Origin of the sequence: Chitinophaga skermanii (assembly GCF_003259335.1) — a bacterium.
Lineage (GTDB): Bacteria > Bacteroidota > Bacteroidia > Chitinophagales > Chitinophagaceae > Chitinophaga > Chitinophaga skermanii.
In genome coordinates this window covers 57672-115342 of sequence record NZ_QLLL01000003.1, presented here as the reverse complement: position 1 = coordinate 115342, position 57671 = coordinate 57672, and the positions used below count along the sequence as shown (strand labels likewise).

The 57671-nt window shown below is 42.6% G+C and carries 34 protein-coding genes (2 of these 34 cut by a window edge); 8 read left to right on the top strand and 26 right to left on the bottom strand.

Features of this window, described 5'->3' with window-relative positions:
• Together LX64_RS08165 and LX64_RS08160 are read left to right on the top strand one after the other, a co-directional pair.
• Nucleotides 1–396, top strand: the 3' portion of a protein-coding gene (locus LX64_RS08165) for a WG repeat-containing protein (RefSeq protein WP_111597155.1). The gene continues 1428 nt to the left of window position 1, outside the view; the window shows 396 of its 1824 coding nt (coding positions 1429–1824); the start codon falls outside the window, past its left edge; the stop codon is at nucleotides 394–396.
• A gap of 84 nt (nucleotides 397–480) precedes the next feature.
• Complete coding sequence (locus tag LX64_RS08160) at nucleotides 481–1314, top strand: SDR family oxidoreductase (RefSeq protein WP_111597154.1); 834 nt, start codon at nucleotides 481–483, stop codon at nucleotides 1312–1314.
• 131 nt (nucleotides 1315–1445) lie between these two features.
• Here LX64_RS08160 and LX64_RS26130 read toward each other — a convergent pair whose 3' ends face one another.
• The 7 genes from LX64_RS26130 to LX64_RS08130 form a co-directional block, all read right to left on the bottom strand.
• Nucleotides 1446–1622, bottom strand: coding sequence for a hypothetical protein (locus LX64_RS26130; protein ID WP_170132812.1), 177 nt, complete (start codon nucleotides 1620–1622; stop codon nucleotides 1446–1448).
• 60 nt (nucleotides 1623–1682) lie between these two features.
• The gene (locus LX64_RS08155; RefSeq protein WP_111597153.1) at nucleotides 1683–2219 is read right to left on the bottom strand and encodes a 2'-5' RNA ligase family protein; all 537 of its coding nucleotides are present in this window, start codon (nucleotides 2217–2219) and stop codon (nucleotides 1683–1685) included.
• Nucleotides 2220–2288: 69 nt separating this feature from the next.
• Entirely contained in the window at nucleotides 2289–2681 is a 393-nt protein-coding gene (locus LX64_RS08150; protein ID WP_111597152.1) for a nuclear transport factor 2 family protein, read from the bottom strand.
• Nucleotides 2682–3263: 582 nt separating this feature from the next.
• Nucleotides 3264–4364: a hypothetical protein gene (locus LX64_RS08145; protein ID WP_111597151.1), complete on the bottom strand. Its 1101-nt coding sequence runs from the start codon at nucleotides 4362–4364 to the stop codon at nucleotides 3264–3266.
• Nucleotides 4365–4370: 6 nt separating this feature from the next.
• Nucleotides 4371–6848, bottom strand: coding sequence for a TonB-dependent receptor (locus tag LX64_RS08140; protein WP_148707243.1), 2478 nt, complete (start codon nucleotides 6846–6848; stop codon nucleotides 4371–4373).
• An 847-nt stretch (nucleotides 6849–7695) separates the two neighbouring features.
• Nucleotides 7696–8319: a response regulator transcription factor gene (locus LX64_RS08135; RefSeq protein ID WP_111597149.1), complete on the bottom strand. Its 624-nt coding sequence runs from the start codon at nucleotides 8317–8319 to the stop codon at nucleotides 7696–7698.
• 59 nt (nucleotides 8320–8378) lie between these two features.
• The gene (locus LX64_RS08130) at nucleotides 8379–11363 is read right to left on the bottom strand and encodes a two-component regulator propeller domain-containing protein (RefSeq protein WP_111597148.1); all 2985 of its coding nucleotides are present in this window, start codon (nucleotides 11361–11363) and stop codon (nucleotides 8379–8381) included.
• Nucleotides 11364–11504: 141 nt separating this feature from the next.
• Here LX64_RS08130 and LX64_RS08125 point away from each other — a divergent pair, with 141 nt between their 5' ends.
• The 4 genes from LX64_RS08125 to LX64_RS08110 all read left to right on the top strand — a co-directional run bounded on the left by LX64_RS08125 (nucleotide 11505) and on the right by LX64_RS08110 (nucleotide 15119).
• Entirely contained in the window at nucleotides 11505–13124 is a 1620-nt protein-coding gene (locus tag LX64_RS08125) for a Na+/H+ antiporter (protein WP_111597147.1), read from the top strand.
• A 123-nt stretch (nucleotides 13125–13247) separates the two neighbouring features.
• Nucleotides 13248–13991 (top strand): SDR family oxidoreductase, encoded by a 744-nt coding sequence (locus tag LX64_RS08120; protein ID WP_111597146.1) that lies wholly within the window; start codon nucleotides 13248–13250, stop codon nucleotides 13989–13991.
• A gap of 36 nt (nucleotides 13992–14027) precedes the next feature.
• Complete coding sequence (locus tag LX64_RS08115) at nucleotides 14028–14345, top strand: hypothetical protein (RefSeq protein WP_111597145.1); 318 nt, start codon at nucleotides 14028–14030, stop codon at nucleotides 14343–14345.
• 39 nt (nucleotides 14346–14384) lie between these two features.
• Nucleotides 14385–15119: a M17 family peptidase N-terminal domain-containing protein gene (locus tag LX64_RS08110; protein WP_158538577.1), complete on the top strand. Its 735-nt coding sequence runs from the start codon at nucleotides 14385–14387 to the stop codon at nucleotides 15117–15119.
• Here the strand turns inward: LX64_RS08110 and LX64_RS08105 are convergent.
• Complete coding sequence (locus tag LX64_RS08105) at nucleotides 15094–15477, bottom strand: DUF3574 domain-containing protein (protein WP_245952589.1); 384 nt, start codon at nucleotides 15475–15477, stop codon at nucleotides 15094–15096. The two genes, LX64_RS08110 and LX64_RS08105, sit on opposite strands and share 26 nt — an antisense overlap.
• Before the next feature lie 281 nt (nucleotides 15478–15758).
• Here LX64_RS08105 and LX64_RS08100 point away from each other — a divergent pair, with 281 nt between their 5' ends.
• Nucleotides 15759–18236 carry an InlB B-repeat-containing protein gene (locus LX64_RS08100; protein ID WP_111597142.1) on the top strand — a complete coding sequence of 826 codons (2478 nt, stop codon included), beginning with the start codon at nucleotides 15759–15761 and terminating at the stop codon, nucleotides 18234–18236.
• Between the two features lie 210 nt (nucleotides 18237–18446).
• Here the strand turns inward: LX64_RS08100 and LX64_RS26260 are convergent, their stop codons facing one another.
• Complete coding sequence (locus tag LX64_RS26260; protein WP_111597141.1) at nucleotides 18447–21794, bottom strand: Ig-like domain-containing protein; 3348 nt, start codon at nucleotides 21792–21794, stop codon at nucleotides 18447–18449.
• 279 nt (nucleotides 21795–22073) lie between these two features.
• Nucleotides 22074–22850 carry a ThuA domain-containing protein gene (locus LX64_RS08090; protein ID WP_111597140.1) on the bottom strand — a complete coding sequence of 259 codons (777 nt, stop codon included), beginning with the start codon at nucleotides 22848–22850 and terminating at the stop codon, nucleotides 22074–22076.
• Between the two features lie 146 nt (nucleotides 22851–22996).
• On the opposite strand from LX64_RS08090, the gene LX64_RS08085 reads away from it, so the two are divergent.
• On the top strand, nucleotides 22997–23797 hold the full coding sequence (locus tag LX64_RS08085; protein WP_111597139.1) for an acetolactate decarboxylase: 801 nt from the start codon (nucleotides 22997–22999) through the stop codon (nucleotides 23795–23797).
• 2 nt (nucleotides 23798–23799) lie between these two features.
• Here the strand turns inward: LX64_RS08085 and LX64_RS08080 are convergent, their stop codons facing one another.
• The 16 genes from LX64_RS08080 to LX64_RS08005 all read right to left on the bottom strand — a co-directional run.
• Nucleotides 23800–26571 (bottom strand): TonB-dependent receptor, encoded by a 2772-nt coding sequence (locus LX64_RS08080; protein ID WP_111597138.1) that lies wholly within the window; start codon nucleotides 26569–26571, stop codon nucleotides 23800–23802.
• Between the two features lie 37 nt (nucleotides 26572–26608).
• A complete protein-coding gene (locus tag LX64_RS08075) occupies nucleotides 26609–27346 on the bottom strand; it encodes a hypothetical protein (RefSeq protein WP_111597137.1) in 738 nt (245 codons plus the stop codon).
• Nucleotides 27347–27503: 157 nt separating this feature from the next.
• Nucleotides 27504–28604 (bottom strand): Gfo/Idh/MocA family protein, encoded by a 1101-nt coding sequence (locus LX64_RS08070; protein ID WP_111597598.1) that lies wholly within the window; start codon nucleotides 28602–28604, stop codon nucleotides 27504–27506.
• A gap of 244 nt (nucleotides 28605–28848) precedes the next feature.
• The gene (locus tag LX64_RS08065; RefSeq protein ID WP_111597136.1) at nucleotides 28849–29433 is read right to left on the bottom strand and encodes a PhnA domain-containing protein; all 585 of its coding nucleotides are present in this window, start codon (nucleotides 29431–29433) and stop codon (nucleotides 28849–28851) included.
• Nucleotides 29434–29475: 42 nt separating this feature from the next.
• The gene (locus LX64_RS08060; protein ID WP_111597135.1) at nucleotides 29476–30876 is read right to left on the bottom strand and encodes an ATP-binding protein; all 1401 of its coding nucleotides are present in this window, start codon (nucleotides 30874–30876) and stop codon (nucleotides 29476–29478) included.
• A 3-nt stretch (nucleotides 30877–30879) separates the two neighbouring features.
• The gene (locus LX64_RS08055) at nucleotides 30880–32562 is read right to left on the bottom strand and encodes an eCIS core domain-containing protein (RefSeq protein WP_111597134.1); all 1683 of its coding nucleotides are present in this window, start codon (nucleotides 32560–32562) and stop codon (nucleotides 30880–30882) included.
• 48 nt (nucleotides 32563–32610) lie between these two features.
• Nucleotides 32611–36771: an eCIS core domain-containing protein gene (locus LX64_RS08050; RefSeq protein ID WP_111597133.1), complete on the bottom strand. Its 4161-nt coding sequence runs from the start codon at nucleotides 36769–36771 to the stop codon at nucleotides 32611–32613.
• A gap of 6 nt (nucleotides 36772–36777) precedes the next feature.
• Entirely contained in the window at nucleotides 36778–38517 is a 1740-nt protein-coding gene (locus LX64_RS08045; protein WP_111597132.1) for a contractile injection system tape measure protein, read from the bottom strand.
• Entirely contained in the window at nucleotides 38517–41732 is a 3216-nt protein-coding gene (locus LX64_RS08040) for a hypothetical protein (protein ID WP_148707242.1), read from the bottom strand. Before LX64_RS08040 ends, LX64_RS08045 begins: the two co-directional genes overlap by 1 nt.
• Nucleotides 41733–41754: 22 nt before the next feature.
• A complete protein-coding gene (locus LX64_RS08035; protein WP_111597130.1) occupies nucleotides 41755–48939 on the bottom strand; it encodes a hypothetical protein in 7185 nt (2394 codons plus the stop codon).
• Between the two features lie 37 nt (nucleotides 48940–48976).
• On the bottom strand, nucleotides 48977–50665 hold the full coding sequence (locus LX64_RS08030) for a tail fiber domain-containing protein (protein WP_111597129.1): 1689 nt from the start codon (nucleotides 50663–50665) through the stop codon (nucleotides 48977–48979).
• 31 nt (nucleotides 50666–50696) lie between these two features.
• Nucleotides 50697–54707, bottom strand: coding sequence for a baseplate J/gp47 family protein (locus tag LX64_RS08025; protein WP_111597128.1), 4011 nt, complete (start codon nucleotides 54705–54707; stop codon nucleotides 50697–50699).
• A complete protein-coding gene (locus LX64_RS08020; protein WP_111597127.1) occupies nucleotides 54707–55159 on the bottom strand; it encodes a GPW/gp25 family protein in 453 nt (150 codons plus the stop codon). Before LX64_RS08020 ends, LX64_RS08025 begins: the two co-directional genes overlap by 1 nt.
• Before the next feature lie 24 nt (nucleotides 55160–55183).
• A complete protein-coding gene (locus LX64_RS08015) occupies nucleotides 55184–55474 on the bottom strand; it encodes a PAAR domain-containing protein (protein ID WP_111597126.1) in 291 nt (96 codons plus the stop codon).
• Between the two features lie 15 nt (nucleotides 55475–55489).
• Nucleotides 55490–57277: a type VI secretion system tip protein VgrG gene (vgrG, locus tag LX64_RS08010; protein WP_111597125.1), complete on the bottom strand. Its 1788-nt coding sequence runs from the start codon at nucleotides 57275–57277 to the stop codon at nucleotides 55490–55492.
• Nucleotides 57278–57279: 2 nt separating this feature from the next.
• Nucleotides 57280–57671, bottom strand: the 3' portion of a protein-coding gene (locus LX64_RS08005) for a CIS tube protein (RefSeq protein WP_211324772.1). Its footprint extends 322 nt past the window's final position; the window shows 392 of its 714 coding nt (coding positions 323–714); its start codon lies off the right edge, out of view — the gene reads right to left on this strand; its stop codon occupies nucleotides 57280–57282.

Below are 57671 nucleotides of genomic sequence, written 5' to 3'. Positions count from 1 at the left end.
GGATTTGTACATGGCATAGCCGGTGTAAAACTTGGCACAAAAGCTTACTTCATTAACAAACAACAAGCAAAAGTATTTACGGCCGAATTTGACGATGTAGATGGCTTTGTAGAAGGCTTCGCCCGTGTGTTGAAGAACAACAAAATGGGTATGATTAATACAAAAGGTACATACCTGGTTGAAGCTACCTATGAAGCGATGAACAACTTTGCGTATGGTTTGGCCTTGGTGAAGAAAGATGGTAAAATAGGGTTTATTAATAAACAAGGTCAAACCGTGATTCCATGTATATACGAGGAAGCGAATGACTTTACTTTCAATGGTACAGCCGCTGTAAGAAAGGATGGCACTTACTTTTATATCAACAAAAGGGGCGAGAAAACTACCGCTGATTGATATTCGCAATTTTTAGTGTTTTTAGCGCATAAAGGGAGGCGATGAGGCGATGTAATTTTGTAGTGTCAAAAAACATACTACAAGATGAAAAACAAAACATGGTTTATTACAGGTGCTTCGCAAGGTATAGGTTTGATATTAGCACAATCCTTATTAAGTGCAGGTTACAACGTAATTGCCACCTCTCGCAACATCGGCTCTCTACAAGCTAAAATCGATCCCCAAGCCGCTTTCCTTCCCTTGGAAATGCAAATTACAAATGAAGAAAGTGTGCAAGCTGCAATTGAAAAAGGTATTGCTACTTTCGGTACGATTGATGTGTTAGTAAACAACGCGGGGTATGGTCAAGTGGGCACCTTAGAAGAATTAAGTGCCGCGGAAGTGCAACGCAACTTTGATGTGAATGTATTTGGTGCCTTACATGTTATTCGCCATCTTTTACCACATATGCGGGCGAATGGGCATGGACAGATTTACAACATTGCATCTATTGGCGCTTATACAGGCGAGTTTGCCGGTTGGGGTATTTATTGTGCTACCAAGTTTGCCATGGCGGGCTTTACAGAATCGTTAGCAATGGAAGTAAAAGAATTTGGCATTAGCGCAACAATCGTTTACCCAGGTTACTTCCGCACTAACTTCTTAGCATCTACCTCTATGTCGCTTCCTGCGAATCCTATTGCTGCGTATACTACTGTTCGCGCATCAGAAACCATGCACCAACATGATATCAATGGCAATCAACCAGGTGATCCAAGCAAAGCAGCCAACGTACTGATAGCCGTATCAAACAGCCAGCATATTCCATTGCATTTGTTTTTAGGTTCAGATGCTTATGGCATGGCAACCAATAAAGCCAACAGTGTAATGGCAGCTTTGGAGGAACATAAGGCATATACACTAGCAACAGATTTTTAGACAATTTTACCCAGTATTGTAGCCGCACAATACTTACAAGTACATAATTGTAAAGGCCTCTCTAAAACGATTTAGAGAGGCCTTTGGTTTGTGGAATACAATCCTCAAACTTCCACATGATTTTTATCCGCTTATTTCTTTTTAGCCGGTTCACTACGGTGTTCTTTCTTGTTATGTGTCATATCACCGCCCTTGATATCTTGTTCTTCGTTTTTACGACTATCCAAGTTATCACGAATTTCCGGGCGGTTATTATGCGTGGCCGTAGTTTTCGATGGCTGTTGATGCGGTGCATTATTTGGTTTCATAACAATCAGTTTTAATGATGAAATGTTATGAAGTATAGTGAAAGAATCGTGCCGCGGCTTTTACAATGAAAAGTTAAAATCGGCTTTTTGCTTCCAAGGCCCACCTTTATAATACCAAGTTTGAAAGCCAATTACTTTTACATTAAATGGTGTAAAATCGGCCAGCAAAGCATCTTTTAGTTGCGTGGCTTTGAAGTTGGTGACTTTATTTTGAATGGTGATATGCGGAATGATTGTTTGTTGATCTTGCCGGATAAGTAGGTCGCTCCAACTTGCTTGCATCGCCACATGTAGTTGCTGTAGTTCCAAAGATTGTAGATGAAAAGCAACACCTTGCCCGAAGCTATACACTTTATCGGCGAGTAGTTCGAATGGTGGTCGTTGTGCCAATTGTTGCAGGGTATTGTCGATACGTGGGTTATTGGAAGGGAGTTTATGGAATAGGGTGATATGTGCTTTCAAGTAGTTGGCATGTTTAGGAAAATGGGTCGTGCGGAGATCGTCGAAGTAGGCTTGCGCGCTGGGTTCCATTTGAAGCGTGACGATGAGAGGGAACGACTTAATTGTGGTAGGCTGCTGCACGGATTTTTTGCGCAATGTAGGTTTTTCTTATAAAGGAATAAAAAGAAAACCCCGGGGATGACCGGGGTTTTGGGTTAGAATAATTTAAGCCGGTTGCTGGGCTTCTCTCCTGCATTTATCTTCTTCTTGCATTAAAGCGGTATCCATGTAGGATGTCATGTGAATAATTTTGCCATCCTTAATTTTGTAGATATCGCAGAAATAATGCTGCTGTTCTCGATCTTTTAGTTTTGCAATGGGGCCATCGCTTTCTACAACAATGTAATCGTCGTTCATCACGATATTAGTGGGCGTAAACGTGCTTTCCGGTGGCATGTCTTTCATCATATCGAAAAACTCTTTGCGCCCGACGGTTTTATACCCAATTAATTTCCATGTAAAATCATCTGACAAGGTTTCTTTAAAAAAGTCCCAATCTTGGTCTTGGAAAGCCTTGTTGATTTGATCCGCGAGGGCTTTACTCGTTTGTGTTGCCATGATAGTTCATTTTATAGTGAAAGAATGGTTTCCGTTCACTATAAAATTAATCAATCACCATGCCTAGCACCGTGTGCAAACACGACAATTAGCGGGCGGATTGCGGCAATACCCTTGTAACCTATTGGCTGCTAATACTTTCCAACATGACTTGCCAGCACATTTTAGCCTAACTAACTATTAATCAAAATATTAACCGATGGGGGGATAGGCTTAGGATAGGCTGGAGATAGGGTTTAGATAGGCTGGAGATAGGGTTTAGATAGGCTGGAGATAGGGTTAGGATAGGCAAAAGATAGGGTAAATAGCTACTCATTACATGGAACTACATGAAAACTACATGGAAATACCTATAATTTACATGGAAATTACATGGAAGCTATTTGGAGAGCATTTGGAAGTAAGCTAGTAGTTATAGGAAGGGAATGGGTACAATATGGGTACTATACGATACCATCAAGCTGATAGGTTGGGTAGCTATTTAGAAGGTACTATTGGACCATTTAAGACGTAACAGGCACTATTTACCTTATAAGGGAGTGAAAAAAGGCCGTTCTGGGTAGAAACGGCCTTTTTAGCTAATTATTTCGACTTATAGAGGAATCTTATCTCTTTGGTCTCTTTTGTGGGTAGTTCGACCTTTAATAGGTAGAAATAGCCATCTACGAAGCTGCGTCGATCCTTTACATCAATGTTTACCAAGTTCAAGCCCGGGTTTAGGGGAACGGCCGGTAAGCGTTTCATGTTTAGGTTCGGTTTATTAAGACAGGTAATGCTGTATACCAGGTTTTCGCTACGGGGTACGCCGTCCATAATAAAGGTAACGTTTCCGTGTGCAACGAAATAGCCGCGTTGGGCTAATACTTGGATATTATTATATACCGGTTCATTCTTTTGGTCGGCAGCTAGGTCGTCGCATTGGGCATTGAGAGTCCAAATTTCAGAGGTACCTAGGATCACATCATTCTTATAAGCTGTTACCTGCCAAGCGTATGTTTTGCCGTTTTCTAAAGGGCGGGCAATAGCTGGATAGAATAAGAATGGGGATGGGATATTCGGTTGGTTTACAAGGGCCATATTATAGTGAATAGCTTCGGCTTTTTGCTGGCCGGGTTTCACTTCTACCAATACTAACCTGTATTGTAAGCCAGGGATAGATGGCATCATGGGTTGCCAAAATAATGCTGGTCGTGGTGTGCACACGGTTTCATCTTCATACGGCTCTAACAACATCAACGGGCTTAATGGCTGCAATTGGTAATCGAAGCAATATTCTTGCAAAGTACCCGGTTCACCACTTGTACCCGTTCCTTCTAAAGCAAAACAATATTCGTAATCACCTTCCGGGAAATAGTTCGACTGGCGTACAATCGAGGCAAGCTTATTTTGCGCGAAGGATACATTCGAGTTAAACACGCTGCTTTGTAAAGGCGAAGTTACACCAGGATATAATTCAAACGGCGCAGTACGCACGGTTAAAATTTGCCCTGCTTTTGCTTCACGTACGGTTACCACCAATTGCACAAATTTCTTCTCTTGCGTGTGGTTCCCAATTTTCACCATCATTAAACCATCCATAGAACGACCATGGATCTCGGGCATGAAGGTGAACGAGAACTGTGCTTGTACATGCGATGCAGCACAAACTAGGCAGAGGATTAAGAAGTATTTATATAAACGCATAGCGTATTATTTCATCAAGTAATGCAATGATAATTCTGTTCTGAAGTTGCCATACAAGTAGTTCATTTGGCTATTTTCCAAGTCATCGCGTAGATCAACGCTTGCTTGGAAGCTCCAACGTTTCAATACTTGCACGCCTACATGTTGGCGAACACCGATTTGTTTCACCACTTCCTTGTTTTCGAGGTAAGTGAATGCTGTGCCGCAGAACAATTTCTTCAACAAAGTATAATTATACCCTGCTTCTGCTGTTAGCAAGTTGCCATACACAGCTGCATCGCGCATATCGCGGTTATAGAAAACGTTGGCCGAGATGGTATTGCCTTTCTTACCTACCATGAAAATTTGGGTGGTATTGAATTGCAAGAACTCGCTTTCAATGGGGTGCAATTGCGTGATATAGTCTAAACGCTGTATGCCGATCGTAGTGAAGTTTGAGAAGCTCTTACTTGCCAACCTGCCATTCCATTGTGAAGTAAGACTTGCCTTACGGTTTACAAAGGAGGTGGAATTGCGTGTTGGTTGTTGGTCTTCTAAGGTTGTTTGGTTCAAGCGCATACCCAAAGTGTATTTGCGACTGAATTTGTATTTCGCATCCACACCCACCCCAATACTTTGCCAACGGGCTGAGTTGATCGCGGATTGGGCCATGTTACGAATATCAACACGCGCACTTACCATCCCTTTGTTGCCATCGAAGTATTTGCGAACATTACCACCGTACATGGTCATACCTTTACGAGCATACGGGTTACCAGGATTGTTATACCCCATACCGCTGTATCCTACATAGGCACTTTGCTGAATATTGGCACCGGAAATTTCACCGGTATAACGTAGGTTGAAAGAGGACGTCATCCAGAAATCGTCGAAGAAACGTCCCATCGCGGCTTTCGTTACATTACTATGATCATTCGCCGATGATGTAGGTGATGCGAAGTTGGAGTTCGACTTGGTGAACTCAGCATTCAACATCCCACCCTTCCCTAGCGACCATTGCGTTTGTGCACCGGCCATAAAGATATTCTGTGGAATGTTGGTGGTAGCAAATTCTCCCCTGTTATTTTGCTTGCTATTGGCGTTCATCACCGATAAGCTCACATAATCCTTTTTACCTGTTCCCCTACCTACACGCAAGAACTGCATACCATAAGTACCCGGTTGAATCGATTGGCGGAAGCCTAAAGTGCGGTAATCGATATCTTGCCTACGGCCTAAAGCCATATGCACGAAAGTATTACTGGTAGCATATTTACCCGAAACGCCGCTGATAAATACATCTTGCATAGTACCGGCAGAAGAAGACACGGCGATATTGCCGGCTTCTAATGTATGTACATTGAGCAAGAATGTTTGTACCCCGCTTAATGGCAACAATTCGCGGGAGAGTTTCGGTTTATTGATATCGCTTTCTACGTAGAAGCGAAGGTAGTTTTGAGTAGCATCCGATTCGGCGAGCATAGCAGCTACTTGCGCGCTGGTGCCGATAGATTTTTTAAGATCGAGTAAAGCTGTGTAATAGCGTTCTTTTGTAGCGTAAGGAATGAGGTTGCTATTGGTAACGATCACGTCGTCTTGCATTTCTTTCGAATCGGGGTTCATTTTCTTACCATCATAGTAATAGCCTTTCAGCAAACCGGGTGAGAAAATCATGTGGTGTAATTGTACACTATCGAGGAAATACAATTGTTCGTAAGTAAGCAGTGAGCGGAGCTGTTTCGCTTGCGGCGCAAATTCCGGCTGCTGTAGGATCCCTTGCAAACGTACATCAACAAACTGGCGTAAGGCTTCCCTGTAATTGATATCTGCTAAGAAATATTTTTCGAGGTTATACGTATGGTTCAGTTGTTCATTTACATTATTCAAATAAGCTTGACGATCAAAGGAAAACTTAATCAGCCCAGCATTCATTGATGCGTTGCGGTAAGGATCTTGGCCACCGAGATTGGCGTAATTGATGTTGATAGGAATACCACTGATCGTAAGTTGATCGTTGAATCGAACGCGGTGCCATAAGCCGTAATTCATGCTCAATGTATCGCCGGTAGCGAGATCGATTTGAAAGGCGTGCACATCGTTCTTAAACCTTGGCGCTAGCTCCAGGCTTTTCCGTGGCATATTGGAGTTGTTGAGGGCATAGTATCTACGGAGACTTTGATCTACATAGTTTTCTGCTTGTACAGGTACTCTCGAGTTAGCTTTCGTCACACTATTCAATAACATGAAGCGGTAGAAATCGGCTTGTGCGGAATCTTCTAGGCCTTTGATGAACGAACCATTGTAGTTCGACGTTTTTATACCGGCTAAGAATTTCTTTTCACCTGCATGTTGCTGAATAGAATCCAAAACGACCTGGCGAAGCACACCCTTGATGGTCATTTGACCAGGCGGTGTGATCGTATGTTGTGCATTTGCTTGCGTCGAGAGGAAAGTCCCGAGCAAACAGCCACACATCATGCGCACTAAGTTTTTGCAATACTGCATATCGTTTCGTTTCATAGACTAGGGGAAAATCAATTAGACTATTGCCTTCACCGTTTCAACCAGGCAAAAACAATAGCCAATGGCTGTTACCAGCCAAAAATTTATAAAGATTACTGCTTAAAAATTCTATTGAATTATTTGCGCATACGCACCGGAACCAACTGGGTACGTGTTGCGATACCGAATTGGTTAGGCCACAACTGTTGTAATGTTGACACGAAGGAATTGAGTAATTGCATCATAATCAAATAGGTTATAGGATTTTAGTTAATTTTTTACTGTCCACTTGCATGGGGTATTTATTGCTTATCCTTTTTGGTTGCATATAAATATTTTACAATACTACTAACATATTATGAAATTTGCAAATAATATTTACTGTAGCGGGTTTGCTCATCCATGATTAGCCATGCTTAATGTATTGATTAACTTTTGTTTGGGGTATGGTAGTGATTCGAATTTATTTCTTTCAAATTGTCACTTTCTTTACTCTCTAAAGCAATTAGCGATTAGAAAAGCGAAAAGCGCTTCACTACGAGTAAAATGAACCCGTTTTAACGTGTATTTGAATGACACATTTAGCAAGTATTCAAATAGAGTGGTTCATGTTGATACTACAATGAAAAAAACCTGCGTTTGCACGCAGGTTAAAGTCTTACACGAATATGGCTGTGGGTCATAATAGTTATAGTATAACGATAGGTTATAGGGTTAGTAGGATGGTATACCATCAGCACATCGCATAACAAACCTGTTAGGTTAAATGGATGGGCAATAATAAGGTTTGGGGGTAATGAGTGTAAAGTAACGGGATTAGCGCATGTTTTTCAATCCCTACTTTGGGGGGCTACTTTTTATACTTGCCCGTGATAAGGGCGTGGCGACTGTTTACTTGTAGTTTTTGGTAGATGTTTTTAATGTGGGACTTGACTGTTTCTAGGGAGATATTTAAACGAATGGCCACCTCTTTATTGGTGAGGCCTTCTTCGATCGCTTGGAGAACTTGGGCTTCGCGGGGGGTAATATTTTCGGTGATGTCGTTGGTGGTTTTTGGGTTAAAGTAGGCCACTACTTTGCGGGCGATGCTGGGCGACATGGGGGCATCCCCTTCTTGCAATGATAAGATGGCGCGTTTGATTTTGAGTAACGGGGTTTGTTTCAATAAATAGCCGGTAGCACCTGCACAGAGGGCTTGGAAAATTTTATCGGGATCGTCGTAAACAGTGAGCATCATCACTTGGCAGCGAGGGCTTCGTTGTTTTATGAGGGGAATACCTTTAATGCCTGACACCCCAGGTAGGCCTATATCCGATAGCACTACATTGAGTTCAGTATCATCTTCCCATTGCTGCAAAAATTCATCAACGGAGCCGGCATGCAACATGCATTTAAAGCCGGGTTGATCGTTGAAAAAATCGGCAAGGGCGCGGCGTACGCCTGGATCATCTTCTATTAAACCGAGTTGAATCATATTATGCAAAGATGCGTTTGAATTCTATTTTTTACGCTCACCTTTTAGGGGGATCGTGTTTAGAAAGGGGCTGATAATTTTACGATGAATACTTGACCATTGGCATCTACACGTAGGTCGCCTTTCATTTTTGCGGCACGGATTTGCATGTATTGCAAGCCTTGGCCTCCTTGGTAATTCTTCATTTTTTGATGTGTTGCATCGTAGTTGTTTTGTACGCTTAATTGGATATGATCGCAGAATTGTAGCGTTATTTTAATCGGGCACCCCGTACTATACCGCGCGGCGTTGTTAATGGCTTCTTTGAAAATGAGGAAGAAGTTCTGGCGCGTAGCTTGACTTAATTCACGGTTTTCAAAGTTACCTGCTATTTCTAGGGTGCAGTCTGTTTCTAGTTCATCTTGTAAGTTAGTGACGTAGTCGCGTAAGCGGGCTACTAGGTCGTGGGCAGTATCGAAGCGAGCGTCGATCGACCATACGAGGTCGCTCATAAGCCCGAGCGCATCTTTACTAGCGGAAGCTATTTGTTGGAACGAGGCTTTATCATTGCTACGCATACTGAACAAATCGGCTTGGAAGTAAATACGCGTGAGTGTACTGCCGACTTCGTCGTGGAGGTCGCCGGCTATTTGTGTTCGCAGCTTTTGTTCTTTCTTCATTTGCTTAACGCGGTAGCGGAAAACGAGGAAAGCAATAAGTGGGATACATAGTACACAGGCTAGTCGGAACCACCAAGTGTCGTAGAAGTTCGGGAGTATATGTAGTGGCATTGCTGCCAGGATATGAAAAATGTTTTCACCGGGAAGGCTGGTGGCTACTTGCAGGTTGTAATACCCTGGTTGAATTCCAGCAAAACTAATTTCGCGGTAGCGACCTATTTCTTGCCATGAATCTGTTTCGTGTAAACGGTAGTAAAAGGTTTGTTGTGCTAGGGCATCGTCGATACTTCCAAAACGGATAGAAAAGTACCTGGTACCAGCGGGTACTTCCAATTGTTGTAAAGGTTGGTAGGGTAAATTATCTAACTGCTGTAAACCATGGCTGTTGCCTAAGATAAAGCTAGTGAAGCTAAAGTTTGTTTGTTGTTTACTGGCGCGGTATTGCTGTAGATCATTTACATTAAACGAGGTGATACCATTAATGGTACCTAGATACACGATATTACCATATGTGAAAGTAGCACTATGATTGAATTCATTCGAGGGTAAATGGTCGATTGTATAGTAATTCTTTTCGCGTTGGTTTTGTAGGTTCAAGGCCGTTAATCCTAGGTTCGTTCCTATAAAAACATTGACCCCTACTTGGCTAAAGGAGAATGCAGCATTACCTGCTAAGCCATTACTCGTATTCTTTTCACGCATCAATTCAAGCCTTTCATTCAATACTAACAATCCCCGTCCATTCGTTCCTAACCAATACTCCTGCCCTACTTTACGGATGAAATAAATGCTGAGCATACTATATCCGCCAGGCATATGCATTAGCAATTGCTCCAGCCTTCCATTTTCTGTATCATATACAAATGCTCCTTCCATGGAAGAGAAAAACCTGAGCCTGCCTGAAGCATAAATATCGAATACACGGCTGCGATTAAGTGGTTTACCAGCTGCACTTTGCCAAGGGATCGTAGCTTTGCCTGTGTATACATTCAGCAAACAAACGCCGAAATAAGAACCTACCCAAACTGTGCTATCAGATTCGCGGCAAAGACTTACCGTGAAATCGTTCAAGGCACCAGATTGATATAGTGCTTGGGTGGTATCTATTGCCAGCTTCGTGACTTTATCCGTGCGGGTATCTAACCATTGTAAGCCATCACCTTCGGTGGCTAATAGTAAGCGGTTATCATCCCAACGCAGCATCGAGTACACGAATTTGTTCATGATGATGGTGCGTTCACTTGTTTCGAGGTTGTATTGTAAGAACCCATCACGGTAAGAGCCTAAGTAAAGTTTATTCGCATTTACTTGGTAAATACTACGGATGCTTTGCAAATTGGTTTCGTTAATACTTCGTTCCAATATATTGCGGAAAGGAGAACGAGAGGCTTCCATAACCATAATACCGTTGGAAGAAGTAAGGTATGTTTTGCCGTCGGCAGAATAGGTAGTCATTACACGGTTGCGGGCGAAATTACCGGCTATATCCTCCATGAGAGGACCGAGTTGACGGGTTTTAACGTTGTAAGTGTAAACGCCTACACGGTTAGCCAAAATACCTACCAGTGTATCGTTGATGGGGATGAAATGATCGCGATTTTTATGCACCCCGGAATCTGCCTCCGTACCAACTTTAGCGAGGTGGCCAGATGGTATATGGAAGTGATATAAACCTGATTTCTCGGCAAAAAAGAGCACATCGCCAGAATTCGAGAAATAAACGGAGCGACTTATATTCCCCTTAATAGTGGGCATTTCGTACCAATCTTCTACCTTATAGTCTAACCCTTCTCCTTTTAAGCGTAATAATCTTCCACGTAAGAGTGCCCATAGTTCGCCGGGATATGGCATGAATACGCCGTTCAGAGATGCTTGTCCTTTCGAGGGTGTTTGCACTTTACTAAGATCCATCACCAACTTCAGTTCTCCTTTTTCTATCGTATATATCATGGCATCATCGGTACAGATATAGACTCTTCCTTTGGGATCTTCACAAATATCACGTACAAAGAGGCGGCGGGCATTCCCATTTTGATCAGGTAATAGAAAATGCTGGGTAGTCCAGCTGCGGAGGTCGAACTTTGTGATGCCGTTGGTGGTGCCTACCCATAATACATCGTCTTTACCTGGGAATAGCGTGGTGATGTTGTTATTAACGATATTGGGTTTGCTTACGAGATCGAAATGTAATACATGGTTACCATCGTACCTATTGAGGCCGTCGCTGGTAGAAAACCATAAAATACCTTTACGGTCGGCCACAGTTCGCTTGATATTCCCATCGCGTAGTGCAAGTGGCATATCAACATAACGGAACGAAAAGCCATTATTGGCATAGAGTATTTGCGGGAAAAGACAAATACAGAACAAGAAAAACCGGATCATTATTAGGTTACAATTACTATCAGCTACTGGACGAATAATGGTTGAAAGTACATTAAATGTTTAACAAATCCATATGAACGCTATCCGATAATGTTTTAAATTTACGGCAACACTTATTTTCTTCTTAATCAACTTGTTTTCATGCACGCAACCCTATTGCTTTGGGCATCATTGGTCCTAGTTATTCTTTTTTTAGTGATGTTCGCACGGAAGATCCATGTTAGCTACCCTATCGTATTGGTAATTGGTGGCTTATTATTGGGATTTGTGAAAGGTTTACCGGAAATCACCATCGACCCGGAACTCATCTTCGTAATTTTTCTACCACCCCTACTCTATGAAGCAGCATGGCAAACTTCGTGGAAAGACTTTTGGAAATGGCGCCGTGTGATCATGAGTTTTGCATTTATTATTGTCATATTTACGGCGGGGGCCGTTGGATTATTAGCATATCAATTAATCCCCGGGTTTACATTGGCATTGGGTTTCCTGTTAGGCGGCATCGTTTCTCCGCCTGATGCCGTATCGGCATCTTCCATCTTAAAAACCGTGAAGGTACCTCGACGGATGATTTCAATTTTGGAAGGAGAAAGCTTATTAAATGACGCGGCGAGTTTAATCATCTTTAAGTTTGCATTAGATGCTGTAAAAACGGGGGAATTTGTATGGCAAGAAGCCATTGTAAGCTTCTTCGTGGTCATCATATTCGGGGTATTGATTGGCTTAGCCATTGCCCTCATATTTTACGCTATTCATCGTTGGATGCCTACTACGCCGCAAGTTGATATTGTGTTAACGTTTGTAGCACCTTACCTCATGTATATCGTGGCCGAGCATTTCCATACATCGGGTGTATTAGCCGTGGTGAGTGGTGGATTATTTTTAGCAACGCGGCGTCATCAATTCTTGGATTATCGCAGTCGTATTCAAGGCGTGAATGTATGGGAGACCATTGGGTTTGTATTGAATGGCGTGGTTTTTATGCTAATTGGGTTAGAAATGCCGTTTATAGTGAAGCAGTTGGGAGACACGAGTATTGGAGATGCTATTGTATATGGATTGATTATTTCTTTGGCGTTGATCGTATTTAGGATGTTAAGTACGTTGGGTGCTTCGGTATTTACGGTATTTATCAGCCGGTACATTACTACTGCCGACAGTAAACCCGGCTGGCGCGGACCGGTTTTATTTGGTTGGACGGGTATGCGGGGTGTAGTATCCCTAGCTGCCGCTCTTTCCATTCCCCTACTGTTACCCAATAACGATGCCTTTCCGCAAAGAAGTTTAATCATCTTTATCACTTTCGTGGTCATCCTTGTTACTTTGGTTGTACAAGGGCTTACCCTACCTTCATTAGTGCGTTGGTTGAAAATGGAAGAAAGGGATTATACTTTATCAACCGAGCAGCAAGAAATTATTGTACAGAAGAAAATGGCGCATGTAGCCTTGAAACGATTGAAAGAAGAGCATGCAGAAGATATTGCAAAGAATGAATTGTTACAGAACCTAGAAAAGCAATTATCCATGGATACGCGGCTGTTAGGGGAATTACAGGAAGTGTGCGAAGAAGGAAATACAGCGCATACATTGTATTGCAACTTCCAGGAGGTGTATTTAGGATTGATTAATGAACAACGGCAGTTATTATTGCATTTAAACCGTAAAGCAGAATTTGAAGAACATATTATCCGGAAATTCCAAACACTCTTGGATATAGAGGAAGAAAAGCTGGATCTAACGTTCAGTGACAACGAGGAATAGTCAACCATTCCGTTATCCAACGGTTATACTAGGTATTGATATTAGAAAATTGCAAGCAGTTCTTTGAAACTTGCAATTTTTCCATTTGGGCAAGTACGAGATTTGTGGTACAAAACAACGAATATGGAACAACGACTTACTGGTAAAGTAATTATAGTAACGGGTGCTTCCCGGGGTATTGGTGCAAAAATAGCAGAGGAATTAGCGAGTGCAGGTGCGAAGATTGTTGTGAACTTTGCCGGCAACCAAGTGGAAGCCGACAAAACCGTGGCACACATTCAAGCCCAAGGAGGCGAAGCCATTGCATTAAAAGCAGATGTAAGTTCTACAGAACAAGTTAAAAACCTCTTTGATACAGCCATTGCTCATTATGGCAAAGTAGATGTATTGGTTAATAATGCCGGTATTATGATCAACAAATTGATTAAAGATACCACTGATGAAGACTTCGATCGCATCTTCAATATTAACGTGCGTGGTACTTTTAATACCATGCGAGAAGCCGCTACGCGTTTAGCAGATAATGGAACTGTCATTAATTTTTCAACCTCTGTAAACAGGATTATGTTGCCTACTTACGGCACATACGTGGCTACCAAAGCAGCAGTAGAACAGCTTACCCGGGTTTTCTCGAAGGAAGTAGGTGCAAGGGGAATTAATGTAAATTCTGTATCACCGGGCCCTACTAATACGGAGTTATTTACGAATGGTAAATCTGAAGAAACAATTCAACGATTAGCATCGTTATCGGCCTTCAACCGGATTGGCGAACCGAATGACATTGCCAAAGTTGTACGTTTTTTAGCAAGCGATGATGCCAAATGGATCAATGCACAGAACATAGGAGTTAACGGGGGTATGGCATAGTTTAAACTAAGTATGGGAAACAATTGTTAAATACCCATGCAGTACGACTTACTCAAAAATCCCGTTGTAGCGCAAGCCATTAAAGCCTTGCAGGCCGGTGATAAAACCCAATGGTTCGCACTTTTCAGTGAAGATGCTATATTATTCGATGATGGCAGGGAAGTGAACTTCCACACCTTTTTCGACAAAGCCATTGGCCATGAAAAGTTTACTCGGATTGATGATGTAAGTGATGATGGGCTGGAAGTTTATGGTCATTTTCATAGCGATACTTGGGGTAACTTCAATACATATTTCAAGTTCACCCTACACCCCACCGGTAAAATTATACGTTTAGATATTGGGCAAGCATGATAAATGCTTGCCTTTTTTGTTTACCCAAACAAAAACACCATGAAAACCTTTTGTTGTAGTCTACTCCTCGTATGTTACCTATCTGTACTTACCGCGCAAAAAGTAGCCAAACCTGGCGACCGTATTCTTTGGGGAACGATTAACGGTTTACGAATTGAAGGTGTTGTTGAAAGCCCCGCTTCTAATAGTACTACATTACAAGTGGCTTGCTTGTTTGAATATACTCCTAGTGATATTTATTCCCCTCCCGCTTTGCCAGAAGGTGAAAATGGGATGGTTCACCTCGATCAATCTCTTCATCACTTCATTACCCATATCAGGAAAAGCAAGCAATTCTTAGGACATCAAAATGAAACCTTACTACTTATTCCGCCGCCTAATACCATTCCTGCTAAATACTTGCTTCTTGTTGGTTTGGGTGACAGGGAATACTTCGATGCAGAAAAAATGTATAGTGTTGGTATTACTGCCGTTCGCGAGGCATGTAGGTTAGGTTTGCAAGAAGTGAGTATTGCCAGTGATGTGAAAGATGCCGGTATTGATTCGCCTACCGAAGCGGTTGCGAAAAACATAGCGGTAGGTAGCGTGATGGCATATCGAACACAGCAATATTTACATCACATGGGCATGTCGCCAAAGCCGAGTGTAAAAACAATTACTTTGTTAGCAGGACCCCAATTCTTCTATACGAGTGGACAAGGTATTCAAGCGGGTTTAGACAGTTTGAAATTATTACCACCACCTGCCACTACTGGGACACAAACTTCATTGTAATTTTTGCATTTACGCGTAATACTGCTTGTTGTGCAAACATTTTCATGTAAGCAGTTGCAATTGAGTCGAGCGCCTTGTTGCGCTTCGCTGATTTGGCGCCTACGAATGTAACTACCTTCGTTGGTTCAGCAATGGTTACTTGTGTTTTAGTGTCTTGCCATTTACCTACAGCATCGGATTCTGTGTAGCCTTCCGGGAAGAAGTGCGTGATAATACTATCGCTAAAATGTTGCCATTGCTCGTTACTTACTTGTCCTCCTGTTGGGATGTTTCGGCCAAAGTACAGATCTGTACGTTGCGTAGTAGCGCAAGATAAAAGTATTACTGAAGAGAAGACGAGTAGACAAACAATTTTCATAAGCATGGTTTATAAAATGTGAACATGTAACACATACGGAAAATGTAGAAACGCGGATGTGTAAACTATATTTATAAAAATAAAGCATTTACGGCTTAAAACATGTTAACCAAATCTACATTGTACTGCGCCGCTATTTACATCATGTACAATATACACACCAAACAAGCCCCCAATAAAGCTTACACGCAATCGTTCCCGGTTGCGATTGCGTAAATAATTCGGCTAAAAAACACGCAAGCGTTTTTGAAAACTTGTAGTTTTTCAAAAAATATCGCGTTATGAAAAATTATTTACTCGCTTTGCTGTGTATGCTGTTTTTCGGTTTTACGCAAGCACAATCCACTATTTATGTTTCTCCTACTGGAAGCGCCAGTAACCCGGGCACTTCTATCTCCGCTCCTACTACCTTGGAAAATGCCATTGCAACGGTAACTGCAGGTGGCACTATTTACATGCGTGGCGGCACATACAGCTATAGTACCACCATTGTTATTGCCGATAACAATAATGGAACTTCCAGCGCCAACAAGCGTATTATGGCGTATAACGGGGAAGTTCCTGTATTAGATTTTTCCGGCCAAGCAACAGCAGATAGTAACCGTGGGCTGGTACTAGATGGTGATTACTGGTACATCTATGGTATTACATTTAAGGGTGCAGGTGATAACGGGATGTTGTTAGCTGGGAATAACAATACGGTAGAGAAATGTATCTTTTCGAATAACCGGGATACGGGCCTGCAATTGAGTCGTTACAAAACAACGAATACGACATTAGGCAGTTGGCCATCCAATAACTTAATCCTGAATTGTGAGGCCTTTGATAACCGCGATCCTGGCAATGAAAATGCCGATGGTTTTGCAGCGAAGCTTACTTGTGGTACCGGCAATGTATTTCGTGGTTGTATTGCTCACCATAATATCGATGATGGCTGGGATTTTTATGCGAAAGATGATACGGGTCCTATTGGCGTGGTAACGTTAGAAAACTGCGTGGCGTACAGTAATGGTTCACTTACAACGGGAGGCACCTCCGGAAGTGGTGATAAAAATGGCTTTAAATTGGGAGGTTCGGGTATTGCTGTTAACCACATTGTACGTAGATGCGTGGCTTTTAGCAATGGCCATCATGGTTTCACCGATAACAACAACCCGGGCAACATTGAAGTGTCGAATAACACGAGTTACAACAATGCTGAATCGAATTACAACTTTAGAACAGGAAGTACGGCAACCTTTAGGAATAACATATCATTGAATGCGGGAGCGAGTGATAAATCGAATGGTACGGAAGTAGGTAATAGTAATGTGTGGTGGAAGAATAATGTGAGTACCAATAGTGGTAGCTTGGTTATTAGCGCTGCGGATTTTATTACAGTTACGCCTAGTGTTACAAAAAATAGTGATGGTAGCCCCAACTTAGGCAACTTCCTAGCACTTGCCAGTGGTAGCGACATGATTAACGCGGGCGTAACAGCACCTGGTATAACTTATAATGGTAGTGCACCAGATTTAGGTGCGCGCGAATCAAACGGCACGGCTCCGTTATCATACACCTTAACAACTACGTCAACCCCATCAGCAGGTGGCAGCATTGCACGTACACCTAATGCAAGTACTTATACAGCAGGTACTACAGTAACGCTTGTAGCAACAGCCGCTACGGGATATACTTTTACAGGATGGACAGGCAGTAGTACTTCAACTAATGCCACTATTACTGTAACGATGGATGCCAATAAATCTTTAACCGCCAATTTCACAACAAATACTTCTACATCATACACCTTAACAACCACCGCTTCGCCAAGTGCGGGTGGCAGTATTACACGTAGTCCAAATGCAGCTACCTATGCAGCTGGAACAGTAGTAACTTTAACAGCTACTCCGAGTAGCGGGTATACGTTTAGTAATTGGAGTGGAGCAATAAGTAGTACATCGCCTATTACAACAGTTACCATCAACGCCAACACAAGTGTAACAGCTAATTTCAATGCAACCTCTACAGGAGGTGGTAACACTTTGCGCATTGATGATGATGCTAGTACAGCGAATGGTTATTGTGGAGCCGATGGTAGTCGGCAAAACAGTTATACTGGGGCAGATGGTGGTTATTACATCAATTTAAGCAACTCGGCTAGTAAAGGAGTGAACTACAGCGTAAATGCGCCTACTGCAGGTACCTATAGTTTGAAATGGCGGTATGCAAATGGAGGGTCGAGTGTATCAACAACCGCGCGTGTATTAGTAAATGGCAGTACTGTTGTAAGTAATATTCAGTTCCCAGTAACAACAAATTGGAATACCTGGAACACAACAGCTACTGTAAATGTAACATTGGTAGCCGGTGTAAATACAATTCGATTAGAAACTACGGAAGCGAAAGAATTTGCCAATATCGACTGGATGGAAGTAACAGGCAATGCCCCAACAGCAGCAGCTTGTTCAGGCAGTGCAAGAATGGCGGCCGCTACTTCAACACAAGAATACGTTGATGTGAAATCTAACATATTGCAAGTGTTCCCAAATCCAGTACATAGTCAAGCAACGGTACGTTTCTACAACCCAGCCCAGGGTAAAGTAGTAATAGGATTATATGATATGCAAGGCAGCTTGGTTAAAACGGTGGTTAACCGCGACTTCCCGCAGGGTGAACATCAAGTTACAGTAGATTGCAGCACTTTGGTAACTGCTACTTACTTAATAAGAATCGATGCACAACAGTTCAAATCTGGTGTAAAATTGATGAAACAATAATTAATACTTGCTACATACAAAAGCCTGTTCTACATTGTTAGAACGGGCTTTTTTGTGCTTATTACTTTAATATTGAACAGTTATACATCCGCAGTAAAAACGAAGTGCGCACTTAGCTGCCTAGATAGAAAGTTATCGATTGCGTTACTACATAAAAAACCCCGCCTCTAGGCATAGAGACGGGGTTATCAACGATGTGTTGAAACTGGATTATTGAACGCGCACCAGTTTACTGGTAGTTACTTTACCGGTTGCTTTACTTGTAATTTTAATGATCCATGTACCACTAGGGATACTGCATACATTGAGTTTTACTTGTTGCGCACCTTTTCCTGCAGGTGTGAACACTTGCCTATGTACAGGAGAACCGCCTGTTAGGCTAATGATTTCAACAAGGAATTGATCGTTGCTAGCAATAGCTGTTAGCTGCACTTGAACTTCTGAACCACTAACAGGATTTGGATAAGCGATGACGTTTGCTGCTGGTTGCGAAACGGGCGCTTCCACTTCCATTTTACGTGCACCACTTGTACAATCGAACAAGTATTCCCATGGTTTACCGCTGCCTGTGTTTAAGTCTGGCTGGTTGTTTTGTGTCCACCATTTTGCACGGTATACTTTGTTATTGTAAACAACTTGATCGTTTAATACATAGGCAGTTGTACTTACCCATAGAGGAATACCAGAACAATTGCCCGTTCCTCCGGCAGTTACAGTTACGGCAGCTGCTGTACTGGTAGTAGATGCATTGCCATTATCGGTTGCTTTTGCCGTGATGGAATATGCGCCGGTGGCAACGTTTGTCCATGTATAAGTATAAGGTGCCACGCTATCAGTAGCAAGCAAGGTGGTTCCATTATAGAATTCCACTTTGCTAACAGTACCATCCGAATCGGCGGCTGTTGCACTGATGGTAATACTTGCTGGGGCGGTGAAAGTAGCATTATTGGTAGGTGCTGTTAAGCTAACTGTTGGCGGAATATTAGATGGGTTACCACCACAATCCTGCACGTATTCCCAAGGTTTACCGGCACCTGTATTTAAGTCCGGTTGATTACCTTGTGTCCACCATTTTGCTTTATAAATTTTGCCACCATATACTACTTGGTCATTGGTAACATACGCTGTTGTAGCTACCCAAGCAGGTATACCGTTACATCCGCTGGCAGTGTTTACTATTACAGTTACACCTGTAGATGTTGTACTGCCATTGTCGTTATCGGTTGCTTTTGCGGTAAGTGTATATGTACCATTTGCCACGTTAGCCCATGTATAACTATAAGGCGCTGTAGTATCGGTATTTAACAACGTTGTACCATTGTAGAATTGTACTTGCTTAATTGTACCATCCGAATCGGCGGCTGTTGCATTGATGGTAATACTAGCGGGTGCCGTGTAGGATGTATTATTAGCTGGAGAAGTAATGCTTACTGTAGGTAAGGCATTATTGGGGTTGGTAACCGTGATATTTACAGCGGTTGATGTTTTAGAACCGTTTAAATCATCGGTGGCCACAGCGGTTAAGCTGTATGTACCTGCTGCTACACTCGACCAAGTGTACGAATACGGAGCAGTGGTATCTGTAGCCAATAAAGTAGTGCCACTATAGAACCTTACACTTTTCACCACACCATCGGAGTCACTAGCAGCGGCATTGATGGTGATATTGGCTGGTAACGTAAAGCTGGCATTGTTAGCTGGCGAGGTAATACTTACTACGGGCAACTTATTCACCACGGTATTTACCACTACGGTAACATTTGCTGAAGTACCCAAGGCGCCTGCATTATCGGATGCTACAGCTTTCAGTACATAAGTTCCTGCAGCTACATTCGACCATGTATAGCTATACGGCGCTGTAGTATCGGTACCCAATAATGCAGTACCATTATAAAACCTAACACTCTTCACAACCCCATCCGTGTCGCTCGCGGCTGCATTTATGGTAATATTTGCAGGGGCATTGAAAGTGGTGTTATTAGTTGGTGAAGTAATGCTTGCTACTGGCGGTTTATTACCGGGTATTGTGCTGGCAAATACTTCGTTGATTTTATTCACGAGCGGTGAAGTTGTGTTTGGGCAATATATTAATTTGCCTTTTGCTTGGGTAGCGCTCGTCATATTTAACATATCTCCAAATACTTGCCAAATGATGGTGCCGGCTAAGTTGTTGTCCTTGATGTATTGTGCTTTGGCAGCAATAGATTGTTCGTTATCGTAACTTAAGAAAAAGTTGCCTTTCGTTTTGTAAGGCACTTTAGCTACATCGTCCCAATGTTCAGTCCAACCACTTCCTGCCCCTGTTTGTTGCAAAATATAAGCATAAGAAGGCGTACCATCATATACATCTTTCGCCCAGTTTGTATAATCGGCGGCTGTTTGAATGGGGCCATCGGGCTGCACGGTTTCTGCACGTTTTACCGTTGGGGCATTTAGTGCGGCTGTACCGTTGGTAATTACACCTCTACCATAAAAAGGAGCACCCAAGTTCACTTTACTCATATTCACACCTAAAGCGGCCAAAGCTTGGCGGGTAGCATCGAGCGAGAAGTTGGAATACTCGGCATTGGGGTAATCGTACAATGGTGCGTTATGACCTGCTTTGTTCGACCAACCACCATTGTAATCGTAGGTCATCATGTTGAAATAGTTCATACTATTACTCAACCTTGGCCAATCGAAACCTTGCAATTTACCACCGCTTGCTGAAAAGCAGGAAGTGATCAATTTGTTAGGCCCAATAGTGGTACGAATTGCCTCTATTAAGGATGCAAAATTGGCGTAATCGGCTGTGCTGTAGCTGGCGATATTCATACCTGGATCGTTCGGGTATTCCCAATCGAGATCAATACCATCGAAGCCCATATTAATTAACTCGGTACAACCGGCTAAGAAACGGGCGCGTTTAACAGGGTCTGCTGCCATTTCGGGGTAGTGTTTACACATACTCCAACCACCAATAGAAGCCAATACTTTTACGCCCTTTTGGTGTGCTAAATCAATTAAACCAGGTGCACCACCTTGCTTAGGAACAGATAAAGGGAAGGCTCCCGATTTACCTGTATTTACATTCGACCAACCACCGGCAGCATTCCTGTAACCCAGTGAATACGCGTAGCTACCATCGGAGATGTAATACAATACTTCTAATTCGCCATATAAAAGGTACATGTCCCAACTGCTGTAAATGTCTGAATTTATCAAGGCAGCAGGCTGTTGAACCGCGCCGGCTTGGTAAATGCTTTTGTTTCTAAAATCGCCGCTGTGAAGAGAACCGTCGACCGCCACCCCGAAGAAGGAAAAGTTAAGGATGGTGTACTGTGAGTAGTCGACATTTAAATGGTTATACCCGCCTGCCGGTACAATACCGGAAATGTTTTTCCAGGCATCCCATTGGGTAATATAACCAATTACTTGTTTGTTGTGTTGCGCCGTGGTGGCCGCAACCGGTGGATTAACTTGCGCAAAAGTTCGAAGCTGCATACCTACGCATAGTATACAACTCATCAAAATCATCCTGGCCACAACTCCCCATTTGAATGTGAAATTGGTGATCATAAACGTTGGATTTTGGGTGAAAGGAATAGTTGGTTTTTATTTGGTTCTGAAATAGATAATGGTTGTAATCTGGGTCACAAATCTCTCTAGGTATATTTACTGGGGCGGAAAAAAGTAAATGATACGTATAAGATAGTCGTTTTATAGGCAAAGAAGTACCATCCCACCGGCGAAGTATTTATCGCCGGTGCGAGGTATATGCAGCTTGCACGCGTTAGTGATTGATAGCGATGAAGTTGGGGCTAGAAATTTTTTTATACTATTTTTTGGCGACAGGCGTTATTTTTTCTGCCCGCTAGCCCAATGAATGGCATTATAGAGTAATTGGGTATAGGCAGCATTATCGAAATGCTTCGGAGAGTGCCCCATGAATATGTATACGTTTCTAGCCGCTTTGGATGGGTTCGACCAGATAACCGGGTGATCGCCCATTGTTTTAGTGCTAGGTGGTGTGTATGACTTTTCATCTACATGAGCTAATACTTCTACATTTGGGCGGGGAGAACGATCGTAGGTATACCATTCTTCATTTTCCATCACGAAAGTAGCTGGGAGGTTCTTCATTACGGGGTGATTCGATTTCTCTACTACTACTTTACCTGCCGCAAAACCAGGGATATAATCTTTGAACTTGATACTGCCCATAAATTCGTGGAACCATGGCCACATGGCATAACCATCAAACTCACCTAGCAAAGTGGCGTGGTGTAAACCAATCCATCCTCCTTTTCCTTTGTCGATATAATCAACAAAAGCGCTTACGGCAGCTGGTTTCCAGGTATAAGGCGGGTAATCGAGCTGAATAAATAAATTGTATTTGGCAAGGGAAGAATCGTTGATAGCATCTGTATTCGTAAAATAATCGAGTTGCCAATGTTCTTTCTGCGCGATACTATCTAACCACAATTTTGCCCGTTTTGAAAAAGCTAAGTGATGACCACCATTTTCATATAGTACTAAAGCCTTTACGACAGGCGTTTTTGACTTTTGAGCAAAAGAGAATTGAGTGCAACCAAGCAAAACTAAACAAATAAAAACAACCGTCTTTTTTAACATAACACTGATTTTAACGGTTGAAAGTAGTTAATGCAAACGATTGTTAATAGTAAGCGTACAAAATACTACTTAAAAATTCCTGTAAATAGGAATGAAGAAGATCGTATTTTCAAAGAAGTTAATGTTAACACCTAAACCCCTTCTACATGAAGCCAATATATTTGAGCTTATTGCTTGCATTACTTTTTATAACAGCGAAGAGCCATGCGCAAACTTCGGCCGTTACTATTGAAAACAAACTTTACCAAGCTGGTATAGCCCCTGCATTTATTAGTGGTTTATATACCGGTATTATATCTTATAAAGCACTCAAACAACATGGTGATTTTGGATTAGGTGCACCCGATAAGATGGCGGGAGAAATGGTGATGTTAGATGGGAAAGTATATCATACTGCATCCAGTGGTAAAACGTACTTGGCTGATGACCGTACGACTACGCCTATGGCATTCGTTACGAACTTTAAGCCGACCAAGACAATTCCTATTCCCTCATCCCTCACAGTTGAACAATTGTATGCCATGCTCGATAGCCATATGGTGAATCACAATGGGCTGTATGCTTACCGGGTAAGGGGTTACTTTGATAGTATTGTAACGCGTGCATTTGCGGCGCCTACTGAGCCGTATGATCGTTTGGCAGCATTATTACATACACAAGTTTTCTTTACGGAACATGCCATTCATGGCGATTTGATTGGATTTAGGATACCAATTTTTTTAGAAGGTGTGAGCATTACGGGCTATCATTTCCACTTCTTATCGCAAGATAAAGCACATGGAGGCCATTTAGTAAGCATGTTATTAAGAGGAGGTACTGTCGAAATACAAACACTGCAAGCATTCGAAATGATGATCCCCTCCGAGCCTAACACGTATCAAAAATTTGATTATAGCGTAGACTTAAGAGGGGACCTGAAAAATATAGAGCAGCCTAAGCAGCCATAATACTATTTAAAGCTACCATCGCCACGGCGTTGGCCGGTCATGAAACTGCTTTTACCCCACGTTTGTGGCTGCCAAGAGAACTGTAACAAGAAGTAGCGGCTATTACCGTTTGTACGGGTATTAGTATAACCATTGTCGAAGTTAACCATACCTGTTGCTATGTTCTGTTGGAAAGCATCCATCACAACAAAGCTGATAATACCATCTTTCTTCTTGAAAATACGTTTCTCGATATTAGCATTCATCACGAACGGTGAAGTATTCGTTAACAAGTTTGTACCGCGCATAATATTTTGCTTTGCATTCATCTCCATCGAGAAGTTAGCAGGCAAGAATATTTTAGCAGCCAGGTAAGCAGAGAAATCGCGGTTATATGGCTGGAGGCCATTTACCGAGTTGTTTTTACTACTAGTATTATTATAAGCAAACGCCGGGGAAAGATCTAACCATTTTAATGGTGACAATTCCATTGTTAATCCATGGCGCCTTGTTTTCGAGAGATTGATCAACTGGGTACCATTATTAAACGATACATACCGGTTATTCATGAAACTAGCATCGTACTTAATGGTAACATTTAGCTTTTTCAAGTTCTTCGACAAGTTCAACATGGCGTTAGTAGTTCTATTGCCATCAATATTCAAGTAGTAAGTTTCATTGGTCATTGTTTTCGTAACATCATCCAATTTCAAGATGCGATTTGACACGATAGCGTCTTGTACGGTGTTATAACCTACATTAAAAGCGAAAGCAGTTTTAATAGGTGTTAGGAAAACGTTATACCTAATCATGTAACGATTCGTGATACTATTTTTAATATCGGGGTTACCATAGGTGATATCAAAAGGTGTATGGTATATAGCATTGGGGTTAATTTGAGCTATAGCCGGCATAGCTACAACTTGACCAACATTAATAGATACTGAGCCATAGTTCATGTTATCGTATCGAATACCCAATTCCGGCAAAATATTATGATTAGTGCGCGAAACTTCCTGGTGACTTAATTTAAAGTTACCCGATTGAGCATTGAAACTGTATGTCACTTTAGGTTCAAAAAAGAGGCCTTTAACAGGGTTGTATTCAAGTGCTATCGTAGCTGGCAACCTGGCGATTGACGAGGTATTATCATAACTTAAATCGTTCAAATCTTTGGTCGGCGCTCCTTCTTTCAACTGTTCACGCAGCACCTGTTCTCTTTGAGATTCAAAACGCGATTCTATTGATGTACGTATTTTAAGAGAGTTGCTCATGGAATATATAAATGCCATCGTGAGCCCTGCATTAAAACTACGATTTAAACTATTTTGCTTCATCACCAAACTACTATCTGGCGTATCACTATGTAAAGCAAAAGTTTCATTGCGTTCTTCACCCGTGGTTTTATTGTTCATGAAACTTACTGAAGTACCAATATTAAAACTAGCTTTATTAGACATGGCAATATTCGACATCCCGTTTAATGTGATCGAAGGCGCTTTAGAAGTATTGGCGTTTTTCGTTTTTTGTACGTTTTCGAAAATACCGGTTTGCTCTGTTGTTGATTCGCTAGCATTTTCTGACTCTCTATAAGCCGCTCCTATTCGGAATGTCATAAAACCTTTATTTAGCCTACTACTCAAATGAGTTGCCAACTCATGGTTAGAGCTTACAGTTGTATTCCTGCTCGATATTTTCTTTAATAAATTTCCAGCATCATAAAACTGTTCTGTAATACTTTCTACGCCGCCTGATGAATTGTTATATCTTCCACTATAACTATGGTTCAATGTGGTGGTTGTATTCAATGCGTGCCCTAATGACAATCCTGCTCCGTAAAGAGTTGACATACCATTAGAACCGATCCCGGCGCCACCAAAGCCAATAGCATCGGGCATTATTGATTTGGAAATGGTACCCACAGGTTCGCCTTGGCGAATACCAACGGGCGCTTGTTTTCCGTAAAGTGATATCCCAGTTTGTTTAGGCCCATCAATCGTTTTACGTGAACCAGAAATCCCAAAACGATCTGTAGTACCCGCTTCACCGGCAAAGGCATACATTTTACCGGCCGATTTATCGGCTTTTGTTACAATGTTGAGGGTTTTAGAAGACTCTTCAGTTTTAGTTTGACGGGGGCCGGTACCATCTTTGTTATCTTCGATAATTTGGATACGTTCGATGATATCAGCCGGTAATTCTTTCATCGCATCCTTTACGCTACCATTGAAATATTGTTTACCGTTGAACATGGCGCGTACTACTTGTTCGCCGTTATAAAAGAGCGTACCATCTTTATCGATTGTAACACCTTCTACCTTTTTCAAGAGATCTTCTAAACGTGCAAAATCACGTACGATGTAGTCTTTCGCCCAGAACTCGGTGGTATCGCCACGTTGTGAAGGGCCGGTAGGCGTTGTAACGGTGATACCTTGTAACTGTAATGCATTGCTGCGTAGTTTGAGGGGTTGTAGAACGAGGTCTTTCTTGGTATCATTGAAGAAATACTTTTGATTGATTTCGGCATAACTCATGACCCGTACTTGAATGGTAAACTCTGCGCTCCGGATATTCTTAAATACAAACGTACCATATTCGTTCGTTACACCGGCAACCGTATCTTTTGTGGATAATAAACGAATGGCAGCCATAGGCATTGCTTTACCGGCACTATCTCTAACAATACCATATACATTTCGGTAAGGTAGCGGTTTAGTGGGTTCGTTAGTACGGTAACTCATGGCGGTACTAGGCATTATAACCATTTGGGCATATAACGCTGCTACTTGCAGCATAAAGCAGGCAAGTAGAAATATTTTTTTTAACACTTGGCTAGTATTTTAACGTGTAATCGATATTGGTGATAGATTCTGTAAATTGATCTTTAACAAGATCTGGGTTGGCATTCATACTCCGTAATGCATTGGCCATGGTAGCTGCATAAGACGAGTTTGCATCCCCCGCAATAGTGATCCTAATTTTCACCTTGCCATTTTCTTTGGAAATGTACTTGAGTGGAATACCGATTTCACAAAAACCTACCCCCTTTACGCCTTCGGCACTAAAACCATAACGAAAGGCAGCCATATCTGACTTAGATGCACCAGGAGGCAACACCAAATTCAAATCACCCCCGGCAATAATGCCATAGTCGTTATAAATAGCTACCGTGTCGAGGGAACGAGCTTGCAAGTTCTTAATTAGCATGAATTCCCAAAGTGTAGACGTATAAGTGGGCGTAAAAGGATACGTGATTTGCAAAGATGACTTCGAGATATCTTTACCATCAACTTCTATTACGATGCGTCCCGACATGGCTACTTTAGTAGGTTGAAACCGTCGTTTTAAGCTGACGTAGAGGAATTCATGGTCGTTTGTGACATCATATTCCAAGTAGTTCTTCGCATCTTTTAATGCCAAGGTATCGGGCGCCCAATCTGAGAGGTTGCCATCGATTACGATATTTCTTGTTTCCTTGGATTGCGCAAAGCAGGTGGTTGATATACTGCATAGCAGTATCAATAGGGCATAAAGCCACTTCATGGTTGATTTGGTTCCTAATCTAAACATTACGAGTTAGGTTTATTGAATGGTAAGGACCGCCAAAATAGAAAGAATTTTAAAAAATCCAAGTATGTATTACAGCATCAGCATATAAAAATGATGAAGTTTAACATTTCCTTTTTGAACGTTCCGCCTTACTTATCATGTTTAGTAAGCAGCCTATTTATGTAAGGGAGATCTTTTTGCCGGTTTTCACAGCTTCGTAAATGGCATCAATAATTTTAAGATCGCGTAATCCTTCTTCGCCATCTACCGGGATGATCGGCTTTTTCCCATCCAAGATAATGGCAGCCATTTCATCCATTTGTACGGTTTGGTGTGTTTGGTGAGGTTGTGTTAGCTCTCCTTTGTTAGTATAGCCTTTAATAGGGCCATATCCTGTAGCGGGTTGCAAATTGGCATAGCCTTTTTCACCTACTAAGTAGAATCGGTCGAGGTAGTTGACACTGTAAGTAGAAAGAATGGAAGCTACAGCACCGCTTGGGAATCCTAACTGGAATTGAATAGTTTCGTCGACACCGGCTTTGAATTTCACCGGGTCGTTTTTTGTTTCTTGTGCTGTTACCCAAATAGGCTCTTCGCCTACCATATAGCGAGCTCCGTTAATGGAATAAATCCCAATATCCATTAAAGCGCCGCCGCCTGCGAGTGCTTTGTTTAAGCGCCATTGTGTTGGGTCGCCAATAACAAATCCCGACAAGCCTTCAAAGAATTTAATTTTGCCAAGTTCTCCATCTTGACGCATGCGCACTACTTCCAATGTTTTGGGTTCGAAGTGCATGCGGTAGCCAACGAGTAATTGTACACCGGCCTTCTTGCAAGCCGCCACCATTTCAGCACCTTCCTTGGCATTGAGCGCCATTGGTTTCTCGCAGATCACGTGTTTACCGGCAGCTGCAGCAGCTATTACTTGGCTGTGGTGTAAGGCATTGGGGGTAGTGATGTATACTACATCTATGTCGGGGTTGTTTTTAATATTTTTAAAGGACTCGTAGTTATAACAGTTCTTCTCCGCAATACCGTATTTCGCCTGCCAAGCCGTTAGTTTCGACGGTGTGCCGCTAATAGCACCTACCAGTTTGGCGCGCTTACATTGTTGCATAGCATCTGCCACCCGGGTAGCATAACCACCGAGGCCCATGATGGCAACTCGTAGTACAGGCCCGTCTTGTATGGGCACTTTTCCCCACGATGTGAAAGGTAACAATTGTAATGAAATGGCCGTAGCGGCTACTTGGTGGATGAAGTTGCGGCGTGATTGCATTTGCTCAGAGATTTTGGGTTTTCGGAGAATTCCAGTGATTACAAGAAAAATAACATAAAAAAGGGGGAAATAAAAGCGAATGCTTGGTTTTTTTGCTAATTGGGGTGATAATACCACGAATCGTTGACAGGCAAACAAACGCAAAAAGGTGCGACGCAAGGGAAGTTAAATAGTAGCAATAACGATGACTACATCCCTAAAAACAAAAAAGCTGCATGAGAACCATCCCATGCAGCTAGCTATCTTAAGCGTTGTGCTTTCGTACATATTTCGTTAAAATCACGATCATTTGTCCTTCGATCTTACCTTCAATTTGCTCGGTATTATCGGGCACTAAGCGGATGTTTTTCACAACAGTGCCCATCTTTGCGTTGAGCGTTGTACCTTTTACATCGAGTGATTTCGTGAGCACTACCGTGTCGCCATTTTCTAAGCGGGCTCCGTGAGCGTCTTTATGTAAATCTACCGTGGTTTCGTTTTCATGATCACCGGAAGCTTTTGCCCAAGCGAGGTTGTCATCGTCGAGGTATAACATATCCAGTTGTTCGCTCGCCCAACTTGCATTCCTTAGGCGGTTCAACATACGCCAAGAAACAACTTGTACAGCAGGCACTTCGCTCCACATGGAAGTTGTAAGGCATTGCCAATGGTTCTCGTCGAGCTCATCTCGTTTTTCGAGTTGCGCTAGGCATTTCTCGCAAACGTAAATGGCGTCGTCTTTGATCGTTGCAGGCGTGAAAGGCAATTCATACACTTTGAGAGTCCCTGTTGCGCTACATAATTCGCATTGGTTATTGCTGCGTTCCTTCAATTGTGCTTCTAAAATCATTTGTGCTTGCTTTAGTTAGGGCCGCAAAGCTACAATTTTTAATTATGTTTTGAAGATCTTGCCCTCTTTATTGAATTCACGGATCAGCCCTTCTTCAATCGTAGCGGCACTTATAACGCCCAAAGCACCATCATTCCCCATACTTTTCAGGAAACAATAATGCGCTACGTTGATGATAGATGCACCCGAAACTTCGTATTGCGCGGCGATCCTTTCCAGTACATCTTGTTGCGGGAAGCGATCCGGGGTGAGAATCTTGCTCCACAGCTGGTAACGCTCTGCCTGGTTAGGCATTGGGAATTGAATGATGGATTGAAAACGGCGCGAGAAGGCAGGATCTATGTTGTTTTTGAAGTTCGTGGCCAGGATCACTAAACCGTTGTAGTTCTCGATTCGTTGCAGCAAATATGCAATTTCCTGGTTGGCGTATTTGTCGTGCGCATCTCTTACGCCTGTACGTTTTCCGAACAATGCATCGGCTTCATCGAAAAACAAGATCCAGTTTTTGTGTTCTGCTTTATCAAATAGGTTGGATAAATTCTTTTCTGTTTCCCCGATGAACTTGGATACAACGAGTGATAGGTCGATTCTAAACACAGGGATGCCACCTTCCCCATTTTCAATTTCGAATTCATTACCAGGCACTTCCCCATATTTACCTAGCAAGCAAGCTGACAGGGTTTTCCCTGTACCTGGCGGACCGTAAAACAGTGCACGGTAGCCGGGTTTTAAGCGGTGATCTACTTGGCCTAATTGATCTTTCAAACGTAACCATTTCTTCAACTCTTCGAGCTGTTCCATGGTTTGTGCATTCAGTACAAGATCTTCCCAAGTAAGCGGTGTTGTAATACTTTCCGCGGGGAAATCGTTGCCGAATTTTGGCTTGCTTAGTTTACCGGTTAAGAACTGGCTGACGTAATCTTCGCTGATGGTAATTTTACCACTGAATGGCGGTTCGTTACCGGGCACGGATTCTAACCACAACACACGAAGTTTTGCAAACAAGCTGCCGGTTTCAAACAACTCCATGCTATCTAAGCGATGCATAAGATCGGTACCTGCAAGTAAGAACAACGCAGTTTCTCCTGTAGGTAAGAGGCCACGACCTTGTGTGCTTTTTACAAAACCCGTTGCGGGGAAATCGCCTTTATTATGTTCATCTACATGCGCTTGCATGAGTGCATCAAAAAATTCGGGGTTGATGTACGGAGCTAAAGCTAGTAATAGTACTAGTATAGCATCCCTTGATAGGTTATGCTTTTCAATAAAAACATTGATCGGCGCTTCTGCCCACAAAGGATCGGGTGGCAAACCGGGTTCATATATTGTGCCGTTGTAAGTAGTAGCAAAGTACATTTCAAGGCGTTTGCTCATCTCAGCCTTCAGCCATTCCATGTAACGATCTATTTCTACTACATTTAGGTTTAATGCAAAGTTCGTCATCTGTTATTCTTTTTTTGCGGGCTCGTCTTTTTTCGGGGCAGCTTCCGGTTTTGCTGTCTCTTCAGGGTCTTTTACTTCATCGGTTTTCTTTTCCGATTCCTTCAGTAATGCGTCTTTATATGCTGTCAAATCCACTACAAAAGCTGCTAATAGCTTTTTGAAACGTTCTTCGGAAATAGGCTTAGGAATATCAATACCCGGTAATTTATTAGCTGTAATATACGCCATTGCATCAATGCCATGGTTACCCTCGTGAAAGCCTAAGCTTTTATCTTTATCGGCTTTAATCGCACCGCGACCATATTTAGAAGGATCTTTCGAAGAAACGCCTGGTTTGTAGATCGTTTGTATTTCTAAACCAATTACAATATCCACTTTTGTCACCCTGCCTTTTCCATCCTTTGTTATTTGGTAGGTGTATGGTAACTTCACATCGCATACAGCATCTTTTCCTTTCAGATCCTCCCCTTCATATGCTTGTCGATCTGGATGAATTGTTACATTTCGTCCATCAACGTTTTTGAACCTTGCCACTTTCGATTCATCAATTACCGCTCCTTCGGGAATAGGCGTAGACGTTTCCCGTTGTACATTCGGTGCATTGCTAGATTTTGCGGCATCACTTTTTGCATTCATTGCTGGAGCGGCACCTTGTTGTACAACATGCGTTAGCTCATGGGCCAACAAGTGTTTCCCTTGTGTAGAGGACGTATCGTATTTGCCATTATCGAAGTAGATGTTATTACCGTTAGTGAACGCTTGCGCACCAATGCCTTGGCTCATTTCCTTGGAGGCAGCATTGTCGTGAATGCGTACGTTGGAGAAGTCGGCACCAATGGCCTGGCTCATTTCCTGTTGCACTTGTGGTGGTAATGGCGCGCCACCATTTTTGTTGGCTTCCAGTCGTTGCCCGAGTTGTTCGTGCGAGTCAGCTTTATTGGGGGCTTCTCGTTTTTGCACAGCAGGCATTTTGCCATCTTTATCTTCCTCTTTAATTACTTCATCAGCAGCGGGCTTACGTTCTTGTTCTTCTTTCTTTTGAAGGTTTGGTTTCTCTTCTTCTTTCTTCGGTGCGTCCTTTTTCTGCACGTTCGCACCTGGCTTTTCTTCTTCCTTCTTGGGATCGTCCTTCTTTTGAAGGTTTGGCTTTTCTTCTTCTTTCTTCGTTGCGTCTTTCTTCTGCACATTAGCGCCTGCCTTTTCTTCTTCTTGCTTAGGATCGTCCTTCTTTTGGAGGTTTGGCTTCTCTTCTTCTTTTTTAGGCGCATCTTTCTTCTGCACGTTTGCACCTGGCTTTTCTTCTTCCTTCTTAGGATCACCTTTCTTTTGTACGTTTGGCTTTTCTTCTTCTTTCTTCGGTGCGTCTTTTTTCTGCACATTTGCCGTGGCTTTCTCCTCTTCTTTTTTAGGCGCGTCTTTTTTATTAATATCTGTACTTACAGGAGTAATCTCTTTTTTCTGCACAGCATTCCCTTTTCCTCCACTTGGCTGGTTCACTACTTTATTCGCTACGGCATCTGCTTCTTTTTCGTATTTATCACCTGCCTGTCCTATGTTTAATTTAGGTTGAAAGAAAGCGTTTTTTCTATCTGGATCTTTTTGTCGCGGGCTAAAGAAAGGGCCTTCTTGTTTGTCGGCAGCTTCGGGGTTGCGATGTCTACGGTATCTATGACTATTGGATTTCATGTCAAACTATTTTAGAAGAAGAAAATGTATGATTGATTTGCCCTGTACTTACTTTTTACCTGGTGTAGGATTCGGTTTAACAGGACCTGTTGGGGCTGGTGTAGTTGGACCTTTACCGGGTACTTGTTTACCGGCATTGGGTCCATTTACATAGCTTTCAGAACCATCTGCTTTTCGCCTGATAACTACCGCAACAGGAGCAACAATTGTAGTAGAAGTAGCAGCTGTAGCAGAAGTAGCAGGCGTTGATTCTTTCCAGGTTAGATCAGGACCAGTACTTTCGTTCAAATTACCAACTGATACAGTTCCTTGGAAGAATTCTACTTCATATATAACATCGACCACCCTTTTCAAAGCACCGCTGGCATGTACAGCTTGATCATCTACACTTTTATTAAAATCATCATAATCTGATTTCTTCAGCCCAGGGTTTTTCGCTTTAAAATCAGCTTTCAACTTGGCACACAATACAGCGTCTGTCAAAACACCATATTTAACTTTCGCATTAAAACTCATCGTATCAGCAGCAACTGAAGCGAAAGTCTTCGCAATCTTATTTTCCACAATTTTCATCGCCGACAGGTTATACCTCTCGCTGACAGCAATTAAGTTATGCGCTCCTTTGTGCGCTACTCCTAAGAAGCGCTCTGCCAGCACGTGGCCTCTTTGCAACACAAATTTAGGATCCATACCGGGTACATTTACATCAGAAACATCTACTTTACCAATGATATTCGATGGTTTAATATATAGGCCTACTGATGAAATCTCTTCTACAAAATCACTCTTATCCAGTACCAATTTCATTGTATGATTGGTGAATGTTTTATATGTTACATTCTGTCCTACCGTTGTTACGCCACCTACAATTTTGAAAACATCTTCTGCTGCTTTCGACAATTCATATGCGCCGGGGGTAAACCTAGTAAGTAGAAAATAGCGGGTGCTACCTTTCTGACTTCTGTCTTTATGAGAAAGTACTTTTGCTTTTAACGAAGGCCCTCCCGCTGCATTTGGATCGAGACCATGACATTCTAATAACATCTCTTCCGGGTCACCTTTAAACGCAAATGTAGCTCCATCTTTTAAATCTTTCGGGTAAGCTGGTGCAGCTGGAGTTGCAGCACCAGTTACTGTTCCTGTAGGATTTCTTTGCACATATTGATACTGCCAATGCTTATCCTTATCCATTACCTTGATGTCTTTCATTACATCACTGTATTGTTTTTCAACACTATCAGCTATTTTGTTAGCTTCTTCACGGGGAATGGATTTATTCTTATCTTTTTCCGATCCATCTTTTTGCACTAAAGCATGTTTCGCTTCGTTGAGTTTCTTTTCTTTAGCTGGATCTTTTTTATCATCTTTTTTATCATCGCCATCTTTTAAGTTGGCTTTGATTTTTACGGACTGCTTGGTTTTCTTACCACCGTTCATTGTACCCGTTACTTTCCATTCGCCGTCTTTTGGTACGATGACGATGTTAGGGATATTATGCTGTTTTTTAACTTTTTCTACTTCAACGGTTACTTCATCTTTGGTCATTGGTTTATGACCTTCGAGGGCTTTTAATTTGGTCATGCCCTCTTTGAAGTTTTTGAGTTCATCTGGCTTAGCTGCGTCTTTGGCTTTATCGTCTTTCTTCTTACCGCCGCCACCTTTGGCTCCACCTTTATCGCCTCCTTTTTGCGGTGCAGGAGCTGGAGCTGGGGCTGCTTTAGGAGCTGCACCTGCTGCGCCGCCATCTACGAATTTCCCTTTCTTATCACCTTTATCACCGCCACCGCCTTTGCCGGGCACTTGCTTATCGACAAGGTCGGTCATAAATTTAGAACCGTCGAACTTGGTTTCGGTGAATGATACTTCTGGTATTTTACCGGAGCCCAACACGTATTCCATATCTGCGCCAATACCGAACTCTCCTGGTAATGGATATTCCAACGCGCCCAAAGGCCACGTCCATTTTTCATCCGGCAACGGCGACCACCACGGCGAATCCAGTTCCGCAAACAAATCACCACTCAAACCCAAGAACGGCTGTGCACCAATCTCCATATGCCCTTTGAAAAAGAACTCTCCCGGATCGCGGTAACCGATCGTTGGCCGCGCATCTACATACCCCTTCACGCCTGCATCCGCATTCACTCCCACACCCAATTTCAAATCATGGTCCAAAATCTGTACACCTACACCTCCTTCCGCGCGCAAGCGTAAACCTGCATAAGCAGAGATGTTCAGTGAACCCGATAGGGATATATTCTTCGCCACGTCGGGGTTATTCGACCAAGTGCCGTTTACTTCAATATTGTAAATCTTAGCCGGGCCCATTTTCGCCAAGGCACTGAGTGATACGTTGGCAAACACAAACACGTTCCCAATTACAGGCAAACCGTAAGCGGCGCGTGCTTCTAGTTTGAACAGTTCTTTATTGTAATCCTTCTGTTCAAAGAGAATGATTTCTTTTGGTGGCGCAATTTTACCAACAACTGTTACGCAACCTTTACCATCAATGATTACGTTTACTTGGCCAGCAAACCATTCTGTTAGATTGAAAGTAAGAGAACCCATACCGGCAACACCCCGTTCACCCGGACCGGTAGGTGCTGGAATTTCTGCAGGCATAGCGGCTTCTTGTGCGTTTTCTCCGCCGCCTGTTTGTTGTACAGCGAAATTATCCGCCGTCGCTTTGTCGGTCATCATCACCATCACCTTACCCGACAACTTATCACCATCATACCCTACTTCACCTTTAATATCTAGAACGCCTTTTTCAAACTTCGCTTCAATATCACCCGTGAAATTCTTCAAGTTCACAGTGAGCTTACCCGTTCCGCTGAAGGCGCCGTCTTTTAACGTAATATTCAAATTGGTTTGGGCTAAACCTTTCACATCCAAATCGGCCGTAACATCACCTGTAGGTTTCATATTCTCCCAGCCTAAATTCATCGTGGCTTTCGCGAACTCTCCTACTTTCACTTTAATCCCGTTCACAGTAAATGTGAAATTGCCTCCTTCGAATGTATTGGTTACTCCACCGGATAAACTTTCGATATCTAAGCCCGATAACCAGCCTAATGTTTTGGCATTGCTTTTAATCCATTTCGCCAGCGCTTGTAAATCACTGTTTTTACCAATGGTTGCAAAGCCACTTACTTGTCCTGCCGCAATCCGTACGGCTAAATTCGGGTTCGCTTGTTCGAGTAATTGGATTTGCATTGGCAAATAACCATCTTTCAAGCTTTCAAATACACCGTCTTTTTCGCGCACTTTGATTGTTCCTGCACCGGCTACTTTACCTCCTGTAACATTTACATCTAAACCCCTCTTCGCTTCGCGGATAGCTGTTTTTAGGGCTTCAGATGGATTAAACTGCCCTGATGAAATATCTACAACTTCTCCCGGAGCCGCAGCTGCAGGAGCAGGATCACGTTGGATCATAGGCGACAAGCTCGCTGTTGGCATTTCTTTTCGTTGCACAGCAGCTCCTTGTTGCACAGTGTGTGTTAATTCGTGGGCGAGTAAATGTCGACCAGTAGAACTAGCCGCATCAAACTTTCCTTCATTGAAATAAATATCATTTCCATGGGTGAAAGCTTGTGCTTGAATATCGTTACTGAGTTGATTGGCTTCCTTATCGGTATGCACACGTACATTACTAAAATCTGCTCCCATAGCCGACTCCATCGCATTCTTTGTATCCTTTGGCAATGGCGCACCGCCACCTTTCGTTTTCTGTAAACGTTGGGAAAGATCGGGTTGCGACTTAGGTGAAGGGCCTTCTGTTGTAGGCTTACGACGGATGTGATCGTCTGGCGGATCGCCCATACTATCGAAAATGGGTTTGCGTTGCAAGACAGGTTCGTCTTGCATTTTCTCATCTTCAAGTGCAGGCTTTTCTTGTACGAGGTTTTGTTTAGGAGCAGCATTAATCGTAGGCGCTTTGATAGCCGGTGCATTGGGTTTGGCTTGTACCGTTTGCGGTTGCGACATTTTCTGTACAACCTTATCGGCCACTTTGTCTGCTTGCTTTTCGTAGTGATCGTTGGGTTCACCGATCTTCACTTTCCGTTGTACGAAGAAAGTCGAAGGCGTAGCTTGCCTGTCGAAGAAACCATTTTGTTTCTCCGGCTGGAACACTTGATCGCCACTTGCTTTCTTTTGCTGTTGCGATTGTTGTGAATGGTGTTTAGTATCGTTCGTCTTCGACATAATTGCTTAATAACTCCAGGTTGTTTTAACCAATGATTCCATCCACGAATACCCCACTAAGCTAAAACTCCAGGGTAAACGGTTTAATAACATGTCATATACCTGTGCAGTAACCGTCAGCTCCCAATCACCCTTTCTATACACAAGCTTTCCTTCCCGCATTAAGAAGTTAGCACGTAATCCATCGCGTGACATGGAGCCAACTCCTTTCCAATGCCCGATAGCAGCATCGAGTAATTCGTCGGCCAATTGTAACTCTTCGTTTGTAAACTCAATTTCACGCTGCATGGGTTGAGCAGGTGTAAAGCCGCACAATATTTTAGGTAATAACAAATCTTGTTCGTGGCAACCAGTTTGCCCACTTGCCAGGTAACCGAGCAATTGTGCCGCTTTACTTTGCAAAGTTTCATTCACAAAGCCTTTTTCATCCTTCCATCCTAAATGATCGAACAAGTGTGGAATAAAAGGATGCAACAAAATCAACCCAGCATTATTGATAAAATAAGTATCTTCTTCTTTCGGAAGTTGCCAACTATCCGACTGCTTTTCTTGTATGGCCTTCATAGCTTCATAAGTTTCATCTATAGATGATTGGGCAGCAGACTTGTTGTTATCATTGAAAGTAGTTGTTGCTTGAGATATTTGTTTATCGTCCTTATGATCAGATATAACTGCTTCCTGTTTGGGATCTTTATTGTTAGAATGGCTGCTTGGGATGTCTTGAGATTGACCGGTTTCTTTAGTATCAGCTTTCTGTTGAGATACGGCTTGTTGTACTTTTATTTGATCAATCTCCTTTTGAATAGCGTCTACATCGTTTTGATATAATACAATTTGCGATGCAACACTCCCTTGTATCATGTTAGTCGTACTAGCCGAAGCAACTGTAACATTCAGCCCCTCTCTGCTCATTATCCATAACAATCGACTCCAATTCGATGCTTGCAACGACATACTATAACGCACCATCGACATAATTGTAGCACTTGTAAGTTCTATACGTTTTTCAGCTACAATAGCGAGCATGCTGATGTACACATTTCGTAAAAGCACTTTCGCATTTGTTACGGCCAAAATGTTTTGCAAAGACGTTTGGGCAAAATATTGTTGCGCCGTTTCACGCACCGAGTTGCTAGTAATTATTGTAATCAATTCTTCAAGCAGTACAAATAAACTAGCATTTAAAGTAGGTATAACCACCAGCAAACATCTCTTCACAAATGGAATACCCCATTGTTGCACGAGACGTATGGCGGCTTGGGGTTTTGATCGAATGGTTTGCAAAAAACGTTCAACTGAAAACACATCACTACTGAGCGTAGCCAATACTGCTTGTTCCCATTCAATTTGAGTAATAGCGGCAGTTGTAGCAGGCATTACCCCAAGCTCTAAGTAATACAAGAAACTTTCAAAACGGCTGACCTCGCGTGGTGTACGTGTAATATTAGCGCTACCATGGTCGGCCTCTTCTTGCAAACTAGGCATCATTTTTTGCATAGCAGCCAAGATCATACTAGGCAAATTGTTTCGTAATTCTGCCAATGTGCAATTGGGTAAGGTTATTTCTAATTTTTGGATTGTAAGCAACACATCTTCGGGCATCCATTCATCGAAGAGTTGGGCTAATTGCGGCATGAGCGAGGCATTACATTGCTCGCTTATGCTTGTTTGCAATGAGAAAGCTTCTTCGCGTTGCGGGATTTGCACGAAAAACTCCAATTTCGCTATAACGTGTTGCTGTGCCATTAACCAATTAAGCTATTATACGTTTCAAATGCTCCGAGAGATACCATTGGATCAGTAATTTCTGTAGTCCAAATCTTCTTCCAAGTAGTGCTAGCTTTATGGGCTTTGAAGATGGAATCGGCGCGTGTAACACGGTTCTGACCGGCTACGGTAGCTTTTTCCGGCGATGCTATAACCATCCCTTCGATAAAATGAGCTGTTCCCACAGCTAATAATTGAAGTAAGTTTGATTTCTGCGCGGTTTTGGATTCAGCAATCAATGGCTCCAAAGTATCCATGAAGCCTTCAAAACTACTTGGCAATTCTTTTGTACCACTTGCTGTTTTAAAGAAGATATCCAAATCAGCCTGCTTTTCCTTTAATACAGGGGCATTGGCCGCTTGCACTAAAGCCATAGCCGGTTTATAAAAATCATGTGCTTGGATGTTTACTTCTTCTTTCACACTATCATCTTTCACCACACGACCTTTACCAATATAAATCGCTACGCTATCTTCTCTCTTTTCGCATTTATTTAAATGGGCGAAGGAATAGGTTAATTTATATTCTCCTACAGCAGGTGTATACATGCGTAAAACAGCCAAGCTACGGTCGGTTGTCCAACTAATATCGTACATGCCGCTATTAGGCTCGATTACTTTTTTATCATCAACACTGCTTAGGATGAATTCACCGCCGAAAGGCAATGCTTCTAAAGTAAAATGAATTTCTTCTAATGGCTGCCCCGTTAATTCCTTCTCATCCGCCTCCCCGTGCAACAGCACTTCGCTACCCGGACATAATACAAAATGATCTTTATATACACTTACAATACCATCCCTCGAAGCCTTTAACTCACACTCAAACCAGGCCCCCATATAATATTGCAACTCAAATACAGCTTGCTCATTTACATCAGTTGTGGTTAAAGTAGCTACACTTTGACCATATGTATCGAAGATTTCCCAATAGAAACTATCTGCTCGTAAAGAATTATTGTTAAGGGCCACCTTATATACTTCTTGCCCATGTTCATATCCTGCAAATTCATACTGCGCAACCGGCGGCAATGGTGTTACTTCAATCTTGATTGGAGGCAATTCATCGCAGCATTGGTAAGGCAAACAGAAATCGGCAATTACATCGTATCCTAATAATTCTTTTATAGAATAAGTTCCGGCCTTTCCAGATTCGCTTGCACCCATTTTATTTACAATACCTTCCAGTCTTTCTTTTGAAAGGTCTTGCACATTACTCTGCATGCCCACAAGCACAAGTGTTCCGCCTCTCTCTACACCACCTTGGTGCTCAAATCCCGGGTGCGTTTCAGCGAATTTGTGGAAGAATATACGTTCTACTAGTTTTTGTTTTCTTTCTTGGTATTCTTTCGCAATGGGGTATAACGTGCAAATAATGCCTACACAACATTGCCTGCTTTCTTCGTCGCATGTGTCCTGTTCACTGCACCTTTCTTCTGCCCAACTATTTATATCATCTATTTCGGTTGAACCGAAGAAATAGAGCAGGTTTTCGAACATCGCAGGATGTTGCTGGTGATCATATTGACCAAAAATCCGCTCTTCCAACATTCCTCCACACACGCCATTACAACGCATATCTTCCGCCACGTTATCCAAGTGCATCGCCAAGTCTGAAAAGCTTGCACCCATTTGATACACCAACTCGTTGATGAGATGCTCATCTCCAACATACACCGTTTTAATATCGAATGGTAAATGAAAACGCTTACGGTATTTATCCAAGTCCATCACCACTTCATCCAATGGTTTACCGATATGGCCTTTCACGCGGAAGAAATCGTATTTATTGATATTAGCAACAAGGAATTTCTGGTCATCTTCATTCTTCACACCTGGAATCGTAGCACTTCTATTTGTTTTTGTGCGGGTGAAATTCCATTGCTCACGTACTTCGTCTATATTTTTGTAATAGAATGGAATTGAACGCTCGCTTAATTCTTCATTAATACCGGCATCCGGGGTCATATGTAGGTTCTCTCCAATGATACTTTCAGCATTAAATACAACATGATCAACATTCGCGATATAAGCCATTTTATCCAATAAAAAAGACATTTGTTCAGCGCTATTACCTGTTAAATCGGCCAATGGAGGACGATATAACTTCATGCGGTAGTTGATACTACTATTGTTAGCGGTTGTTCGAATGCTACCCAACAATAAATACCCAGGGAAGCGATTTTTATTAGGCATCAGCGAGAAGATATCAACCACGCTGTGGTTATTCAACTCTTCAAACGCAGATACGAGGTCGCGTAGGTAATCGTAAAAATAAGGGTACAACACAATGCTCTGTGGTTTACCATCAAAGGCGGCATATGTTGCTTTTAACTTATTGCCCATACCGGTGAATGGGTTATTTTGGGGTTTCCCTAATATTGGCGCCAAGGCATTATATGCCGTTATATAGGCGTTTTCTATAAGCGGGATGGCATTATTAAAGATGGTAACAAAATTATTAATGATGTTACTTCCTTGTGTAAATTCCCAGAATGCAAATCCATCTTCACCGGTCTCTTCTTTCGTTAATCCAAATCGACCCACCATTGGAAGATCTTGGATATTAACGGGCTTACTCGTTTCCATCAATTGCGCTAATTCAGCTTCCGTGATGGCGTCTTTGTAATCATTAGCCGGGTCATCTTCTTTTTCCTTCACTAATACCAACTCCACCTCGTTTGTTTTAATACTTTCACGACGATCGTTACCGTACATGCAACTATCTTTTGTCGATTCGCTTTCTGTTATGAGTAACAGGATAAAATATTTACCTGTATCGGTAGCTCCTGTATCGTCAACACCTTTTATATAACGCTTCAGTGCTTGTTGCGATGCATCGGCATTATTAGCGTCTTTGATTTCTTCCAAAATACGCCCGCGTACCTTGCGGTTGTTAACGCTTATTGTATGATAATTGTTACCAACGCTCGTTTTTACACTATAGTAATACTTCTTTTCTTCGATTGAAAATAAGTATCCATCACTTGTAACACCAGCACCAGGCGATAAAACAAGTGCTTGCTCGGCTTCATCCCAACTCACTTCCAATCCATAAAAGATACCGCTGCCCAATAAATAGGTACGTGTGTCGCGCGACTCATTCTTGGCAAAGGTGACAATGCCATTTAAGTGATCACTTTTTAATTGTTGCCCTTTAACGAAGGAAGGGTATGGAGTGGGCGTATTTATTATCATTGCAAGTAATTTTAAAGAGTTATTATCCAAGCATGGCTTCATCGAGGAGCAGTAACGACTGGTCGTTCATGTCGCCCGCATCATCGAGATATTCGGCTGGGAATACATTTTTCAAGTTTGAAATTGTTTCAACTAAAGCTTGTTGACTGCTTACAAAGTCGCAACCCATATCGTTTGCTAATGCTTGTAACCAGTTTTTATAAGCCGTTTCGAATTGCAACATTTGTTGAGGAGAAACCCAAACAATATGCAAACGAATATGTGCCGGTGCTTCTTTACGTAATGTATCTTCAAAGAATTGACGGAACCTAGTTTTGCGGAATCGCTGCGGCCAAGCAGGCAGCACCACGGTTGCCCAAAAAGAATAAGGATCCACTAAGAAGGTTCGGTCTGTAAACTTCTCGTCAACATATTTCGGCGCGTTGGGATCAACATAACTACAAAAATCAGCCTCAGAACAAACAGGGAATAGCGCATTCGACACACTAAATCCTTCCGTCACTACGCGGCTAAGTCCAGTATTGGCACTCTCAAAACTCGCCTGTTCCGCAAATGCGTCTTTTAAAACCATTTGAACTTCTGCGTTCCATTCATTCATATTCTTTCCTGGCATCTCGGCAGCAGCTATCTTCATCCCGTTATTCCACCAATTGAGTTCTTGGTTAGGACCATTATCTTTCATTGTTACCCCACCTGTTGTGGCGGTAGCTAACTTTAATGCTTGTATGAATGCTTGTAAATTGCCATTAAATGAAGTTTCGCCTTTAATCAGTAGCTTTTGTTGACTATTTTGTTTTCCATTAGGGAACCAAAGCATTTCAACTTCCAAGGTTTCGTATACAACTGCTTGCTGGCGAGGACGTAACAAGATATGTTCTACCAGGCGCATGCCTTCCGAGCTAATGGCACGTTGCACAAGGTCAATAGCAGCATCACGGTCACTTAACCTTGTATACACCAGCGGATGAAGTGCCATAACGCCGGCAGGATCAACAAGTGTTACACTATATGGGCCAGCCACGTCTTCATCGTTTCTTTGGTAGTTATCCAATACGCGGAATAGCTTCAACGATTGAATTAAAGCATCCATGGCAAGTTGTGGAGTATCGTATGTGATAACCGACTCCCAAACCTGCTGAGCGCTATAGGTAACTTTGTCTCCTGCAACGATTTGAATAATTTCGTTTACCTCGAAAGCAAATTCTCCATCCTGTTCTACAATTGGGAACATGAGCGCATTAAATATCCGGGTATTGACTTCCTTATCTACATCTTCCTTGCATACATGTCCCGGTGAAGTAGCAATGATAGCACCATCAATATCTCTTAGTGCAATAGTAAATGCGTTTTCACAACCAATTACGGTTTCCACACTATAAGATGTAATACTCCGAGCGATTTCCAAGAGATATATGAAGTATTGTGATTCGTTTCTTTGTGCATCTTCTTTGGTAAGGTAGCGGTTAACAGATTGCCATATCACTTGACCGCCTACTTTCATTTCATAGAAGAACTGGGTAATAGTTGTGCCTTGTAACACTTCGGAATTCAAGGTCCAGATACCATCTTCCATAGCGGGCAAGCCATTGTAGCGTAACCACAATTTGTTAAAATGTAAGTTCAATGGCTGTTTGAAATAGCAAGCTAACAAAGCCTCATCAATTGCAGGATTATGCACTGCGTCGCGTAAGAACCAACCATATACACGCTTCATACACAACACATCTGCCATCAAGTTCAAGCGCTCATTTTCGCGCTTTTGCATGCTTTGATACCAGCTAGATAATTGTGCCACGCGGTAGGTTTTTACATCTACCATCCTAAAGCCGTATTTACAGCAATGGGTATAATCGGTATACCGGAAGAATTGGGTATCTAAACCTCGCTCAGAATCAAGGAACACTTGTAATCTCTCCCAAGCAGCATCTTCTACATTTATTTTTTCTTGATCATTTTTATCTTCCTCTTCTTCCTCCTTCTTCACACATTCTTTGGTTACATATTGTATATCCAGCAAAATATGCGCGATTTGGATAATACAACGGTTGGCTTCAGGATCTCGTTCTATACAATAGCTACCACGATAGCGAAGCAATTGCAAACATTCACTGAGTGCCTTCCAGGCTTGTTCCTCTGTTGCGTACGTTTGAACTGCTTCCCAATCATACCTGTTGGTTTGTGTATTGTAAAGGTGGAAACTGAAACGGCCATCGATCATGTATACACCATGGCGCAAAGCGAACAATTGCCTTGCACGTACAGCCACCATGTAATCGGTATGGCTTTCAAACTCGGCGCAGCATTGTACAAGCGGTTCACCACATTCATCGAGCAACACCAGTGCTGTGTCGGTACTTGTCCATGGCTGATAATTAGCTACTTTTAACGATTGTTCCAGCACTTGGTAACGTACTTCTTCGAAGGCCTTTAAGGCGTTTTCTACGGATGCATAACCTTGCAAGCTTTGCCATAGATTTTCTTCATTGCGAGAAATAACGAAGTAATACTCCCCTTTTATGTATGCTACCGCTCCTTCTCCTCGATCCATAACCGTGTAAGTAGGCTGCACACGTTGGTATTTATGCAATAAATCCAATGCTGCTTGTTCTGTTGTAGCTTTATCGAGAAAAGATTGATTAAACCTTGCTAATCGTTGATCACGGTCCCATAAACGGTAACCAACCAGCTTCTCTTCATCGGGGATGTTATCATTATCGATGAACGGAACCGTTTGCACATTTTTAGCGGTATTTAGCAGCACAGGGTCTGTGTCGAGTATTTTGTACTTAGCGAACTCCACTAAGCGTGCAATTGCTTTATCAGCAAAACTTTTACAACAGAATGTTTGCCCATGGAACGCCACCCGTGTGCCGGCTTCTTCCAAGTAAATTTTATATAACTGGTCTTCCAGTACAATGTTATAATTACCAGCTGTTTTTGCTAATTCTAAAATCCCGATCAACACTTGTTCTGCTTCTTCTTGGGATGCATTTTCATTGATTCCTTCTAAAGCATCGCCAGGTTGCAAATGGCAGGTTAACCATTTCGTAACCGGTTTCCAATACCCCGGCATTTGCGTGGTAATTATAGATGCACCGTGGTCTTTTAGGAAGTTAATGATCCGTTCAATCGCTTCATCACGCTCTTCTTCGGTTAAGTAAGTATGTGGATGGAAGGCTGTAATTGCTTCTTCGTCATCTACCAAGTAAAAACCAAAAGTGCAATTATCTACCACAGTTTTCACATAGTAAGCATAGGTTTTACCAAAACGAATTGCTTTATAAAATCCTTCTTCCGCACCGAACAAACTAGCGTACGGGTGTGGCTCCGTCAATAATACATCGCTACCATCCTGGATAGCAAAGTAATAGTTTGAAGAATCAATGATACTAGTTGCTTGGCGATTACAAAGTGAATCTAACTGCAATTGTAATTGTGCAACCGCGGCATCGCGTTCTTGTGGTGTATCATAATAGTTCGCTTGCTTGGCGAAATAAATATTTTTGGTATTGATAACTTTGAACCCAAATTTGCCATTCTGCTCATCATGTGGTACAATTTGCAGATGTGTTAATAGCATTGCATTCGACACGAAGGCTGTCATGGCTTCATTCGCTTCCTCCCATACCGACAAGCCTTGCATGAGCGGTACTTGCGTATCAGCATGTTTCCATAATAAGCCTTGCATTTCAATCGATGGCGACAGTTCAGTTCGCAAGTTTTCATTATTGGCAGCATTGAGTATAAACATCAACAAAGCATCCGCATCTTCTTTGGAAGTAAGGGGTTCGCTTTCGGCTAACACTTCTTGATGATGATTTCTTAAGCGCACTACAAAATAACACTCATCCAATGGAGCTACCAACAACCTAGCCGGATCTGTTGCTAAGTGTAGTAATTTATGCAAGAAAGCCCCCAATCCCTGCCCTTTCGGTATGGCTTTAGTTGTTTTCATTAATGGCGAAGGGAAACCAGCCGGCGCCTCATCGGCCACTATATATGCATATACAGCTTGCACGGGATGCACCATGCCTTTCAGCGTATGATAGGTTTCATGATACACCTGTTTAGCTTCGAAGATAGCAGCTTGGGCTGCTTCTGTAGTTTCGTACAATTGTGCTTGCACAGATAATACTACAGGTACATTTTCCTCTCCATCCCCAGCCCCTATTACACTCAATTCTACCTTCCCTTCACTAGTTATTGTTTGATGATATTGATCAATATCTGCTGCTGCCATCACAAATTGGAGAAAAGCAGCCGGTAATTGTTCCTGCTGTTTGAATGGTCGAAACCCCTTCCATTGCGTATCGTTGTAGGCGCTTTGCCAATTAGTTAATGCTTCACTGGATTCAATGTAACGGAGGTTATGTTGACGGAAATAATTGTACAACCATTGCTTCGCCTCGTCTGCAGCAGCTTTTTGGTGGAATGCTTTTGGGTGGATAGCTAACTGGGTTATGCCATCTACCACAACCACGTTATAAATGTCAACATTCGGTGCTTTAACAGTTTTCCATACTACCTCATTTTGCATAAAATCGATGAGATCATATGCATGTTGTAACGAAGCTTCGGCAGTATCGAACCCCTTCTTGCTACGTAGCAACACGGTATTATCATTATCAAGAAACTGGAAATAAAATCCTGTGCTTGTTTGAAGGTAATAACTAGGCTTTCCATCTTCATTAAAAAACTTCACACACCACTCCATCATCTCGTCGCGTTCTTCTGCACTGGTAAATGTAACTGTACAAGGCACAGAAATATATTCTTCGGCACCTACAGGCGATTGAACAATAAATCCAAATACATCCTCCGAGGTACAACCAAAAGTTTTATAATTAGCAACGTTTTTCGCGTATTGTAGAAATTGGAGATAAGCGTCCTTAGCTTGATCGTGAAGACTTTCACTTTTAAACAGTTCAATACCTGCATAAGTGAGTACTAATGAGAACTGCGTTTGCTGAATAGTCGTAACTAAATCAAAATTATTCAACGACCCTGTAGGTGCTGGGCGAATACCCATGAGTCCTTTTACACGGTTCTCCAAGCCGCTAGAAGGTATTGTTGTGTACTTGTTTCTATAATTGATCGCCAAGCTACGGTTCGCACTGGTTTGTGCATAGTTCGACAAGAAGTTTGCTTTGTCTTCAATATTACGCGCAGGATCGTTTTGTTTGCCATTGAGATTGTACATCATCAAGGCGTAATCTGTAAAATCTTCCGAGAAGCGAGCCAGTAAATGGTTCAGCAGTTTCTCTTTCCGCACTTGGTATTGCTCCTTTGATTCGTACAAGGTATTCAATAAGCTATTGTAGTTAGCATCAATATAAACCAAGTCGAAACTGAAAGATTCGGCTTCGCGTTCATTCACGAGGTAATAGTTAGCTGGGATACCTGCTAAGAAAATCAAATCCCTAGCCGCTTGCTGTGCATCTTCTTTCGTATAAAAATAAACAGTGGCTTCCAATAATACGTTCTCACTCAAATCCAGCAACTCCACCATCCAATAATCCGCACTTTCTATATAGGCAACATTCGAAACAACGTTATTCTCTGCACAGGCATTCATGATACGTTTCATCGCTTCATCACGACTGTACAAAGTAGTATATGTTTTAGGCCCCGTCACATTTTTCTCATGTGGTTCGTGGGCTAATTTCATTCCTTTGAAAGGTTCGCCGGTTGTAGTAACGGGTAATTGCTTCTCGTAACGTAATAAGTTAGACAAACCGGGAACAGCATCGATATTAGCAGGGAAATAAGTAGCTGGTTCCCCACCGGTTTGCATAGAGAACAAAGGACGAATTTTTGCTAATTGCGCAAAATAGTCTGCTAATATGCGATCGAAAAATAATAAGTAGGCTTGCAACTGCAAGGCTTGTGCTTTTCTAATAGCGGTATCATTCTTCGACACATCATTTTTTCCAATAGCATACACAGCCGGGAATTCGTACTGGATAGATTTGTAAGTCGCCAAATCCATGTACCTGCCGGTTGGCACCATGGTATCTAATCCTTCATCTTTTTTAGGCAATTTGTTGTAATCGGATAAACGCTTCGCAAATTGCTGGTTCACCTTGGCCGTATTGGCCGTGAAGGGTAATTTATTACGATAAAAGATGGTATTGGAACGTTCTGGCGAAAATACAGGCCTGCGGTATGGATCGAGTGGCAACTGCCATTCTTCTCCTCCAGGTTCTTCCCCGTTATTATATTCGCCGTCATTGTATTTACTCATCATTAGGCGCGTAATACCGGCCACCCCGGGTACGTCCATAATGATGCGGTATAAATCGGAAGCATACAGCACAGTTTGGCGTTCAATAGACAGTAATTCATTCGTATCAATAAACCCATTCTGCTGTAATGCTTTATCCTGGTCGAAGTTATAAGGTCGGCCTTCAAAGATTTCTTCCATTCTCACCTTCTTGTCTAGCATCTGGGATAATGAGTAGAACTTCGGGGAAGGCGATAAAAACTCCTGGATGGCTGTATAAATAGCAAGTTGTACTGCTTCCGGGTCGTAATTCGCCGCTAGTTCTATATGCATGCATAACCCTACTTGCGTTTTATCCAGTACTACTACATCGAAAATATCCTCACATAAATTCCGGTGTGCATATAGCCTTTCTTCCACCTCTTTTACCACTTCGCTTAATGGGAATACACTATTTCCACAAGCGTCTAGCTCGTATGCAGCGGCGCTAGTATCATCCGGTTCAATTAATACGCGGTACAATCCTTTTAGGGGTACTTGTTTGCTATTGACTGTAAGGGGCGCATATTGTAACTTGCCTGTTGCACAAGCGAATGTAAGACTGTAATCGCTGGGCTTTGTTTTTTCAATCCATGCATTGCGCACACCTTTGATATCGATCAGCATTTTGCGGATATCGATTTCTGTTAGCGGGTTGTTGCCTAGAATTTGTGCCGCTGTATAGAAGTTGTCTTCGGGTTGCTCGTTGTTTGCTTTCGCAACAAGATCTTTAAAGTCGAATTTTGTACGGTAATCTAAATCCGTGAGTACATAGCACAAAGCATCGAGCATCGTCATACCGGGATCATGGAAATTATGGTCGGTCCATATTTTTCCGGATAATGCCGCGATGTGTTGGATACCTTGCAAGCGCAAGGTGTCAAAATCCAAGTATTCCGGGAACCCAGTGTTTTTCGCTTTTGATATAAATTTTAAATCCGACATTTTTGGGGGCTTGAAACATGAACAATCTATGCATCGATTACTTTCCTTCCAATGCTTCGATGCGTTTTACGAGGTTGTCGATTTGCGATTGTTGCTCTTGAATAGCTTTCGTTAATACCGCTACCATATTGGCATATGCCATTGTGCGAATACTATCGCTATCGGTGCGGATTAAATCCGGGAAATGCTCTTCTACTTCATGGCTAACAAAGCCTATTTGCTGCTCACCTGTTAAACAATTCGTATTCGCTTTGAAGTTAAAGCTTACGGGATTCAGCTTCAACACACGGTCCAATACCGTATCTAAAGGTGTTACGTTATTGATACTATTTTCGTCGGTATCGATATAATGACCATAACTACGTGTCTGCCCTTTTACACACAATTCATAGCCATGTGGCGCTACACCACCTATTACCGTTCTACCGTCTGCAGCAATGGTAAAAATAGGTACACCGTGGTTGATGTTGAGATCGTTATCTTTTTCCTTCTTAAACTCATCGCCTTTCTTGAACACGAAACCATTCACCGCATCGGTAATTAATATGCTACGATCGTTATCGGCTCCCAGTGTAAAGTAGTTTTGTTTATCGCCACTTGGCCGGTTATTGAGGATGGCTAATGCAGGGTTAGGTTTATCTAAACACATCCTGAAAGAACCGGCTCCTCCGGGTTTATTGATTTCAACATTGGTAACAGGTTCATCCGTTCCCACACCAACACGACCTTTACCGGTTACCACCACTTGCGTTTCAGTTGCTAAAGCATTGATATTCTCTAACGCTTTATCACCTTTATCGGTTCCTTTTTTGATGAAGAAGCCTTTCGGTGCATTGGTAATCACGCTAAAACTATCTGCGTCGGTACGTACAATACCGTACTGTTGGGTGTTGTTTTCATTCTTACTCAACATTACCACCTGGGGAAAATCGGCTTGTGCAGGATTTAACAAGGTGCGTGCAGCATCTTTATTCAATATATCCAATGCAGCCAATGGCTCGTTATGCCCTATCCCAATCTTTGCAGCCTCTGCATCATTTGTGATAAAAACAGGTTTCTCATTAGCAGCAGCCACTTTATATTCACCGCCTTCTTCTGCTGGTGGAGGAACAATATTGGATACAAATTGGTAACCGTTGGTATTGGTATTGAAGTTGATTTTATTATCGGCAATGCTTTCCGATACATGTTGCTCACTTTCGCCTGTTTGTTGAATAACAAACTCCGGCGCGCTAGCAGTTACCGGCGAAAATAAGAACCCGGCATTCAGTTCATCCACTTGGATATGTACGCGCGCATTCGGCGTTTGTGTACCCATACCAATGCTGCCGAATACTTTAGCATACATAATTTGCGGTGGTTCGTCGCCATTCTTCACAATTTCCCAATCCTCATCCGCGGCATCTATATCCAACATTTCCCATAATGATTCATCCTGTTTCGGAGGTGTCTTAGAGCAATAACCTGTTGTTTCGTCATACTCAGATTTTTCCTTACCAGGTCCACAGCCACAATCTGCTGTATTATCCGGCTTTAAAATGTAAAAGGCCTTTTCGTAGATCACCACGTCGCCCGCGAAATAATTCGTACCGGCTACCCATTTCCCAAAGAATGCATCATCCCTTTTCACTAAAGTTGAATCGATCAAATTCACAAAATCATTCGATGTGGGTACCGCACCGGATTTAAATTGTGCTTTAAGTGCAGCTCTTGATATAATAGACATGAGATTCGTTTTTATAATTTAGAATGATGATTTATTTAATGGTGAAAACATTCGGTACCACTGGAACAGTAGATGGTACGTAGGTCTCATAAATTTGCTCTCCTACAACCAATACCGACCATGGCGTATCCGCAGTAACGGACATAACCGCCGGCCCTTCCGTGCTTTCATCGATATATACATGCATGGTAAAGTCTGTTACAAAATCAACGTAATCACGTTGTTCAATAAATTGCAACACGCTGGATTTCATAAGCGTGCCACCAAAGATGATATCCTGTGCCCCGTTGGTTACCCAAGGCGACAAAAACGCCGTTACTTCCTGCTGAACTTGTTGCATACAGAAGTTTTTGTCTTTGCCCTTTTTCCAGCTTATTTGGCCCTTGAAATTAATTTTCTGATAAACAGGGTTAATCACTTGAATATTGGTAAACATGGAGCTCCTAGGGGCTAAAAATGCCGCTACCTTCTCCAGTAATACCCGGCCTACTTTCGGGGTAAACTTCTCATCGGAAGGATAATCGTCGATCCGGGGAATCACAGCCAATGTTACCCATCCCGGGGAGGACAATTGTACAGTTTCGCCAATGGCATCCGTGTACATTTTTGTATGTGGAATACATTTGGCTTTGAAGATACCCGGGAAAGCATCCAACACCAATCGCTCGTAGTCAAATACATTGATAGCACGACCTTTATGGCGTAATCTTTCACTCACACGGGTTTTGAACTCCTCGTCGTTCTCAGGTTTCACGCCATCAAAACCGGCATACGGCTGGTTGATTTTACTGATGGCTGCATCGGGTATTAACAAATCCGCGATGTTATTGGCTGCTACCGGCGGGCTTACCCTGTTAGGATCGTTTTGTTGATCTACAAACACTACTTCGGCCGCTTGCGCTGTTACGCTTATACCTTCGCAAACAGCAGTAGCATAATCTTTAACACTGGCACGCAACCAATGCAGCCCGCTCGGCAAGATCGTATGTTGTTGATCAGCATCCCAGGGTATTGCAATAGTTACGATGCCAGGTGTTAAAAATCCTTGCGTCGTATCGCTTATAACGTGTGTAAGTGGCAACAACTCTTTCCACGCGTTACCCGACAAGTAATGCCATTCAACATTTGCACGGTTAATATCTGGATCGGCCGTGAAGGCCGCTAATTGGAATAGTAAAGTAATATTCGATCCGGCTAAAGCATCGCTTAAGCCTACATATAAATAGCCTTGTTGTACAAAACCAGGCATCAAGGTAGCTTGCATACCCGGTAACACATTCGCATAATTACCTGCTTCATAAGGAAACTGGTGGAAGATGTGGATGTCGTTAATTTCTGCTACAGCTGTATATTCTAATGTAAAATCTTTCAGTGTTGGGGTGTACGGCGGGTTCGGCATCACAATAGGCACATTCGTAAAGTTTACATACGAATTCAAATCCACTGCCGCATTCCGTGTATACTCATCTTTTGTTTTAATGTCGGTAGTAAAACTTTTTAAGTAAGCCAATACTTGCGCATCGGTTGTACCACTAGGCGGGCTCAACATCCAACTCTTGGCAGTATTTGATGTATCAAATGCGGTTACTGCCAGTGTTTTTGTGTTGTTGGCTTTAATTTGTACTTCAGACAGTTTAACATTTCCAATCCTGATCGCTTGTTCTGCCATTACACGGGGGTATTCTTCATGCAAGAAATCTTGCTCTAAGCGCCAACGAATAAAGCCGTTAGGAATGTTGGGGTTATACCCTGTAACCGGTACCGGTTCTTGTAACAAAGGGATCGTTGAAGGATTGGTTATTTCTATTGTTCGCTTGGTATTGAGAACAGTAGGATTATTATACTGGTCCTTCAACATCTCAAATAAATCAACACTCGTTCCAATACTCTCCCAGCTACCATTTTTTAATTGCTCCATTTTTACTTTGAAGCTATCGTTGTAGATGGGCGTTTTATACAACAAATAATGGTTTTGGAATGTACTAGGTAAGCCTTCCCACTCCATGGAAAACGACAATTTGCTCAACCGTTTCCTGAACACTTCATCACTACCTATAAAGAAGTTGCTTTGTTTTTTAGGAACACCTGTAAATGGTAAGAATTTATTCTTTGGGTCTAAAGCGCCTTCATCGTTCGAGATAAGAATGTTCTTCACTTTCGTTACCACGGCGTTGATTCTAGCGTTGGTAATTTGTTGTTTTGAAAGAAAATCGTACCAAGGAGTTGTATCTTCTTTTAACTGGTAGTGCAATGCGTGGTTGAATTGAATAGAAAGGATAGGGTCTTTCACATCATAATCAGCCAGCAACACATCTTTCGGGGCCGGTGCAATAGCGGGCGCACCAACCGGGATGATAAAGCTAATGGTTAATACATCGTTTACACCAAGGGTAATCGTTGATGCAGGAATGGGTAACCAACCATCGGCAGTGGTGCAAGCAATATCTAGTAAGCCCGTACCGGCTGCTTTTTTCAATTTTTCTTTATCAGTAGAACCGATGTTGTTGAAGTTTCTAAATTGTGTGAACCCAGTTTCTTCAGTTAACCATATTTCTTTCGACGGTGTCGCCGCTATCTCTGCTTTTAATACATCGGCAGTAGCTTTTGTAAATCCATCTTTCACCAAGGCTTTTAACAAGGGTTCTGTTAACCTGTAAAATTTCTTGGCTAATAAGGCTATGAAATTGGTGCCTTGCAATGATTTATCGGCACCATCGGGTTGTAAGTTCAACTCAACCGTTATCGTACGCTCGCCTTCTTTCAGTAATAATACAGGCGACGATAACATTAATCCTGTAGTAGCAAATGGAAAATGTTGGAATCCTCCACCAGGATTGTTCTTATTGATATATTTCTTTGCACCAAGTAAAGGCCAACTATTAAAAAGCGGGTTCCGGAATCCATCACCCAAGCCATCGGCGCTCGCTGCTTGAGGTGCTGCATACATGATGGCTTTCTCGTCGCGGAAAAGGGTGCGCAATTGGGTTACTTTCGCCTTATTGAACACCACATCTTCAATGCTTTCAAATTTAATGTCTTTACCCAGCAAGTCTTTTCCTGCTTTGAAGCCGGTTCCTTTTTTCAATAAGTACTGCGGCACTTGCTTCGCTAATTCGGCCACGATATGAGCGTGATCGGGTTGCAAAGGCTTTTTCTCTAAACGCAACACTTCTCGGTAAAAGAAATCCAAATGCTGCGTAGGTAACGTATTCATTCGCAACTTCACCTGGTCTAACAACCGAATGAATGCATAGATCAATGCCACGTGTGGCTGGTGATCTTGTTTGTTAAGCAACTCATCGTTGAAGTTCGTCAATGCAAATTGTTGCACCTGTTGTATGCCTTTGTAGAACAACAAAAACAACTCGTCGAACTGTTGCAACATTTGGGTGTATTGCTTACGTGGGAAGGCCGACAGCTTGTTATAATAGGCATCTTTCGCAATCAATTTATCAAAACTCAATTGCCAAGTTACCTCCCTTGCCAGCATGCCCATTTGTTTAACAATCGCAACAGGCTTTTCATCCATCGTATTGGCCATGGCTATTAAGCGGCTCAATGCCTTCGATGAATCTGTTGAAATATGCGCATTGAGCATATCTTTTAGTGCCGTGTTATCGTCGAGCTGCCCACGCCAATATTCTAATTGCAGGGCTAAGTCGAACACACGGTTAAATAAGGCCCAAAAACGCTCCTCCCCAGTTAAGTGTTTCACTTTAGCACGGGTGGCTTGGTAAGCTTGCTGTAAAGCTTGTGCATCAAATTGATGCACAGCAGCGTATTGAAAGGGTGGATTCAGGCGGAAGAAATCCTGCCAATCTCCTTCTGCTCTCAACGGCTCGCTGGCTTTTTGCGACGGCTTTAAGTGTTCATCATCGTAATACAAAACGTACTTCGCATACCTGTAAAGGAAGGCTAAGATGTCGGAGGTACTACGTTCATCAATCGACACGTTCTTCGTCGATAACGACGCAAGGGTACGTTGCCATTGACTTACGCCATCGCGCACCAAGTTATTCGATATGTTATCTTGCTCGTTCATTATTTTATAACAGTGGTAGTGATGCCATCCCAGCTTCCATCACGTAAGTAAAAATCATACACGTAATTATGCCGGGCATTCGTAGCGCGGATGATGTAATCGATGTTGATGCGTAATATGCCTTGTATCGCATCCCAAGAATTAGGGTCAGATACCGTCACTTTCTCCAATTGTATCCTGGCTTCGTAATACAAAATGGCATTGCTGACCATATCCGTTAAAAAGCCTACCATCGTATTACTAATCGATTCGAATTGGTAATCGGCCAAGTTGCAGCCGAATTGTGGCAACATCACCCGTTCACCTAAACTGGTCGACAGTATGATGTGTAAGCTCTGATCAATATCCTCCTTCCCCACCACTAACACAGCACCTGCGTGCTTGTCGGCTGTTTTACGGAAAGTGGGAGGAAACGACCAGCCACAACCCAAGAAATCTTTTGCATCTAACATAATTATATGTTTTACAGCTCAATGTTACCCGCCAATCATTACAGTTGGCGCTCCTAGTACAATACTACCGCCATGGGCTGTTGTATCACCCATGCGTGCCGCAGGCTTACCGCCAATTAATACCGTGGCAGAGCCTTTTATTATCACATCAGGCGGGCCTGTACAAGTGCACATATCGCCCACTACGGCTGCAGGCATTCCCCCGATAAGCACCGTAGGTGCACCCGGACCAATCACCGGGCCACCCACGTGGGGAACCGGGCCATTAGCCATGGGACATACATGCATATCGGAAATTCTTGCTGCTGGAGGCATAACATTGTTTTGGGGTTAATTAATTTTCACCATACCGCCCGATAATTCCAACATACCCGATGCGGCTAACTTAGCTGTTGCGCCGCCGTTTAACTCGAGTGATGTACTAGCCTTCGCGGCGATCGATAAGGCTTCAATTTTGAAGTCAGTGCCCGCTTTGAATTGTATCGCGCCGGTTGATTCGAATTTTATATCGGCCGCACTTTTAATGGTAATCGCGCTTGCTTCCATTTTAATGCTATTGCCGCTTTGATCTTTGATGCTTATTGCTTGGTCTTTTTCGCTGAGTTCAATGGAATTTCCCGCGGGTGTTTCCATTTTCATGACTTTGTTTTCATCGTCGTACATGAACTTCATTTTGCTGCGGGTTTGCAATCCTTTGATGTGATTGTCGTCCTTCGCTTGCACAGGTGCAGGGTTCTTGCTACTATGCAGCATACCTAGCACTACAGCAAAACGGGGATCTCCATTCACAAATCCTACGATCACCTCGTCGCCAATTTCAGGACGAAAGAAATAACCGCGGTCATTACCCGCATCTAATGAAGCCATTCTCGCCCAAGTGCCTTTATCGGCATTATCTACCATTGGCATACGCACCAGTATGCGGTGCTCTCCATCGGGGTCGTTTTCCAGTTGTACAACTACACCGATTTGTAACCCATTTACGGCAGGTAACAACCCGGCAGCGGGCGTTTCGATGATGTCTTCTTTGTGATGAAACCAATTCGGCGAAATACCGAACTGCATATGCGTTGTCCATACGCCATCGGCGTACTCATGTCGTACACCGCTTACATACACGAGGCCATTGAAGCGTTTACCCAGTCCTTTTAACTCGATGGTATCGCCTGCTTTGGTGGTAGGATTCCCCTTTACTTTAGCGCGGCCCCGGATTTTCGACATACGGCTTTTGAGCAAGTACGCTTCGCTCCAGGCTTTTAATTCCGGTTCGCTTACCGGTCCTGCATGGCGCAACACAAACTTATCGGGTGCCAATGCTTTAGCAAGGTCGCTCCCGGAAAGGTTACCTGCCTCTTGGAACGACACACTCGAAACACTCGATGTTTTCACCGCTTGTTCCTTGTAGCTCCACGACGAGGCTTCCACTTCTTTCCATTGTGTGCGGGCATCCATTTCTGCTTCGAATTCGTCGATAGTGGCACCATATACGAGCGTAATGCTAGGCGAGCCGGCAAGCTTGGGTTCTACCATGTCTACTTTGCCATCGTTCACCATCAGTAGTAAGCCGTTCACTTCTGCCCTGCTCAACACAAAATCCCAGTCTGTACAATAGTACTGTACCAGCTCTTTTTGTGTTACGCTAGTAGCTTTCATCGTACCTGCATAACTAGCCAGCACTTGCTGAATAGCATCGCTATCTTTGATGTCTTTAAAGTATTTGTTTTTACGACCGAGGGTTAAAGCCACGGCCTTGTCTTTACATTCAACCTGCAAAGCAGCATCGCCCTTTTCATTGGCTTTGATGGCGTGCTTCACGATAATACCTTTGAATACGCTCGTTAACTCTCCATCACGCCCTACCTTCAATTCGATCTCGTTACCTGGAATAAATTCAGCTGCTTCGCTGATGGTGAACTTCTCGTTCGACACATCGCCATCGAGATACACCAACTTCGCCGTCGGAATCATATTCGCTTCCTTTACGATAAAGGCTGTACGGAGGTTATACGCCGGGTTATCGACTTTCGTACCGTTTACATACACTGTAAACTCCGTATAGTCGGACTTCCCAGGGGTAGGAATCAATCTTTCATCGCGGGCAACGTTTTCTCCGGCCATTGTTACTTATTTTGGGGTTGAATGGGTGTATCATTGATCGGTGGGAACGCGAGTTGTTCATCTTTCTTCAAATCGCGTACACTCACCAAACCATTGAAGTAAGCCACTTGCATATAGAAATTCGGATCACTGTAGTTTTTATAGCAAAGCAATGGAAGCGTATCACCGTCGTTTACTTTTACACTTCTGTATAAGTCAGGACTATGTTTATCTTCTTTTGCAACGCGCTTTTTAGGTTCGGTATATTGTGTGAACGTAGCGCTTACTTTGGCACGTAACGGGTCGCCATTGGGTTTAAACAGTACGTAGTTGATATCCAACGTTGTTAGAATACAATCGAAGGTAAACAAGCCCCATTGTATCTTTAAGATCGCGGGCTTGTGGGCTTCGCCTT

What these genes read in the sequence shown, in the direction of transcription:
- LX64_RS08160 (WP_111597154.1), top strand. Translation starts at nt 481, where the DNA reads ATGAAAAACAAAACATGGTTTATTACAGGTGCTTCGCAAGGTATAGGT.
- LX64_RS26130 (WP_170132812.1), bottom strand. Translation starts at nt 1,622, where the DNA reads ATGAAACCAAATAATGCACCGCATCAACAGCCATCGAAAACTACGGCC.
- LX64_RS08150 (WP_111597152.1), bottom strand. Translation starts at nt 2,681, where the DNA reads ATGGCAACACAAACGAGTAAAGCCCTCGCGGATCAAATCAACAAGGCT.
- LX64_RS08145 (WP_111597151.1), bottom strand. Translation starts at nt 4,364, where the DNA reads ATGCGTTTATATAAATACTTCTTAATCCTCTGCCTAGTTTGTGCTGCA.
- LX64_RS08140 (WP_148707243.1), bottom strand. Translation starts at nt 6,848, where the DNA reads ATGCAGTATTGCAAAAACTTAGTGCGCATGATGTGTGGCTGTTTGCTC.
- LX64_RS08135 (WP_111597149.1), bottom strand. Translation starts at nt 8,319, where the DNA reads ATGATTCAACTCGGTTTAATAGAAGATGATCCAGGCGTACGCCGCGCC.
- LX64_RS08130 (WP_111597148.1), bottom strand. Translation starts at nt 11,363, where the DNA reads ATGATCCGGTTTTTCTTGTTCTGTATTTGTCTTTTCCCGCAAATACTC.
- LX64_RS08125 (WP_111597147.1), top strand. Translation starts at nt 11,505, where the DNA reads ATGCACGCAACCCTATTGCTTTGGGCATCATTGGTCCTAGTTATTCTT.
- LX64_RS08120 (WP_111597146.1), top strand. Translation starts at nt 13,248, where the DNA reads ATGGAACAACGACTTACTGGTAAAGTAATTATAGTAACGGGTGCTTCC.
- LX64_RS08115 (WP_111597145.1), top strand. Translation starts at nt 14,028, where the DNA reads ATGCAGTACGACTTACTCAAAAATCCCGTTGTAGCGCAAGCCATTAAA.
- LX64_RS08110 (WP_158538577.1), top strand. Translation starts at nt 14,385, where the DNA reads ATGAAAACCTTTTGTTGTAGTCTACTCCTCGTATGTTACCTATCTGTA.
- LX64_RS08105 (WP_245952589.1), bottom strand. Translation starts at nt 15,477, where the DNA reads ATGAAAATTGTTTGTCTACTCGTCTTCTCTTCAGTAATACTTTTATCT.
- LX64_RS08100 (WP_111597142.1), top strand. Translation starts at nt 15,759, where the DNA reads ATGAAAAATTATTTACTCGCTTTGCTGTGTATGCTGTTTTTCGGTTTT.
- LX64_RS26260 (WP_111597141.1), bottom strand. Translation starts at nt 21,794, where the DNA reads ATGATCACCAATTTCACATTCAAATGGGGAGTTGTGGCCAGGATGATT.
- LX64_RS08090 (WP_111597140.1), bottom strand. Translation starts at nt 22,850, where the DNA reads ATGTTAAAAAAGACGGTTGTTTTTATTTGTTTAGTTTTGCTTGGTTGC.
- LX64_RS08085 (WP_111597139.1), top strand. Translation starts at nt 22,997, where the DNA reads ATGAAGCCAATATATTTGAGCTTATTGCTTGCATTACTTTTTATAACA.
- LX64_RS08080 (WP_111597138.1), bottom strand. Translation starts at nt 26,571, where the DNA reads ATGCTGCAAGTAGCAGCGTTATATGCCCAAATGGTTATAATGCCTAGT.
- LX64_RS08075 (WP_111597137.1), bottom strand. Translation starts at nt 27,346, where the DNA reads ATGTTTAGATTAGGAACCAAATCAACCATGAAGTGGCTTTATGCCCTA.
- LX64_RS08070 (WP_111597598.1), bottom strand. Translation starts at nt 28,604, where the DNA reads ATGCAATCACGCCGCAACTTCATCCACCAAGTAGCCGCTACGGCCATT.
- LX64_RS08065 (WP_111597136.1), bottom strand. Translation starts at nt 29,433, where the DNA reads ATGATTTTAGAAGCACAATTGAAGGAACGCAGCAATAACCAATGCGAA.
- LX64_RS08060 (WP_111597135.1), bottom strand. Translation starts at nt 30,876, where the DNA reads ATGACGAACTTTGCATTAAACCTAAATGTAGTAGAAATAGATCGTTAC.
- LX64_RS08055 (WP_111597134.1), bottom strand. Translation starts at nt 32,562, where the DNA reads ATGAAATCCAATAGTCATAGATACCGTAGACATCGCAACCCCGAAGCT.
- LX64_RS08050 (WP_111597133.1), bottom strand. Translation starts at nt 36,771, where the DNA reads ATGTCGAAGACGAACGATACTAAACACCATTCACAACAATCGCAACAG.
- LX64_RS08045 (WP_111597132.1), bottom strand. Translation starts at nt 38,517, where the DNA reads ATGGCACAGCAACACGTTATAGCGAAATTGGAGTTTTTCGTGCAAATC.
- LX64_RS08040 (WP_148707242.1), bottom strand. Translation starts at nt 41,732, where the DNA reads ATGATAATAAATACGCCCACTCCATACCCTTCCTTCGTTAAAGGGCAA.
- LX64_RS08035 (WP_111597130.1), bottom strand. Translation starts at nt 48,939, where the DNA reads ATGTCGGATTTAAAATTTATATCAAAAGCGAAAAACACTGGGTTCCCG.
- LX64_RS08030 (WP_111597129.1), bottom strand. Translation starts at nt 50,665, where the DNA reads ATGTCTATTATATCAAGAGCTGCACTTAAAGCACAATTTAAATCCGGT.
- LX64_RS08025 (WP_111597128.1), bottom strand. Translation starts at nt 54,707, where the DNA reads ATGAACGAGCAAGATAACATATCGAATAACTTGGTGCGCGATGGCGTA.
- LX64_RS08020 (WP_111597127.1), bottom strand. Translation starts at nt 55,159, where the DNA reads ATGTTAGATGCAAAAGATTTCTTGGGTTGTGGCTGGTCGTTTCCTCCC.
- LX64_RS08015 (WP_111597126.1), bottom strand. Translation starts at nt 55,474, where the DNA reads ATGCCTCCAGCAGCAAGAATTTCCGATATGCATGTATGTCCCATGGCT.
- vgrG (WP_111597125.1), bottom strand. Translation starts at nt 57,277, where the DNA reads ATGGCCGGAGAAAACGTTGCCCGCGATGAAAGATTGATTCCTACCCCT.